This is a genomic window from Thiorhodococcus fuscus, from assembly GCF_042682685.1.
Classification (GTDB): Bacteria; Pseudomonadota; Gammaproteobacteria; order Chromatiales; family Chromatiaceae; genus Imhoffiella; species Imhoffiella fuscus.
This window is the reverse complement of record NZ_JBHUHX010000058.1, coordinates 1-41,819: the sequence shown is the minus strand read 5'-3', so window position 1 is coordinate 41,819 and position 41,819 is coordinate 1. Positions and strand designations below refer to the sequence as shown.

The window sequence follows — 41,819 nt, the reverse complement described above, 5'->3', positions numbered from 1 at the left end:
GACGTGGCTGCCGGGATTAAATTCGCCAGGGAATCTCATGAATTATGAAGTTGTGTGTAATGAGATGGGTAGTAACCCAAACAATTCTTATCATTCTCGGTATTATTGACCCCATTGTTTGTCAACTCGTTATACTTACACTCAGCGAGCGTCTTAGAAAGCGCCTCTCCTTGACAGCTGTCATCCCAAGTAAAACGGTCGATATAGTCGACTCTCCACAAATCGGTCTGAAATCCAGTTCTTCGATTCTTACTCATCGCAGTTCTCCTGTGATATGCCACCCCTGATAATGGCGTTCACAGCGGGTGGTGTTTCCTTTTACATGGCATATAACTTATTGCTCACTCGCCACTGCCAAGCCCCCATTGATCGTATCAAGTCAGTCGATCGCCCAACCGGCGGCGAGCAGGACTTCGACATCAGCGAAGTCGCAGCACTCGGCATCGCGCTTGTCGATGACATAGAGCTCACCGCGCCCGAGGTCAAAGAGCGACATGTGGCCATAGCGCCCGTCAATGTTCTTGAAATGGAGATTGGCGTCCAGACTGCGGAAGCGCTCCCCGCGCGACTCGATGACTGAGCGAGTCTCAGCCTGAAGGCTGCTCGACCAATGTGTTGCCTTGGGTTGCGGCATGAGGTTGTCCTCGGTGAATCGGTCCGTTGATGCGCTGCGGCAGAGGCCAGCTCAGAGGAATGGCTCGAAGGGTCCATACCGGCCCCTGCGCTGATCGCTCACCAGCCGCAGAGACAGTGTCGCAAAGTGATGCGACAGAGTCTGACGTCTTGCGCTGCGTGGTCTAAATCAGGCAATGACGCGGCCTGGGGTCCAGTTCAACGAACGGTCGAGGAACATCCCGAGCGGACGTTTTGGCGACAGAAATTGGACATCCAGACCGGCCCGCAAAGCACTCCGTTACCAAGCCGACTCGACAACCGATCGACGCTATCGATGGGGGCATAATGAACCGAGCGCTCAGGTCGCTTCGGTTGCCAGCGGTCTTGCGAGGTCGCTGGCATCGGCCGCCTGGCCATAGAACGCTGCCGTTTTCGCTGCCTGAACGGCGACCAGTTGACGCAGCTCGCTCGGCGCGACGACTTCGACATTACTCCCCGCACCAAGCAGCCAACGCAGCAATTGCCCAGTCGATGGCACAGATGCACGCACGCGGGCCTTGAATTCGGAGCCCTCGGGCTCAGGCTCCCAGATCTGCTCGACGTTCAGTGGGCAGGTCTCGAGGACTGTGGCCAGATAGCCGCGCACTCTCAGCTCAAGCGCGATCCGCTCGCCCGAACCGAAATCGGCATGTCCGCTCGCGATAGCCTGGTCCAGGTCGAAGTTGGCGGCGCGCCGCCGCTCGACATCGTTCAGCAGCGTGGCTGATTGCAGCCGATGCAGTGCATAGAGTCGCACCGGGGCGGACTCATCGTTCTTGAGCGCGAAGAGGTACGGCAAAGGCCCCCGCTGGATGATGGCCTGGGGATGGATGCGTGCTTGGTCTCGCCCTGGGCATTGGTGTAGCAGATGTCGAGTGCCCGCTGCTTGATCAAGGCGCTGATGACTGCAGCCAGGGCCTCTTGCTCGACCACAGGCGGTTGCAGGCGCAAGGTGTCGGGAATGAAGCGCAGGCAGGACTCTTCAAGCACGGGGAAATCCTGGATGCTGGCCAGGTGCATCCACAAGCGATCGAGCTGCCGATTGGGGATCAACGAGCCGATGAGCGCCTTCATCTGCACCAAGGTATAGGTCCAGATCGCGTCGTCGTCGCTGATGTCCTCCTGGCAACGCCGATAACGCAAAGGCTTGCCGCCGGGGTTGACCGCCTCGATCCGCCCCTCCTCCACCAGAGCGCGCAAGTCGCGCTGCACGGCGCGCAGCACCGCAGCGTCGCTGCCGTCGCCGTAGTCATCGGCCAGGTGCCGGGCGATCTGCTTGGCGCCCGGGCAAACATCCGAGGCGCTACCCGGCGGGGGCAGGAACCCCTCGAGTGTCTTCTGCCGCGCGAAGCGGCTGTGATGGATGGCGTTCATACGCAGAGGATACGACAGTGACTGTCGCGTTACCGTGATGCAATCGACGCATCGTAACCGAAAGCCGATTGACTATAAGGAGTGTCATCATGAGCGTCATCCTCTCGCATAAACTGACCCTTGAGCGACTCGAGCGACTGTTCACCGGACGCGGACTCAGCGCACAGATCGTCGAGGTCGAACCGGCCATTCCCGAGCAAGACCTGCCCCGGCTTGCCTATCTGAAGGTGGTCTCAGCGAACGACCTACCGATCCTCATTTGGGTCGATACCCAGGTGGCCTCCGTGTTGCGGCTGCGCGCTGTGCTCTTGGCGACTGAACAGCCGCGCGACCAAGACGATCCGCCGATCGAGCCTTGGATCGTCGAGCGCAGTGCGCAACAGGAACTCTTCGGCCTGAACGCAAGCGGGGCGGTACGGCAAATGACGCTCGATCATCGCCTGCCGTATCAGGGTGCGATCATTGCCGACGAGGTGGTTGAAGCGGCCAAGAATCTACGACGAACTGCGTCTTCGGTATGGGATATCAGCAATATATTCGACGGAAACCTATGGCTCTCGATCAGCGATTGATCACCTGAGTGATCGACGCCTGGAATGCCGCTTTCCGGCGTCAGGATAAAAGCCGCCCCTCCGGGAGGAAGTGTATGAGGATCGGTATCACCGCCCAAGGGACGCGACGCGAACGGGCCGGCACCTGGATCGACAACGAGGCGACGAGTTTTGAAGACCTATTGGGACGAACCGAATAGCGTCCTCCGGGACATCGCCCGTTCGCAACAACTCCCCCCAGGATCGATTCAGGGCTGGTCGACGGTGACACAGAGGTGACACCGAAGGGCGCGATTGAGGCCCATCAAGGCGGTTTATGCGCCTTGATGCAACCTTGAGTGATTGAAATATGGTGGGCCGTGTAGGATTCGAACCTACGACCAAGGGATTATGAGTCCCCTGCACTAACCGCTGTGCTAACGGCCCGGAGAGGTGGGGTTTGACGCCGTCCCTGGCGCCGAGGGTCAATCCGTGTCGAGGAAGCTACGAAGTTTATCCGATCGGGTCGGATGGCGCAGCTTACGGAGCGCCTTGGCCTCGATCTGACGAATACGCTCGCGGGTGACGTCGAACTGCTTGCCGACCTCTTCGAGGGTGTGGTCGGTATTCATGTCGATGCCGAAACGCATGCGCAGGACCTTGGCCTCACGGGATGTCAGGCTGGAGAGCATGTTCTGGGTGGCTTCACGCAGGCCTTCCGCTGTGGCTGAGTCGACCGGCGAGATGACGCCGGAATCCTCAATGAAGTCACCAAGGTGCGAGTCTTCGTCGTCACCGATCGGCGTCTCCATCGAGATTGGCTCTTTGGCGATCTTGAGGACCTTGCGGACCTTGTCTTCCGGCATCTCCATACGCTCGGCAAGCTCTTCCGGGGTGGCCTCGCGACCCATTTCCTGGATCATCTGGCGGGAGATACGGTTGAGCTTGTTGATGGTCTCGATCATGTGCACCGGGATACGGATGGTGCGCGCCTGATCGGCGATCGAGCGGGTGATGGCCTGACGGATCCACCAGGTCGCGTAGGTCGAGAACTTGTAACCGCGGCGATATTCGAATTTATCGACCGCCTTCATGAGACCGATGTTGCCTTCCTGGATGAGATCCAGGAACTGCAGACCGCGATTGGTGTATTTCTTGGCGATCGAGATGACTAGACGCAGGTTGGCCTCGACCATCTCCTTCTTGGCGCGACGGGCCTTGGCCTCGCCGATCGACATCTTGCGGTTGACTTCCTTGATCTCGCCGATGGTGAGGTAGTTCTCGCGCTCGACCTCTTGCAGCTTGCGCTGGGCGCGCCGGATCTCGGAGGCGTTTTCCTCGAGACGGGCGGCGTAGGAATGCCCGCTAGCCAGCAACTGATCCAGCCACTCGGAGTTGGTCTCGTTGTGCGGGAAGGTCTCGATGAACTGCTTGCGCGGCATTCCGGCCTGATCGACGCACATACTCATGATGAGACGCTCCTGACCACGGATACGCTCGATCGTGCCACGCAGAATTTCGGCGAGTTCCTGGAAGACGGGCGCAACCAGCTTGAACTGCAGGAAGATCTCGGAGACGGCGGCCATGGCCGCGCGGGAGCGCTCGTCGTCGCGACCATACTGCTCCAAGGCAGCCCGCAGGACCTCGAAGCCCTCGCGCAGCTGGGCGGCGCGCCGCGCAGCCTCTTCCGGGTCGGGACCCGTATCCACGACGGCTGCATCATCGTCGTCGTCGTCATCGGAGTCCTCATCGCCGTCGGTATCGTCGTCCGATTTATCGGAGTGGATGCTTGCAGCAGGCGCGGATGGAACCGGAATTTCGGGCTCTTCTTCGAGATCGTTAAAGCCGGAGATCACGTCGGTGAGACGGGTCTCTTCGCGTTCGACGCGATCGAAGATCTCGATCAGCTTCTCGATGGAACGCGGGTAGACGGAAAGCGCGGTCAGGACCTGAGTGAGGCCATCTTCGATTCGTTTGGCGATCGTCAACTCGCCTTCGCGGGTCAGTAGCTCGACGGTGCCCATTTCGCGCATGTACATGCGCACAGGGTCGGTCGTCCGACCAAACTCGCTGTCGACGGTGGCCAGCGCGGCGGCCGCAGCCTCGGCGGCCTCGTCGTCGGACACCGCCGAATCGCTCAGGGTCTGATCGACGACATCGGGGGCGGTCTCTTGGACCATGATCCCCATGTCATTGATCATGCGAACGATATCTTCGATTTGATCAGTCTCGACGATGCCAGGCGGCAAATGGTCGTTGACCTCGGTATAGGTCAGATAACCCTGCTCTTTGCCCTTGGCGATCAGTTGCTTCAGCTGAGACTGTTGCTGTTCTTGATCCATGGGATACCTTAGACTCGGTGCGGCGGATAGCGGCTCGAAAAGCGAACTTCGCAGTCTAACATAATTTCTGATTACCCGTCCAGGTGAACACAAGGATAGGCTATCAGGTTGCAAGTCAAGCGCCGATTATTTGGGTCGGCCCAATTCGTATCGGCCAATCAATAGATAGTCGAAACCGATGAAAAAACCAGTTGACAGACTACAAGTCAGTCAGCGGAATCCTCGCCTCGACGCCGCGCGACCCGCGCCTCCTGCTCCAGCCGAGCACGCTCCTCGGGGGACCAATCGGTCGTACTGCGCAGGTTGAAGCGCCGACTGTGCTCCGCCTTGACGGCCTCCTCGCTCAATCGCCCCAGGGCGCCGATCAGCTCGGCACCGACGTCTTCCTCGGCGATATCGCGCAGGAAGGAGTCGACGCTCAAACGCTGCAGATACGCGAAGTGCCGATGCTCGCGCCAGCGCTCCAAGAGGGCGGCCTTGGTCAGTCCGGGTGCGGCCGAGAGCATGTTCAAAAGCTCGGCAAGGACATCGATGCCAGGATTGCTGGAGCGTCTCCAGCGATCGTCGGCCTGCTCGACGACCCGCGTCACCAGCTCGGGATGATCGAGCAGGAGCGCAATCGCCTGAGCGACCAGGCTCAGCCGCATCGGTCGCTGAGAGGCAACCGAACCACGCCGGCCAGTCGAACGCGACTTCGGTGTCGGCGTCGACGTGAGCCCCGTCAGATTGGCGATGCGATTCGCGACCAGATCCCGATAGAGCCCAACCGGCATCCGATCGAGCAAGGGCTTGGCGAGATTGCCAAGCCTGGCTCGACCGTCGATGCTGGTCATGTCGACCTGCTCGGTTAGATGATCGAACAGGAACTCGGACAGCGGAATAGCGCCGTCCACCAGGCGATGCATACCCTCGGCACCCTGAGCGCGCACCAGGGTATCGGGATCCTCCCCCTCGGGCAGGAACAGGAAGCGGATCGATTGGTGCCCGGTCACCAGCGGCAGCGCCGTTTCCAGCGCCTTCCAGGCCGCAGAGCGTCCGGCGCGATCTCCGTCGAAGCAGAAGACGAGTTCGGGTACGGTGCGCAACAACTGCTGCAAATGATCGGCCGTCGTCGCCGTGCCCAGGGTTGCCACTGCGTTGGTAATCCCGAACTGGGCTAGCGCGATGACGTCGAGATATCCCTCGACGATCAAGAGCGAACCGAGCTTGCGATTTGCCTTCTGAGCCTCGAACAGGCCATAAAGTTCCCGCCCCTTGCGGAAGAGCGGAGTCTCCGGCGAGTTCAGATATTTGGGCTTGCCATCGCCCAACAGGCGCCCGCCGAAGCCGATGACACGCCCACGCCGATCCCGGATCGGGAACATGACGCGGTCGCGAAAGCGGTCGTAGCGCCGCCCATCGGACTCCGCGAGCAGGCCAACCGTCATCAGTCGCTCACGCTGCTCGGCGGTCGCGCCCAATGTCGACATGAGAAAATCATGCCTCGGCGGCGCGTATCCCAGATCGAAAGCAGCGGCGATCTCGCCGGTCAATCCACGGGATTTGAGGTACTCGACGGCGCGACCCGCGCGCTGGACATCACGCAGTTGCTCGCGATAGAGCGTCGCCGCCCGTTCGAGCAGCGCATAGAGGGGGCCGTGATCCGGCCCGGCGGGCACGGCATCGCCGGCGTCGGGAACGGGAACTCCGGCGCGCTGAGCCAATTCCTCGACCGCCTCTCGGAACGGGAGGCGGTCGTATTCCATGAGGAAGCCGATCGCGGAGCCATGGGCTCCGCAACCGAAGCAGTGATAGAACTGCTTGTCCGGGCTGACGGTGAAGGACGGCGTCTTCTCGTCGTGGAAGGGGCAGCGGGCTTGGTAGTCCTTACCCGCCTTGCGGAGCTGGAGACGCGACCCGACGAGGTCGACGATGTCCGTCCGCGCCAGGAGATCGTCGATGAATTCTGGTGGAATCCTGCCAGCCATGATCGCCGGACAGCGGGTATCAGCTCCCGAGTCGCTGCTTCACGAGGGCGCTGACAGCACCCATGTCCGCACGCCCCTGGATCTGGGGACGCAGGATACCCATGACCTTACCCATGTCGCTCATGGCGGCGGCGCCCGTCTCGGAGATGGCGGAGTCGACCATCTGGGCGATCTCGGCATCGGTCAGAGGGGTTGGCAGATAGGCCTGGATGATGCCGACCTCGAAGCGCTCGACCTCGGCCAGGTCTTCACGGCCAGCGGATTCGTATTGAGAAATGGAATCGCGGCGCTGCTTGACCATCTTATCGAGCACGGCGAGCACCTGAGCGTCATCGAGCTCGATACGCTCGTCGACCTCGCGCTGCTTGATCGCGGCCATGATGAGGCGGATCACGCCGAGCTTGTCTTTCTCGCCCGCCTTCATGGCGGCCTTCATGGCATCCTGGATTTGCTGCTTGAGCATGACTGACAACTGAAGCCTTGAGCTGGTAGATCAACGGATGGACTGGATGACGGATCGTCGAAAGCCCGAAGAACTCAGGCCCGACCTCGACGAGCGCGCGACGTGACTGGCTGGATCGCGCACCCAGCGACGAAGCCCACACGGGCAGCCGTCTGGCGGCGGCTGTCCTCCATGACCCCGAGGGCTTGCCTCGGGCGCCCGATCAGTACGGACGTTCCCAGCGACGGGATTCGCGCTGCAGCTTCTTCTGGTGGCGCTTTACGGCCGCTGCCTTCTTGCGTTTCCGCTCGGAAGTGGGCTTCTCGTAGAACTCACGACGGCGAACTTCTGCAAGCACGCCTGCCTTCTCGCAGGAACGCTTGAAACGCCGCATAGCGACTTCGAATGGCTCGTTTTCTTTGACGCGAACGCTGGGCATAGGAGTCCTTCGCTTCTCCGGTTGTTAGGATCGATGATTGGTGGATCAACGGTAAAAAGATCGCCAAGTATAACGACCAATTAACCTTGAATGCAAAAAAGAATATGATGCCCGACTGGATTGTACGAGAGCCGGCTAGGCTGAGGTTTGGACGAATGCGTGTACTGGGTATCGAGACATCCTGCGACGAAACAGGTGTCGCCATCTATGACGGAGATCTGGGGCTGATCGCACATGCGGTCTACAGCCAGATCGAGATCCACGCACAGTACGGCGGCGTGGTGCCCGAACTCGCTTCACGCGACCATGTGCGCAAGACCTTGCCGCTGATCCATCAGGTTCTGGAGGAATCCGAAACCACGCCGTCCTCCATCGATGGCGTCGCCTATACCGCCGGCCCCGGACTGATCGGCGCACTACTGGTGGGCTCCGCGCTCGGTCGCAGCCTGGCCTGGGCCTGGGGCCGTCCGGCCATCGGCGTGCATCACATGGAGGGGCATCTGCTCGCCCCGCTCATCGAAACGCCGGCCCCGGAATTCCCCTTCGTCGCGCTGTTGGTTTCGGGCGGGCATACCCAGCTGGTCGACGTGGCCGGAATCGGCGATTACCGCGTCCTCGGCGAATCGCTCGACGATGCCGCTGGCGAGGCCTTCGACAAGACCGCCAAGATCCTTGACCTCCCCTACCCCGGCGGTCCCGAACTGGCCAAGCTCGCCGAGCACGGCGATCCGGCGCGATTCCGCTTCCCGCGCCCCATGACCGATCGTCCGGGGCTCGAATTCAGCTTCAGCGGACTCAAGACGTTCGCGCTCAACTGTCTGCGCACCGAACTGCCGAAGGCGGAAGACCCCGAACAGACGCGCGCCGACATCGCCCGCGCCTTCGAGGATGCCGTCGTCGACACGCTGGTCATCAAATGTCGCCGCGCCCTAAAAACCGCCGGCAGACGCCGACTCGTACTCGCCGGCGGCGTCAGCGCCAACCGGCGCCTACGCGAGCGGATGAACGCGGCCATCGCAGCCGAGGGCGGAGAGACCTATTACCCCCGACCCAATTTCTGCACCGACAACGGCGCCATGATCGCCTACGCCGGCTGGCATCGATTGCAGGCCGGTCAGCATGAGCCGCTCAGCTTCCGCCCCAAGGCCCGCTGGCCGATGGAAGGACTGTCACGCGTCCAATCCGCCACCCAGCTGACCTGAACGTCCCTGGCCGACAGCCGTCGGATCCGCCTCGGGCAGCGGCAGCGTCAGACAGAACGCCGCCCCCTCGATGTGTTCGGGATCGGCCCAGAGACGACCACCATGCGCCTCGGCGATCGAGCGGCTGATCGCCAACCCCAGCCCGAGACTGGAGTCATTGGTGGATTCGAAGATATCGAACACCGTCTCATGCCGACCGCTCGGTAGACCCGGCCCGGTATCGCGCACCACCATGAGGATCTCCGTATCCCCCGGCACGACCTCGACGCTCACCTCTCGTCGCGGCGGATCGGTCGCGTCGATGGCCTGGACCGCGTTGCAGATGAGATTCACCAGGATCTGCTCGATCTGGACCGGATCGATCAAGAGTTCAGGGAGCCCCGCCGGGGCCTGCAGTCGGAGCGAGACCTTGCGGTCCGTCGCGAACCATTGCACGAGGGCGAAGGCCCCCAGCACCACCTGATCCAGCGAGGCGTTCACCTTGTGCATCTTACGCCCGCGCAGGAATACCCGCAGACGCTCCATGATGTCTCCCGCGCGCTGAATCTGGCCGCTGATGCGCCCGATCACATCGACCAGACGCGTCGGGTCGGCCGCCGGCCCTTCGGCCAACTGCGAGGCCGCACTGCAGAAAAAGCTTGCAGAACTCAACGGCTGGAGCAGTTCGTGGATCAAGGATGAGGCCAGGATTCCGACCGCGTTGAGCCGGGCCACCTGGGCCAGCGCATCGCGGGCGCGACGTGCGTCTTCCTCGGCCAGTCGACGCTCGGTGACATCGACATAGGCCACCACCGCACCCTCCTGCTCGCCTTCGAGCGCCACGGCACGCATCACGAACCAACGCTTGCATCGCGCGGTATGGCAGGGATATTCAGCGCTGAAGGCGGTACGCTCGCGATTCAGTACCTGAAGAATCCCGCTGGAGGATTCGCCCTCGCCCCGAATCCGATCGGCCTCGCCCGGACAACAGGCGATCAGGTGGTCGGAGCGGACCGCATTGCGCAGATCCTCCGAAACGCCGCTCTCCTCCGCGAACTCGCGCCAAGCGCGGTTCGCCGCGATGATGTTTCCGGTGCGATCCAGCACCGCGATCTGAGACGGCAAGGCGTCCAGGACCGCCTGACGCAATCGCTCGTTCGCTTGACGCTCGGCCTCGACCCGATGCTCTGCGGTAATGTCGAGCAGGACGGCCATGCATTCGGGTCCAGAGACGGCCTCGCGCCTCACCGAGCACAGCCGCACCACGCGAACGCCATCAGAATCGGCGAAATGCAGGGTCAGATCGCAGGATTCCCCCAAACTATCCGTCGCATCGAAGACCTTTCCGAGGTGCGCGAGAAGATCGAGCGGCTCCGAATCGACGACGAAATCCAGCAACGAGGCACCTTCCAGCTCGGACGCAGGGCGACCGATCAGACAGGACGCCGCAAGATTGACGGCACGGATCCGCCCCTCTCGATCGAAGACCACGTAACCGACTGGGGCCTCTTCGAACAGACGCGCATAGTGGTTGCGCGAAAGCTCAAGCGCCTTCTGGGTCTCGCGCAGTTCCCGCCCCTGGATTTCGAGTTCCACCTGATGGCTTTGCAGATCCAGCATCATGCAGCGTTGGGCGTCATGGGCCTCTCGCGCGGCACCCAGGGCGGACACCAAGGCATCGAACTGGGCCTCCAGCGAACCCCGGTCCAGCCGCTGCAACTCATCCAGACCGAAGCCCTCGGAACTCTGCTCACTCGACCCTGAACCCGCGCCCTGATCACTCATCGAAGCCCCCCCTACTCTTGCTTTAGCATGCCATGCGATCTCGGAATCCCCGCGCGATTCCCGGGGCCCGTGTGCGCCCCAGTATAGCGACCGCAATCCCGAACGGCCGACGACCCCGACAGACCGTCCCATACCCGTGCAATGGCACAGACAACTCGGTCGACCATTCAACAAGGACAACACGACGAGCGACGTCTACACACGAGCGACAACGCTCCCCGATTCTTCGGAAAGCTAACAGGCATTCGAGGTCAGGCTTGGAGACTTCCGACTGGGTAGGCATGCCTCGAACAAATCGGCCCGACAGGGCCTAGCGTCCGACCGATACCTACAACTCTGCCCGCTGATTTCGTGCCCTTCGGGGGACGGCCATTACCGGGGCACGCCCCAGAGCCCTCAGACTGGTGACCTTCGGGTCGGATTCGAGGTGATCGAACCCACAACCGTCAGCGTGATCGGCAAGCAGGTCGAGGATGGCACCGAGGTCGCGCGCATGCCGAAAGGCGCCAGGGTGCGGCTGAATCTCGGACGGGTGGATGCGGGCACCATGTTCGCCAAGACACTGGATACCAACGCGGCGGTCATCTGGGCCTGAGATCCGCCAGCATCCTGCCGATGCGGACCGGACTCAAGCTCATCGCGGGAACGTCCCTGGCGAGACCGCCGAGCGTGCAGCAATCGCCTGAACCACGCCGGTTTGGGATATGCCGACCGAGGAGACGTCGAGCCGCAGCGCCGTCTCCTTGATGGATCTAGTCGGCACTTCCGCTCAAGCGGCTCTCGGTTCCCTCGAGCAGGTTGCGGATGTTGCTGCGGTGACGCCAGATCAGGAGCCCGGTGATGATGAGCTGCATCCCGATCAGTGGCTTGTCCGACCAGAACAGCCAGACGAAGAGCGGCGCGAGGGCCATGGAAATGAGGCCCGAGAGCGACGAGATCTTGAGCACCTTGGCGACGAACAGCCAGACCGCCGCGACGCAGAGACCGATCGGCCAATAGAGACCGAACTGAACCCCGAGCGCCGTCGCAACGCCCTTGCCGCCACGGAAGCCAAAGAAGACCGGATACAGATGCCCGACGAAGGCCGCGAGACCGACACTGGCCAGGGCCGCCGGCCCGAGGCCCAGCAGATGGGCGATCAGCATTGGAATCAGACCCTTGAGGCTGTCGCCGACCAAGGTGATGGCGGCCGCTTTCTTGCCGCCGATGCGCAACACATTGGTCGCGCCTGGGTTGTTGGAGCCCTGAGTGCGAGGATCGGGCAGCCCCATCACGCGGCAGACGATGATGGCGCTGGACACGGACCCCAGCAAATAGGCAGCAATGGTAAGTAGAGTCGCGGTAATCATGGTGCGCCATTGGACCCGCGAAGCCGCCTCAGGTCAAGATAGGGCGTTTCACCACAATCACACCCGGAGCACGACGATGGACATCGTCTTCATCCACAACCTCACCATCGAAACCACCATCGGCATCCACGACTGGGAGAAGCAGACGCGTCGCCCCATCGTCCTCGACCTGGAGATGGCGAGCGACATCGCGCGCGCCGCCGCCTCGGACCGGATCGAGGACGCGCTCGACTACGATGCCGTCACCCAGCGCCTGAAACGCGAGGTCGGCGAAAACCGCTCGGAACTGGTCGAAACCCTGGCCGAGCGCTGCGCGTCGATCTTGCGCGAGGAATTCGGCATCCCCTGGGTGCGCCTACGCCTCAACAAGCCGGGCGCCGTCGGCGACGGGGTGGATGTCGGCATCCTGATCGAACGCGGAGACCGTCCGACAGGGACGGCGAACCACTGAGGTCGATCCAGCAAGCCGTCACGGCCGGCGCACCTATTCACCCGAGTCCAGACCGCCGATACGCAGAAGCTGAGCGACCAACTCCCCCGTGTCATCCATCTGCGAGGCACGCTCGGCCGGCGTCCAGGAATAATCCGTCTCAAGCCGGTAGGATCCGAGGAAGGGATACGGCGGTGTCCCGCCCCACTCCTGCGGCGACAGCATCGAGAAGAAGGTCTGACCACTGGCGCGGCGATAGAGATGATAGGTCTTGCCGGGGATGCGCTTGAACGCGCAGGCGGCATGGTTCAACGCCTGCTCGTCGCGTGCTTCGTCCAAGACCTTACGCGCCTCTTGCTGCAACAGTGCGATCTGATCGGCGATGACCCGCAGCTTGGCCCCGGTCCGTGCGCTCAACATGGACTCGGCCTTGGCAACCTCTGCGGACAACGCGCCGGTATCGAATGATGGAGCCAATCGACTCACTGGATAGGGCGATGAATGGGCGTCGCCCCGGTGGAGAATGTCCTTGTCTTGATCGCTCATCGTCGTTCGCTCGTGCTTGAATTCACCGTTCACCTCATTCTATCCAATCTGGCACGATCGCCTTCCAACCCAGTATGACGCCTTGAGAATCTCATGACCCAGCACGACACGCGCCGCCAACCGCCCGACGAACCGAACGACACCGACACCTTCGCGGCCGAGATCAACGCCCGGCTCCAGGATCGCATCCGCGCCGCGATCGCCGAGTCCGCCGGATTGCTGCCATTCGACCGCTTCATGGAGCTCGCACTCTATGCACCCGGCCTGGGGTACTACGTGGCCGGAGCGGAGAAATTCGGACCAGATGGCGACTTCACCACGGCCCCCGAACTCTCCCCACTGTTCGGCCGCTGTATCGCCAACCAGTGCGCCGAGGTGCTGGAGCGGATACCCGAGGCCGAGATCCTGGAATTCGGCGCCGGCAGCGGCGCGCTCGCGATTCAGATCCTGGGCCGGCTCGCCGAGAGCGACGCACTGCCCAAGCGCTACCGCATCCTAGAGCCGAGCCCGGAGCTGCGTCGGCGCCAGCGCGACCGCATCCAGCAACGCCTTCCTCACCTGATCGATCGCTGCGAATGGCTGGATGGGCTCCCGGAACGCATGCAAGGGATCGTGATCGCCAACGAGGTACTGGATGCCATGCCGGTGCACCGCTTTCGTCTGGACGACGCAGGCGAACCGCTGGAGGTCTGCGTCGGCGAGCGCGAGGGCGCCTTCACCGATGTCGATGCGCCGATCCGCTCGCCCGGACTGGCGGAGCGCATCGCGACGCTCCAGGCCGAGGGATTCGCCCAAACGCCAGGCTACGCCTCCGAGATCAATCTGCGTCTCGCGCCCTGGCTGTCGGCCCTGTCGGACGTCCTGGAGCGCGGGCTGGCCCTGCTTATCGACTATGGCTACAGCCGCTCCGCCTACTATCAGTCGGACCGCTCCATGGGCACCCTCATGTGCCATTACCGTCACCAGGCCCACGAGGATCCCTATCGGCACATCGGTCTGCAGGACATCACCGCTCACGTCGATTTCACGGCCGTCGCCGAGGCGGGTCTGGGCGCGGGATTCGAGCTGGCCGGTTTCACCACCCAGGCCCATTTCCTGATCGGATGCGGCATCGACCAACTCCTGAGCGAATCGCCCGACGCACTGGAGCAGACGCTGGCCGCCAAACAGTTGCTCCTACCCACCGAGATGGGCGAGCGCTTCAAGGTGATGGGGCTCGACAAAGGGATGAGCGAGTCCTGGCGCGGATTCTCGGTTAGGGACCTGAGCGATCGACTCTAACCCCTCGGAACATCGCCCCAAGTCGATCCCACGGCACGCGAAAGGCGAGCAAAATCGTCAGCACCGAGGCATAGATGAGCGGCTCGCGCAGATCCGCCTTCACCAGCCAGAGATAGTGCACCACCCCGAGCACGGCGATGACGTAGACCGCGCGATGCAGTTGAGTCCAGCGCCGGCCGAGCCGGCGCATCCAGCCGCGCGTCGAGGTCAGCGCCAGCGGAATCAGCATCAGGAAGGCGATGAAGCCGACACTGATGTAGGGCCGCTTGATGACGTCGTCGACGATCGTCGACCAGGCCAGCTCGCGATCGAGCCACAGATAGACCGTCAGGTGCAAGGCAACGTAGAAGAAGGCGAAGAGCCCCAGCATGCGCCGCATGCGTATCGGCCAGACCTGCCCCGTCAACCGTCGCAACGGCGTCATGGCCAGCGTGACCAGCAGCAGACGCAATGCCCAATCGCCCGTTCCATGCAGCAACGTCTCGACCGGATTCGGTCCCAGCGATCCTGAGACCGCGTCCCAGACCAGCAGACCGCACGGCGCAAGACAAGCCGCGAAGAGAACGACTTTGGCCAACGGCAAGACCCGTTCGGCTCGACTTCTAGCCATCGACTGTCCCTCTGATACCATTTCGAGTCGGAAGCGGAACCACGACCGCCCCAACACGCTTCTTCGCGTCCTTTGCGCCTTTGCAGTTCAATTCACGCCTCAAAAATACCGCCTCAGATCCATCCCACTGTAAAGACTCGCCACCTGATCGCCATAGCCGTTGAAAGGCAGCGTCTCGTGCTTGCGGGCGAACAGACCCTCGCCGATGACACGGTGTTTCTTCTGGCTCCAGCGCGGATGGTCCACAGCCGGATTGACGTTGGCATAGAAGCCGTATTCGTCGGGCTGCATCATGTTCCAGGTCGCCTGAGGCTCGCGTTCGGTGAAGCGGATCCGCACGATCGACTTGATGCTCTTGAAACCGTATTTCCAGGGCACGACCAAACGCAGCGGCGCACCGTTCTGATTCGGCAGCAGTTCACCATAGAGGCCGGTGGCGAGGATGGTTAGGGGATGCATGGCCTCATCCATCCGCAGCCCCTCGCGGTAGGGCCAATCGAGCACCGAGCGACGCTGTCCGGGCATCTGTTCTGGATCCAGCAGCGTCTCGAAGGCGACATAGCGGGCCTTCGAGGTCGGCTTGAATCGCCGCAGCAGATCGCCGAGCGGGAACCCGACCCAAGGCACCACCATGGCCCATGCCTCGACACAGCGCAGCCGATAGACGCGCTCCTCCTGGGTGAAACCGGACAGCAGATCCTCGATTCCGATCTCGCCGGGTGACTCGCACGCCCCATCCACGACCAGGGTCCAGGGACGCGTCTTGAGCGTCCCGGCGTTGGCGGCTGGGTCACTCTTCTCGGTCCCGAACTCGTAGAAATTGTTGTAATGGGTGACGTCGTCCAGACTGGTCCGCTGTTCGTCGGTGCTGAACGGGCTGGGCCGAACGTTTGGAATCGCTGTTCCACCGGAGGTCTCGGCCAGCACCGAGCCGCCCCCGAGGAGCAGCGGTCCGGCTCCGGCCAACCCGATGCCTGCGGCAGCGGCCTTGATGAATTCGCGTCGGCGGCGATAGATCTCGGGCGGCGTGATCTCGGACGAAGCGATGTCCGAGGGTCTCTTGATCAGCATGAGCGGTCTCCGAATGGTGCGCGTGGACGCATAACCCGTATAGATGCGATCGAGACACCCAAGTTCTAACCCGTCGAATTCCTTGCGAAAGATATGTGATTGCCCGAGCGGATCGCGGATGCGAACGAACGCATCCTGCTCCGCCTCATCCGGCATTGCGAAATCTCAGCGTATCGCGGTCGGAAAAGCACCGATACTGGACCGCCATTCAACGACGCCCCCCGACGCATGCCCATGAACCACGCCTTTGCTCTCGGCGCGCTGCTCGCCGGTTCAATCATCTCCAACGCAGTCTGCGCCGAACCGCCCGAGACCTACACCGATGCGCTCGGAATCCGCTTCCGGCTGATTCCGGCCGGCGATTTCCAGATGGGCTGCGATACGACCCGCTATCGCTGCGACGAGACCGAGCTTCCCGCCCATCGGGTCACCTTCGCCGAGCCCTTCTATCTCGGGGAGACCGAGGTCACGCAGCGTCAGTGGACGGCCGTCATGGGCGAGAATCCGTCCTACTTCAAGCATCCGGACAACCCGGTCGAGCAGGTGTCCTGGGAGGACGCACAGGCGTTCGTGCATACGCTCAATCGGCGCCCGGAACTCGGTGGCGGCTATCGTCTGCCGAGCGAGGCCGAATGGGAATATGCCACGCGGGCCGGAAGCCAAACCGACTACTGGTTCGGCGATAACGACCAGGATCTCGGGCACTATTTCTGGTATCTCGATTCATCGCACGAGCACCCCCACCCCGTCGCCCAGAAACCGGTCAACCCCTGGGGGCTCTACGACGTGCACGGCAACGTCTGGGAATGGGTCGCCGATTGCGTCCACCCGAACTATGTCGGCGCACCGAGCGACGGCAGCGTCTGGAGCCAGGATTGCCAGCGCATGGCCAATGGCACGCCCTTGCGCATGGCGCGCGGCGGAGCCTGGTTCCTCTATCCCGAAGGTGCCCGCTCGGCACTCCGCTTCCGCTATGCCCCCAACGTGCGCCACTATGGCTTCGGACTGCGCCTGGCCCGATCCGTCGAGACCCCGCGCGCACCGCTCAAATGAAAACCGGAGATATCGTCCTGCTACCCAATCTCGCGCATCGCCGCTAAGGTCGTCTCCATATCCGCCTCGCTGCCGATGCTGATGCGTAATCCGTGCGCGAGCAGCGGATCGCTGAAATGACGCACCAGGATCTTGCGCTCGAACAGCGCCTGATAGACCCGCCCGCCGTCGCGGTCCGGGGGCGACGCAAACACGAAGTTACCCTGGGAATCGATGACCCTGTAGCCAATGGCACGCAGCTCGGCCGTGAACCGCTCGCGAGTGGCGCGGATACGTGCCAGCGTCTGGCGCAGATAGTCCTGATCCCGTAACGCGGCGGTTGCGGCGACCAGCGCCAGCCGATCCAGGTGATAGTGATCGCGTATCTTGTCCAGCGCAGCGATCACCCAAGGCCGCGCGACGGCGAGTCCCAGCCGCATCCCGGCCAGTGCATAGCTCTTCGAGAAGGTCCGGGTCACGATCAGGTTTTCGTGCTCGCGCACCAAATCCAGGACATCCCCGTCGGCGAAATCGGCATAGGCCTCGTCGACCACCAGCATCCCCGCACACCGCTTGGCGAACGAGGCGATCCATTCCCTGGAAAAGGCGAAACCGAGCGGCGCGTTCGGGCTGGTGAGAAAGAAGAGCTTGCCCTCGTAGCGCTCGGGGAAGTCGGCCAGCTCGAAGTCCTCGGTCAGACCGAAGGTGCGCACCCGCGCGCCCTGGATCTCGGCCAGGGTCGAGTAGTAGGAATAGGAGGGATGGACATAGCCGATCTCCTCGCCCTCCCCCGCGAAGGCCCGGATGAGATTGTTCAGCAGCTCGTCCGAACCATTGGCGCTGATCACCCAGTCCGGGCTCACGCCGAATAGCTCGGCCGCCGTCGCCCGCATATCCCGGCTGGCGGCATCCGGATACTTGCGCAGACTGCCACCATCCGCGCCGACCTCGGCCCGAATCGCCTCGGCGACCCTGGGCGACGGCGGATAGGGATTCTCGTTGGTGTTGAGCTTGATCCAGGCCGACTCATCGGCCGGCTGGAAACCGGGGACATAGCCGTTCATCTCGGCGATGTTCTTACGCAAGGGATTCATTGGACAGGCACTTCTCGGCAGAAAGCCCGAACGCTCAAGACCGCCGCGACATGCTGCGGCACGCTCCGGGCATGAAGACGAAATCATCGCACAGGATGGGCGGCAAGGTTTCTTTGGTTTTGTCGCCCGAAGGCGGGGTAAGCTCGGGCCGGCAACGTTCGAGACCACGCACAGGCCCAAATAAAGCTTGCAGTCAGGCCGTCGCCACCTGTTGGTGCCAAGCTGCGATGGCTTCCTCGATCGCTTCGAAGGGATAGTCGTCAATGGGGCGAATGCCGGCGGCGGTGAGCTTGGCGCGCGGGCCGTCGCCGATGCGGGCGACGAATAGGGCGCTGCAGTCGGCGAGCGCGCGCAGGATGATGGCCCACGTATCCTCGTCACCGTAGCCGCCCTGACAGTAGTGCTCGACCACACGGGTCTCGATGTAGCGCACGCCGTTCGAACCCACGGCATAGATCTTGAAATCGTCGGCATGGCCGAAATGCTGGTCGATCTGAACGTTCCCCTTGGTCGCAACCGCAACCAGACGCTCGCCCGTGGCGAGCTGAAGGGAATGGATCTGTTGGGCGTCGGGCGACGACATCATGCTCTGCGAGAGTTCTGGTTTCGTATCGATCAGCGAAAAGTCTTGCGCTCCAGACCGTACTTGCTCATGCGCAACCCCAGCACCCGGCGCGTAAGGCCGAGCCGATTGGCGGCCTCGGTGGTATTTCCACGAGACGCCTTGAGCACGTCGACGATCATCTCGTACTCGACGGCGTTGAGCTTGGCCTCCAGCGAGCCGATGGGCGAGTTCTCCGAGACGACCGGCGTCTGCAAGGAAGGCGGCAGGTTGTAGGCATGAATGACGCCGTCCTCCGCGAGGAGGATGGCACGCTCGATCACGTTCTCCAACTCGCGCACGTTTCCCGGCCAATCGTAGCAGCGCAGCATGTTGATGGCCGAGGTCGAGATGCGCGTGACCTCGATGCCCATCTCCTGGGAAAACCGGGTCACGAAATGATCGGCCAAGGCGATGATGTCGTTCCCCCGGTCGCGCAACGGCGGAATGGTGATGGGGAAGACGTTCAGCCGGTAATAGAGATCCTCGCGGAAGGTCCCCTGCTCCACCATCGCGGCCAGGTCGCGATTGGTGGCGGCCAGAATGCGGATGTCGACCTGGATCGGCGTATTCCCTCCCACCCGCTCGAAGGTGCGCTCCTGCAGCACCCGCAGCAGCTTGGCCTGCATCGAAAGGGACAGCTCACCGATCTCATCGATGAAAATGGTACCGCCGCTGGCCTCCTCGAAGCGGCCCTTGCGCTGAGCCGTCGCACCAGTGAACGCGCCCTTCTCGTGACCAAACAGCTCGCTCTCGATCACGCTTTCAGGCAGGGCGGCACAATTGAATTTGACGAATGGACCCGACGCGTTGGGTCCGTGGTAATGAACGGCGCTCGCAACCAGTTCCTTGCCGACCCCGCTCTCGCCGAGGATCAGCACCGTAGTCTTGGAACGGCTCACCTTCTCGATCAGATCGTAGACCTCCTGCATCGGCTTGGAGCCGCCGATGATGTTGGAGGGCTTGAACTTGGCCTTGAGCTGGCCGCGCAAACGGCGATTTTCCGCTTCGAGTGCGACCCGCTGGACGTTCTCGATCAGATAGAGCTCGACCGCCTGGGCCACGGCGGCGGCCAGGATGGTGAGGATACGACCGTCCATATCCAGCAATCGACGATTGTCGTAGACGCGCTCGGCACTGATGGTGCCCATGACCTTACGTCCGCGCCGAATGGGGACACAGAGGAAGGACAGGTCGGTGCTGGCGATATCGCCATGACTCTCGGTACGGTTGAGGAAATCGGGCTCGTCGGCAATGCGCGGTATCACCATCGCGCGGCCGGTCTCGACCACCCGTCCGGTGATCCCTTCGCCGAGCAGATAGACCCCGCGCGAGACCTCGTCCTCGCTCAATCCGAAACTCTCGTGGATGAAAATCTTGCCGGAGTCCCGGTCATAGAGGCTCACCACCCCGCACACCAGCTTCATGTGCCGTTTCATCAAACGCAGCAGGATACGAATGGTCGAGGACAGATCGCCGGCCTCGGTGACCGTGCGGCTCATCTCATGGAGCAGCGGCAACAACTGCGCACGGCATTCGCCGAGACCGCACTCGCAGGCATGGGGCGTCGTCAGGTCGATGGAATCGACGGGAGAAGGAGAATCACCCTGGCGCCGTGTCGGGGAAATCTCGGAGGCCCGGCCTGCCTCTCGATCCTCGACGGAGGCCAGTGGATGTCGAATCGTCATACCGAATAGTCAACTCGCGGAAGATGCGCCGAGCAGTGCTCGTCTGCTCGTGGAACGGGCTCGGCGATAGGTGGGAGCAGATGCCCGACCCCGGTTCCAGGGCACTGAGGATCCCGGCATCCTTCATCGCTATATATAATCGCATATAACGATGGGCAAGTAACGGGATGGCCCAAGGATGGGGATGAGGGAAAATCACATGGCAACCGGACCGAGATATGCCAGATCCAGCTCGCCTCGACGCAACGCCTCGCCGGTCACCACATGGTTGTGTCCGACCAGCAGTTCGACCGGCCGACGCAATCCGCGCTCCAGACCGATGTCCTGCCTCAGGTGGCCCAGCCTGGATTCCGGTCTGCACCCAATCGGCGAAGGACTATGGCTGCTCGATATCCTGCTCTTCGTCCTCTTCAGCACGCCCTACGCCACGCGCTGGACCTGGACCCTGTTCGGACAGTAGGCCAGGCGGATCTTCTGCCATAGCCTTGTCTCCAGGTTCATGGGCACCATCCCCATGGGTCTGGCTGCTGCCCATGGTCGCAGCGAAGGGGCGATGCTGGATCTGGCGTTCTTCTCCAGCCTGGGCACAGTGCTGGTCGCGGCGCTGGGGCGCTCATGTGGTCGGTGGTCGCCGCCCGCACCCTGCACGGCGGCTGGCAGGGCAATCTGTTCGTCTCGCCTTGCATCGCGGCCGCCAACTGACAGGCGGTACGATCGCCGTTCGGATGGCCGCGCAGGTCGGCGCGCTCACGATAAGAGGCAGATGCTGCCTCGCGTCGCGGATGGAAACGATTGCTTGACTTCACGACCGTTGCGGGAGGTGCCACATCGGCCAGTTCTCTGTTGCATGGAGTGAGAGCCTGCGCCCGCCCAGGGCCGACGGGTCAACCTCCGGCAAGACGCAGGCCGAAGCTGCCGTAGCGGGAGGCCGGCGCGTAGTGGGAGCGAAACGCCGAGCGCAGGTGGCGCCCGAAGCTGTACCACGAACCACCGCGCAGCACGCGGGAGGCGCCATCGGCCGGCCCATTAGGATCGAGCGCTGGTCCGGCCGGATAGTCTCCGAACCAGTCCGCGCACCACTCCCAGACATTACCGTACATCTGGTACAGGCCCCAGGGATTGGGTGCGAAACTCTGCACCGGTAGCGTCCGTTCGCGGTACGGACCCTTCGGTCCCCGGTAGGGAAAGTTGCCGTCATAGTTCGCCTGCTCCGTGCCGAGCGCATCGCCGAAGCTGAACGCGGTTCGCGTCCCAGCGCGGCAGACGTATTCCCACTCGGCCTCGGTCGGCAACCGCAGCACCAGGCTGTCGTCGCGCGACCGGTTGGCGCGGGCCAGGAAATCCTGACAGTCGTCCCAGGACACCTGCTCCACCGGATGCTCCGGATCCTCCCGGAAGTGAGCGGGATTGTCCCCCATCACCGCCTGCCACAACGCCTGGGTGCAGGCGGTTTCGGCCAGCCAGAAGCTGCGGGTCAAGGTCACCTCATGCTGGGCTTCGTTGTCCCCACGCTCCGGCTCGTCCGGCGGCGAACCCATCAGGAAACGTCCTGGCGGACACCAGCGCATGACCTGGCGCACCCCGGCAATCTCACATGCCTGCCAGAGGCCATAGGCGTCCTCGCCCCAGGCGATCGCCCAGTCGGCCGGGAACAGCGGGGGGCTAGGGTCGAAGAGCATGACCCGCTCGCTCGCTGTCGGCTGCGGGATCGATGCAGCGGACGGTGAAGAAGTGGTAGCGCATGGATAGCTCGTTCTGAATTGCCCTAGCCCGAAGCGTCATTTTAGGGTACCTAAACTGTTATGTCCCGTGTGATTATCTGCCTCGACGGAGCTATCCTTTGTTCCGTGCCCGCGAGGTGCTAGAGCACTTGAGCCATAAAGTAGCCACGCGCGGAAATCACAGTGATCCTGCTGACTGCCGACCGAGAGCCTGATTACCGATGAACATCCGCCTGCACAAGAACGCCCGCACCACCCCGGCGATTCGTCCTGAACTGCAAGCCTCGACGTTGCCGAACACGGTCCTCGCCGCCCAGTACAACCTCTCGGTCCAGACGGTGAGGGAGTGACGGCGACGCACCGAAGTCGAGGATGCCTCGCGCCGCCCACACCGACTCTCGACGACGCTCTCGCCCGCGCAGGAGGTCCTCGTGGTGGCCCTGCGTCAAACGCTGTTGCTGCCGCTCGACGATCTGTTGGCGGTCACCCGCGCGTTCATTCACCCCAAGGCCTCGCGCTCAGCACTCGATCGCTGCCTGCGGCGCCACGGGGTCTCCAACCTCAAGGCCCTGATTCCGCAGGACGCAGACACCGCAAAGCGCCCGGTGAAGACCTTCAAAGGCTACGCGCCTGGGTTCGTCCATGTCGACGTCAAATATCTGCCCCAAATGCCCGATGAAGACCGGCGTAAAGACCTCTTCGCAGCGATCGATCGCGCCACCCGCTGGGTCTACGTCAAGATCCTCGACGACAAGTCGGCGGCTTCGGCCAGCGGTTTTCTCGAGCGCCTGATCGCCAAGGCGCCATTCACCCTCACCAAGATCCTCACCGATAACGGCAAGGAGTTCACCGACCGGTTCTGCGCCACGGGCGAGCGCTCGCCAACGGGGCAGCATCGCTTCGATCAGGTCTGCGCCCAGCACGCCATCGAGCATCGCCTGACCAAACCCAGAACTCCACAGACCAATGGCATGGTCGAACGCTTCAATGGGCGTATCGCCGAGGTGCTGGCCACGACACGCTTCGACTCGTCGCAGAGTCTGGAGCACACCATCACCCGCTACGTCCAGGTCTACAACCAGCACATTCCGCAAAAAGCACTCAGGCACATTGCCCCGATTCAAGCCCTCAAGGATTGGACTGAGAAACGTCCCGAACTATTCAAAAAACGCGTATACAATCTCAGGGGACTTGACACCTAACCCTTGTCGCCACTGCGTAAACGCCGCAGCCAGTCGCGGAGCAGACCGGTTTTGGGGCGCTGCTCCGGATGCCGAGACGCCAGAGCACTGGCCCCGCCGGCGCCTTGACCACCGACCGGCCGGTCGCTCCGCTCTCGGCCGTCGGCGGTCATGGCGCCGGCTACGGCCTGCCGATCGACACCTCCGGCAAGACGCAGGCCGATGAAGTCGCCGCGGAGGCCCGGCGCGTTGCGGTCGCGATACGCCGAGCGCAGGATGCGCCCGTAGCCTTTCCACGAACCGCCGCGCAGCACGCGGGAGGAGCCATCCGCCGGCCCGGTGGGATCCGATACCGGCCCGGCCGGATAGGCGCCGTAACAGTCCGCGCACCATTCATAGACGTTGCCGTGCATCTGGTACAGACCCCAAGAGTTGGGTGCGAAGCTCCGCACCGGCAGCGTGCGTTGACGATACTCGCCCTTAGGTCCGTCGTTGTAGGGGGAGTTGCCGTCGTAATTGGCCAGTTCCGTATCCAGCGCGTCGCCAAAGCTGAAGGCGGTGCGGGTGCCGGCGCAGCAGGCGTATTCCCATTGGGCCTCGATGGGTAGCGCGGGCTCGAGGCCCGTCACCATGCTAGCCAGCTTGGCGATGAAGCGCTGACAGTCGTCCCAACTGACCTGCTCCACCGGCAGATCATCGCCCTTGAAGCGGCTTGGGTTGTCGCCCATCACCGCACGCCACAGGGCCTGGTGTACTGCGGTCTCACCGAGCCAGAAGCCGTCGGTCAGAGTCACCTCATGCTGAGTTTCGTCATCGTCGCGCTCCGGCTCGCTCGACGGCGAGCCCATCAGGAAGCGGCCTGCCGGGATCCAGCGCAGCCGGTAGGACACACCGCGCACCTCGAGCCGCGCCCAGAGACCGAAGTCATCGGCGCCGATCTCGGCGCCCCATGGCCAGGGATTCTGCTCCGCCTGCCAGGCGCCGACGGGCCGGCCCGGTGCCGCAGGCTGCCAGCGCAGGATGGCGTTGTCGGCATGGGCCGCGAACAGGTCCCGGCCATCGCTCCAGACACGCTCGGCCCAGCGTGGGCGGGTGGTGGTCGCGAGGCGCCAGCGCTGGCCGCGATCGATGACCGTCAGGGTGCGCTGACCAGCCAGCGACATACCCTCGACGAGCCGGCCGGTCTCCAGGCTGTAGGCACGCGGGCCGATGGACAGGAGGCCGTCGCTGCCTGACCGCAATCGGAGATCGGCACCGCGCTGGACCAGGGTGTGGCTCGACGCCTCGGCATCGGCCGCCTCCGCATCGGCCACCGTGCCGAGACCGATGAAACGCCGCAACTGATCCACATCCCGCTGGACGGACAGCCAATGCGGGTCTCGGATCTTGTCGAGCACCGGCAGCATGCTGGCGAGCTGGGCACGCGCCATGCTGCTCGGCCCGTCCAGCCCGGCGGCGACTTCCCTGGCCTGCTCGACCAGCGCGCGATACTCCACCGGCGAACCGGGGTCGAGCAGGTTCGACTGCAGGCGTTCGATGGCCTGGGCGCCGGCATCCAGACCACGGCGCCAGTCCTCGATGACCCGTCGCAACGGCGCGTGCCGGGGCAACCGGGCGAACTCATGGAGCCAGATCGCCAGCCGATCCGGGTTCAGCCAGAGATGGAAGGCGTCGCGAAACACATCCGGGGCGTTGTAGGCACGCAGCTCGGTGTGCAGGTCCGCGCCAGGGATCGCGCGGCGCAGATGGCGCAACCGGGCTGGGGTCGGCAGCCAGGTCTGCGACAGTGCCGCCAGCAGTGTGTCGCGGACCGGATCGGCGGCATCGCGGTCGGCGCGACCCTGCGCCGGGTCCAGCGGGGCAGCCGGCAGCGCGGTCTGGCGCAGCGGACACACCGGCACCAGCAGCAGCGGATGGCCGGCGGCGCCTAGACGGGTGAACAGGCCCAGCCAGTCAGGCTCGATCTCAGCACTGTCGAGTGCCCCGAAGGCGCCGATCAGGACCACCAGCGCGCCGTCGGGGATGGCGGCGAGGTTGGCGTCGATGCCGAGCGCGGCCGATGGCCGTTCTGCCACCGCTGCCGCCTCGCCCGGTGATTCGAGCCAAGGTCCCTCCGGTCCGGCCGGTAGAAGGAAGGTCTGCAAGTCGCCGCCGAGCAAGGCCGCGAGGGTGCGCTTGGCGAGCCGCATGTCGTCCCACACCGGGCGTAGCGCGGCGGAACGGCCGAGGACGAGGGTCACCGAGCGATTGAATCCCCGTCTGGACAGGCGCGGCAGATCGCGCAGGGGTTCGGCACGCGCCAGGCGGCGCAGACTGGCGCGCAGGTCGATGGCCCGGCCAGGCCGTCGGGAGGACGGCAAACGGTCCCAGAGGTTCTGCCATTCACCGGCATTCAGCAGCGGCGGGATGCGGGGATCCGGTGGCGGAGCTGGCTCGGGTACGGCCTCGGATCCGGATCCGGCCCGTGCCGGATCATCCTGCCGATCCTCTGCGGACTCGCTGGTGAGCGGCTCGCAGCCGACCAGGTGCCAGTAGACCAGCGCCGGCCGCGACAGATAGCGCACCGGGGCGCTAGCGCCCACAGTGCCAGTCTTGGCCGAGGGCGTTGCGGCAGAGACGGCGCCTGATGTGCCGACCTCGTGACTGTCCCAGCCGAGCAGGCGCGCCATCGGGGTCGCCGGCACACTCGGGGCCTTGGTCAGCACCCGCAGCAGATCGGCACGCGACAGTTCGCTCGGCATCCGGGGCAGCATCGGGGTCAGCCGGCGTGGCTCTTCTTGAAATAGACCGCCAGCCGATCCAGCCAGTCGAGCTGGCCATCGGCATCGACGGCGACCTCGCGCAGCGCGCGCAGCAGGTCCAAGTACTCGGCCAGGCCGGTGCGGGCGGTGGCGGCACAGGCGTCGCGGTCGGCCAGGATCTGCTCGGCGGCGGCGGCCAGCACGCGCGGATCCAGGTCCGGAAAGTGGGTCTCGCCACGGTCGACGAAGTGACCGAGCAGATCCTCCGGCAGCGGCATGCGCAGCACCACGCAGCGTCGCAGCAAGGCCGCCGGCAACTGGCGGGTGTCGTTGCTGGTGAGCACCACCAGCGGCGGCGGACGTGTCGAGGAACTCACGGTCAGACCCAGCGGCGGCACCGCGAACTGACCGTTGCCGAGCACCTCCAGCAGACCATTGGCGAGCGCGATGTCGGCCTTGTCGATCTCGTCGATCAGCAGCACGCTGCCGCTCGCCTTGGGCCAGACCGGGTCGACGTCGGACGGCGGATTGAAGTTGTGGCGACAGCGGCCGGACTGATCCTCCGCACTCTTCCAATCCAGCGCCCACCAGAGCGCGCCTGGGCCAACGTAGTTCTGCACCACGCGCACCTTGTCCCGCTCGCCGAGCTGGGCGTCGGCCAGCCGGGCGGTGTGGTCCAAGGCCCACAGCAGTTCCTGGTATTCGCTGTCCGGCTGGACCACGAAGGCCAGGAAGGGTCGCCCGAGCAGATGCGCGGCGGCGCGCGCGAGCTGGCTCTTGCCGACGCCCGGCTCGCCGCGCACCAGCAGTGGCCGGCCAGACGCCACGGCGGCGATGATGGCATGCGCCGAGGACGCGTCGAGCTTGTGCGGTACCTCGGGCCAGGCACCGGTGGCGGGGAGCCGGAGGACAGCGCCAACCCGCGCGGCGATGGCGGCGTAGCGATCGGCCTCCACCTGGCCGCCAATTGCCGCGCTCATGCCCCGAACCCCGGGATCTTGCCCAGCAGTTCAGCGGCCTTGGTGGCAAGTTCGACGACCTTGTCGGCGGCGGGCAATGCACCTACCGCGCGCTGGAACAGGGACTTCGTGGCCTCTGAAATCGGCTGGTTCTCCTCCACCTCCCCTTGGGCGCTGCGGCACGCCTTGCGTAGATCAGCGTAGCGAGAATCCCCGGTGCCGGTTTCTGCGAGCAAGCGCTCGAGCAGCGGCAGCAGCTCGGCCTGCGGGGTGGTCAGGTTGTGCTGATGGGCCTGCGCCGGCCCGGCGGCCATATTGGCGGGACCATTGCCGGAGTGAATGTTGAAGTTGAACTGGACGGGTGCGCCTTGGGACTCGGTCATGGTTGTCTGCTCCGGTTTCGCGGTTGATGAGGATGGCGTTGAGTGTGCCTGCGTGGTAGCCAACGTACCGCAGCGCGCATTCACGGCCTTCAAGCGAGAGGCATACCAGATCTCCAGCTTCGCCCTGTCGACTCGCAGCACCGAGCTGGTTCGGCTGGCTTCCCCGCAGTCGAAGAGTCGCAGGTAAGGCAATAGCTGCAGCAGGCGCTGTTTCACCTCGTCCGGCTCACAACGGGTCCGCTCCCACAAGCCGAACACATGTTCGTCTTCATAGTTGAGGTTCCAGAGCATCAAGTTGACTTGATCACAGAAATTCTCGAATGCCTTGGTATCACCGGGAATCGGCTTCTCGTCGTCGAAGGCCAACAGGTCTGCGAAGGCTGAAACCAGTTCGTGTAACCGCCCGTCGATGCTGGTCATGGTTACGCAACCTGACCGCACAGCGCGGACCGCAGCGTCATCGAGCAGAGGCCGATTGCCGGGGAGCGACGGGATCAGACGCATGCTCTCGAGATTGCAGGACTGGTCGATCATCGCGGCGAACGGCCAACTTTTGGACTCACCGTGATGCTGATACGCCTCGTTCGTCGTGCCCTCGGGGCGTTTCAAGCTCGGGTCGTTAGCGGCGCAGGCATAGACCACTGCTCTGAGGAAGTCAGCCACGCAGTCCAGTGACTCGCTGTCAGCAGCACCATCGATGGCTCCGCGCAAAGGTTTGTTGAGCAGCGAAGAGAGGCCATTGAGATCGCGACTGTCCAGCAACCGGGCGATGTGCGCGGCCTGAGTCGGGGCATCCGGCAGATCCGACTCGCGCTCGGCGATGCGCTCGACGAGCCCAGTTGCATCGCAGGCAGCAAGCGCACGCCGTATCGGCTCCGGATCGATGCTCGGAAAGTGCTTGGCCTGACGCAGCCGGTCGGCCGCAGCGCGGGCACGCTGGGCATGTCCGGGCTGCCCGTTGGTGTCCAGATCGCGGGCATGATTCTCGGCCAGTTGGATCGGGCAGACACCGACCTTTTTCGCCAGGTCCGCGTAGCGCACCTGCTGCGGGGTGTCTGAACCACACCGCTCTAGCCGCTGGATCGTCTTGACGTTGACATTCAGCGCCGCAGCCAGCGCCTCTTGCGTGAGTCCATCGGGTTCGACGGCCTCTCGCGGCCCCCTCAACCAATTGCTGCCCATGGTCCGCTCCCTTCGATGGGATCGGCGACGGGCCGATCCTCGACACGAAATCTAGCCAAAATCGGTTGCCGGCGACAGGACAGGCACCGGACAAAATTCAGCCGATAGAGGACATACGCTGGCTTTCGAGAACCAGCGGCTTGCCTGAAACGGCGAATTCGCCACGGCACCGACCGAAATCGACCCATTCGGAACACACCGAAAGGCGGATGTACCTTTCCGTCACTTTTCCGACCGAGCCTAACGGCCAAACGCGGGGTAATCCTCAGCGCAGACAGGCCGCCACGCTGCGATCTGCCAAGGCCAAGGACGCTCGGGTCACTGCTCCTGGCACTCGACTTGCTGTGCTAGGCAGATCGTACCTGCAGCATCCGCTCCGCCATTTATGACAGACGCACCCCCGCTAGAGCTCGACCTCGACGAGATAGAGGCCGATTTCACCCATTGCTTCACCGGCGAATGCCGGGTGAACGTGCTGCCGATCCTGCACAAGATCGGCCATGTCAGCACCCGCAACGCCGACCTCTCGGCGCTGCTCGCCATCATCCTTGAGGTGATGCAGCAACCGCTGAAGATGCGCCGAGGGATGGTCATGCTCTACGACCGCCACTCGGACACCATCTGCATCCACGACAGTTTCGGACTCACCGAAGAGGAGAAGGGGCGCGGCATCTATGCGCCCGGCGAGGGCGTCACCGGCAAAGTGGTCGAGACCGGCAAGGCGATCGTCGTCCCCCGACTGAACGAAAGCCTGGACTTTCTCGATCGCACCCGAGCGCACGCCGAGCGTGGCAGCGCCAACGCATCCTTCATCTGCGTGCCCATCATGCGGGCCGAAAAGGTCCTGGGGACCCTCTGCGCCGAGCGCATCTACATGAGCCGACGCCTGCTGGATCAGGACGTCAAGCTGCTCGCGACCATCGCCTCCATGATTGCGCCTGTGGTCGAGCTGTATCTGCTCGAAAACATCGACAAGGTGCGCCTGGAGAACGAGAACCGTCGGCTCAAGAACGCCCTGAAGCGCCGATTCAAACCGTCCAACATCATCGGCAACTCCAAACCGATGCAGCAGGTCTACGAGCACATCCGCAAGGTGGCCGGAACGCGCGCGACCGTGCTGATCCTAGGCGAGAGCGGCGTCGGCAAGGAACTGGTCGCCAGCGCCATCCACTACAACAGCCCCTACGCCGAGGGACCTTTCGTCAAATCCAACTGCGCCGCCTTCCCGGAAAATCTGGTCGAGAGCGAGCTCTTCGGTCACGAGAAGGGGTCCTTCACCGGCGCAATAGCGACCCACAAGGGCTGCTTCGAGCAGGCCAACGGCGGCACCATCTTTCTCGACGAGGTCGGGGAACTGAGTCTGGCCAACCAGGCCAAGCTGCTGCGGGTGCTACAGGAGCGCAGCTTCAAGCGCATCGGCGGGGTCAATCCGGTCAGGGTCGAACTGCGCATCATCACCGCCACCAACCGCAACCTGATCGAGATGGTCGAGAAAGGCACCTTCCGCGAGGACCTCTACTACCGGCTCAATGTCTTCTGCATCACCATCCCGCCGCTACGCGAGCGCGGCAGCGACGTCATCACCCTGGCCGATCACTACGTCAACCGCTTTGCCGCCGAGAACGGCAAAAGCGTCAAGCGCATCGCGACTCCGGCGCTCAACATGCTGATGAGCTATCACTGGCCCGGCAACGTGCGCGAACTGGAGAACGTCATCGAGAGCGCGGTGATCCTGTCCGACGACGGGGTCATCCACAGCTACGATCTGCCCCCCTCGATTCAGACCTCGCACGAGAGCGGCACCACCAACGCGCTCTCGCTGGAAGACAAGCTGCGCGCGGTCGAATACGAAATGATCGTCGAGGCGTTGAAGAACAACAACGGCAACGTCGGCGAGACCGCCAAGGAACTCGGGCTCACACGCCGCATGCTGGGCATCCGCATGCAAAGACACCGCATCAGCTACAAGACCTTCCGCACACGAGTCACCGACGCACTCGACTGACCCCCGCACCCCACCGAAGGCGTATCCGCCTTCGCCTCCCTCCCCTCCCATCCAGGTCCCCGGCTCCACCTCAGGGCCGCCCCCTGCTTCATGCGCTCACTGGCCGGCCGATGCTCAATCGGCCAGCGCCTTCCCTTCCATCTTGAATCTGACGTTGCGCCTGCGCTACCGCCGGGTTGCCACTCGGCCGCCGGTCTTGCTCCCAGGAAACGCCGCCGATCCAGCGAACCACTTCAGACAGTTCCATCAGCAACCGATCCGCATGACGAAACCCGAATTGACGTCTCGCGAACAATCCCCGCGAAAGTGCACCCGAGACGTAAATCTTTCGAAATGGCAGCTCCAAAAACCGAATGGAATTTCGTTCATTCAGGAACAGAAAACGCCGAATGAACATTCCGAGTTGACGTTCGATTTATCGAAAAATAGCGCCAGCCAGACCAAGTCATTTTATTTCAACGACTTCCACAAAAATTGGCGCGTGAGCGCACCGGCTACGGATCGGAAATCCAATTTCTGGCACACCCGTTGCAAATAGATTCATGCCGGGACGATCTCCCAATCCGGCCGAATTTTCACTCACTCTCATTGATTAATTACCGAATAGGAAATCGAAATCATGACACGCAAAGTCGCTATCTACGGCAAGGGCGGTATCGGCAAGTCCACCACCACGCAGAATACGGCCGCCGCACTCGCCCATTTCCACGGACAGAAGGTCTTCATTCACGGCTGCGACCCTAAAGCGGATTCCACGCGCTTGATTCTGGGTGGCAAGCCGCAGCAAACGCTCATGGACGTGCTGCGCGACAAGGGCGCGGAGAAGATCACCAACGACCAGGTCATCAAGGCCGGATTCAAGGATATCCGCTGCGTCGAGTCCGGCGGTCCGGAGCCGGGCGTCGGCTGCGCCGGTCGCGGCGTCATCACCGCCATCGATCTCATGGAGGCGCGCGGCGCCTATACCGACGATCTGGATTTCGTCTTCTTCGACGTGCTCGGCGACGTCGTCTGCGGCGGTTTCGCCATGCCGATTCGCGATGGCAAGGCACAGGAGGTCTATATCGTCGCCTCGGGCGAGATGATGGCCATCTATGCCGCCAACAACATCTGCAAGGGCCTGGTGAAATACGCCAAGCAAAGCGGCGTGCGCCTGGGCGGCATCATCTGCAATAGCCGCAAGGTCGACGGCGAGCGGGAATTCCTGGAGGAGTTCACCGCCGCCATCGGCACCAAGATGATTCATTTCGTACCACGCGACAATATCGTACAGAAGGCCGAATTCAATAAGAAGACGGTCACCGAATTCAACCCCGAGGAAAACCAGGCGCTCGAATACAGCGAACTCGGACGCAAGATCATCGAAAACGAGGATCTGGTGATTCCCAATCCGCTCAGCATGGAGCAGCTCGAAGACATGGTCGTCAAATACGGGCTCATGGATTAATCGGCGAGAGACGGGAGTCAATGCAATGAAAATGATTCGAGCGATCGTACGTCCGGACGCCGCAGACAGTGTCGCCGAGGCACTCGCCGACGCAGGCTTCTACTCCATGACCCAGGTCCACGCCTTCGGGCGCGGCAAGCAGAAAGGGATCTCGCTCGGCAGCATCCGTTACGACGAGCTGCCCAAGACCATGATCCTGATGGTGGCCGAGGACGAGGACGTCGAGGAGATCGTCAAGCTGGTCAATTTCAAGGCGTATACCGGCAACTTCGGCGACGGCAAGGTCTTCGTCTCCCCGGTCGAGGAAGCCTTCACGGTGCGTACCGGCCAGCCCGGACTCTAAGGCCGGAGGATCCCATGAAAGAGATCATCGCCATCATCCGACCCAAAAAGGTCGCCGCCACCAAGGCGGCGCTCGAGGAGCTCGGTTTCCCCTGCTTCACCGCCGTCCCGGCGACCGGGCGCGGCAAGCAGCGCGGTATCGCCAACGAGGTCAGCTGCGAACTGCCGACCGAGCTGCAGGGACAGGGCCGATCGCGGGGCATGAAGTACATCCCCAAGCGCCTGCTGAGCATCGTGGTCGGCGACACCGACGTCCAGCCGGTGGTGCAGGCCATCATCCAGGTCAATCGCACCGAGCAGATCGGAGACGGCCGGGTCTTCGTCTGCCCGATCGACGACGCCGTTCGGGTCCGGACCAAGGAAACCGGCGAGCACGCCATCCTTTAACCGCCATTCGGAGCGCCCACTCGGAGCACCAGCCATGCCTTACCATGAATTCGAATGCAGTACCTGCATTCCCGAGCGCAAGAAGCACGCCGTCGTCAAGGGGCCGGGCGAGACCCTGGCCGACGCCCTGCCCCTTGGCTATCTCAACACCATCCCCGGGACCATCTCCGAGCGCGGCTGCGCCTACTGCGGCGCCAAGCACGTGATCGGCACCCCGATGAAGGACGTGATCCACATCAGTCACGGCCCGGTCGGCTGCACCTACGACACCTGGCAGACCAAGCGCTACATCAGCGACAACGACAACTTCCAGCTCAAGTACACCTTCGCCACCGATGTGAAGGAGAAGCACATCGTCTTCGGCGCCGAGAAGCTCTTGAAACAGAACATCATCGAGGCGTTCAAGGCGCATCCCGACATCAAGCGGATGACCATCTACCAGACCTGCGCGACGGCGCTGATCGGCGACGACATCGACGCCGTCGCGCAGGAGGTGATGGAGGAGCTGCCGGACGTCGACATCTTCGTTTGCAACTCGCCCGGCTTCGCCGGCCCCAGTCAGTCCGGCGGTCACCACAAGATCAACATCGCCTGGATCAAGAACAAGGTCGGCACGGTCGAGCCCGAGATCACCAGCGACTACGTCATCAATTACGTGGGCGAGTACAACATCCAGGGCGACCAGGAGGTGATGCAGGACTTCTTCAAGCGCATGGGGATCCAGATCCTCTCCACCTTCACCGGCAACGGCTCCTACGACGACCTGCGCGCCATGCACAAGGCGCATCTCAACGTCCTGGAGTGCGCCCGCTCGGCCGAGTACATCTGCAACGAGCTGCGCGTGAAGTACGGCATCCCGCGCCTGGACATCGACGGCTTCGGTTTCGAGCCGCTGGGCAACTCGCTGCGCAAGGTCGGTCTCTTCTTCGGCATCGAGGATCGCGCCCAGAAGATCATCGACGAGGAGACCGCACGCTGGAAGCCCGAGCTCGACTGGTACAAGGCGCGCCTGACCGGCAAGAAGGTCTGTCTCTGGCCGGGCGGCTCCAAGCTCTGGCACTGGGCGCACGTCATCCACGAGGAGATGGGCCTGGACGTGGTCTCGGTCTACACCAAGTTCGGCCATCAGGGCGACATGGAGAAGGGCATCGCCCGCTGCGAGCAGGGCGCGCTCGCCATCGACGACCCCAACGAGCTGGAAGGACTTGAGGCCATGAACAAGCTCCAGCCGGACATCATCTTCACCGGCAAGCGTCCCGGCGAGGTGGCCAAGAAGATCCGCGTGCCCTACCTCAACGCCCACGCCTATCACAACGGCCCCTGGAAGGGCTGGGAGGGCTGGGTCCGGTTCGCCCGCGACATCTACAACGGCATCTACTCGCCGATCCACGAACTCTCCAAGCTCGACATCAGCAAGGACGAGATCCCAACCGACAAGGGCTTCAAGACCGCGCGCATGATCTCGGACGCGGACCTGCCCGAGGCGGTGCGGAACGATCCCAACCTGCGCCGCTACACCGGCAAGTACGACATGGTCGCCGAGCTGCGCGAGCGCACCTATCCGACCTTCCCGCAGAAGGGTGCTCAGGAGGCGGCGGCATGAGCGACCTGAAGACCGAACGGATCGAGCAGATGCTCGACTACATCATGAAAAAGTGCCTGTGGCAGTTCCACTCGCGCGCCTGGGACCGGCGCGACCAGAACCAGGGCATCCTGAGCAAGACCACCCAACTGCTGTGCGACGAGCACGTCGAGCTGGAGACCCCGGCCGACCGCTGCTACTGGGTCGACGCGGTCTGTCTGGCCGAGGCATTCCGGGAACGTCTGCCCTGGCTGGCCGGGATGAGCGTGCCCGAGATCAAGGACCTGATGCAGGGGCTGCACGAGCGGCTCGACTATCTGACCATCGACGGTTCGCTCAACGAAGAGCTGACCGATCAGATGTACTGACCGGGGATCGAACACCATGCATTGCGAACTCAAAGAGAAAGACCGGATCGGGACCATCAACCCGATCTTCACCTGCCAACCGGCCGGCGCCCAGTACGCCAGCATCGGCATCAAGGAGTGCATCGGCATCGTCCATGGCGGCCAGGGCTGCGTCATGTTCGTGCGGCTGCTGATCTCCCAGCACCTGAAGGAGAGCTTCGAGATCGCCTCCTCCTCGGTGCATGAGGACGGCGCCGTGTTCGGCGCGCTCGACCGTGTCGAGCAGGCGGTGGACGTGCTGCTGATGCGCTATCCGCACGTCAAGGTGGTGCCCATCATCAGCACCTGCTCGACCGAGGTCATCGGCGACGACATCGACGGCGTGGTGCGCAAGCTCAACGAGGGACTGCTGCAGGAGAAGTACGCGGGACGCGAGGTCCACCTCATTCCCATCCACACCCCGAGCTTCGTCGGCAGCATGGTCAGCGGCTACGACGTGGCGGTGAGGGACTTCGTCAAACACTTCGCCGAGCCCGGCGAACCCAACGGCAAGGTCAACCTGATCACCGGCTGGGTCAACCCGGGCGACGTCAAGGCGCTCAAACATCTGATGGCCGAGATGGACATCGAGGCCAACGTGCTGTTCGAGATCGAGAGCTTCGATTCGCCGCTGATGCCCGATGGCAACTACGTGTCGCACGGCAGCACCACGATCGAGGATCTCAAGAGCACCGGCAGCGCCAGCGCCACACTCGCGCTCAATCGTTACGAGGGGGGCCAGGCGGCCAAGTACCTGGAGAGCGAATTCAACCAACCGACCATCGTCGGTCCGACCCCGATCGGCATCCGCAACACGGATACCTTCCTGGCGAACCTCAAGACGCTCACCGGCAAGCCGATCCCGCACTCGCTGGTGGTGGAGCGCGGTATCGCCATCGATGCCCTGACCGACCTCACGCATATGTTCCTGGCGGACAAGCGGGTCGCCATCTACGGCAACCCGGATCTGGTGATCGGGCTCGCCGAGTTCTGTCTGGACCTGGAGATGAAGCCGGTCCTGCTGCTGCTCGGCGACGACAACCCGAACTACGCCGACGATCCGCGCATCCAGGCGATACAGGAGAACGTCGACTACCCGATGGAGATCATCACCAACGCCGACCTCTGGGATCTGGAGAACCGGGTCAAGAACGAGGGGCTGGAGCTGGACCTGATCCTCGGGCATTCGAAGGGACGCTTCGCGGCCATGGAATGCAACGTGCCGATGGTGCGGGTGGGCTTCCCGACCTACGACCGGGCCGGTCTCTACCGCTACCCGGTGGTCGGCTACGCGGGCGCAACCTGGCTCGCCGAGCAGATGGCCAACACCCTCTTCACCGACATGGAATACAAGAAAAACAAGGAGTGGGTGCTCAACGTCTGGTAGCCGCACGCAACCGCGACACGTCACCGCCACCGGCCCGACCGCTCCCCGCACGGGAGCGGCGAGCCCCAACCACCAGCAGGTTCGATGATGTCACTCGTCCTCTTCGAAACGCACGAGAAGAAACTCCAACGCTGCCTGACCGACGCACGCGGCTATCACCAGCGCGCCACGCAATTCGCCACCGACGGCGAGCGCGCGAGCCTCGTCTTCAACATCGCCGCCGTGGCGATCGAGGCCTATCTGATCGCGCTCTGCGCCCGTCACGAGATCCTGCCGTTCAACCACGACTACGGCAGCCTGGTGACGGCCGCCGAGGAAGCCGTGACGTTCACGCCCGAACTGAAGGAGGCCATCCTCTCGCTCGATGAGATCTTCGGCATCTGCTCGATCGAGCACTATCACCACGGCACGCCGGCACAGATCGACGCCGATCGCACACTGCGCATCTGCGACGCGCTGTCGCAGATGTTCGAGCCACCCAACGCCGCCGACACGCCGTCACTGCGGGCCGGACAGGTCTAACGGAATCCAGAGCATGACCACGAACCAACCCCAATCCGCACGGCACCCGCACGCCGCCATGCGGCGCAGCGACCGCGAGATCACCGAGCGCGCCGAGATCGACGCCATCATCCAATCGACCCGGGTCATGAATCTGGCCCTATCGGATGCGAACACCCCCTTCGTCGTCCCGATCTTCTACGCCTACGACGGGCGCTCGCTCTTCATCCACTCGGCCAAGGGCGGCAGCAAGATCGGCATCATGCGTCGCAACGACAAGGTCTGCTTCGCCATCTCGGTCGACCAAGGGTTCATCGAGAGCGACCAGGCGTGCGACTTCGAGGCCAAACACCGCACCGTCATCGGCTTCGGGCGCGCCTGCTTCATCGAGGACGAGGCCGAGAAGATCGCCGCGCTCGACCGCATCGTCGCCCGTTTCAGCGAGCACGCCTTCACCTACCCCAAGACCAATCTCGACGCCACCGCCGTGATCCGGATCGAGATCGAATCCATCAAGGGCAAGAGCCACGGCTTCGGCTAGACGCGCAACCGCCTCCAGGCACGACCAGGAAATCGCCCTACCGACCGTCCACGTCCATCGGGAGAGCCAACGATGAAGATTGCCGCCTACATCGACAGCCAGCGCCAGCCCCTGTCGCCACAAGAGCCGGGCGTCCTGCGCCTCTTCGCTTACCAGAACGGCGCCTGGAACCAGCTGTCGGATACCGCCTTCGCGGGCATCGGCGCCGGCTCGATCAGCGAGCTCACACAACGCACCGAACAACTCGGCACCCTGCTCGACGGCGCCGAGGCGCTGCTGGTGCGCGACGTCAAGGGCATCGCCGTCACCCTGCTGCAGAACCTGGGACTGCGCCTGTGGCGCCTCGACGGACCGCCCGAGGCCGCGCTCGACGCAGTCCAGCACGAGCTCGAACAGTCCGAGATCGAAATGCCAGACCCGGCCCGATTCTTCGAGTCGGGCGACATCGAGGGCACCTATCGCATCGACCTCGCCGCCGCGCTCGCCAGCGATTCCGGCCTCAACTCCCAGATCGTCCTCATTCCATTCCTGGAGCAGACCGACTTCAGACGACTGGAGGTCGTCTGCGACCACCCGCCGCGCTGGCTCGACAAACAGCTACCGGCGCTCGGCCTCGACTGGGAGCAGGAAACGCAGGACAGCGTCTGCCGACTCCTCATCCGCCCGACCGGAGAGCGGACGATCACCCCACCTGCCCCGACGATCGGATGCGGCAACCACGGCAGAGGTCACGCCCCCGGACGCACGAGCGGAGGCTGCCAGGGAGGCGGCTGCGCCTAACGACAGCCCCAACGCAAACGCTGCACACCAAGGAGTGGTTGCAGCTCCAATCGAAACCCCACCATCTGCACAACGCCCGCTGTCGGCGTTCGCTGCCTGCAGATTGGGCGAAATGACTCAGGTGCGGATAAGCACGCCTTTTCCGTTGGAGGCAGCTGTCGACGGGACAGTTAGGTGCTTGCGCTTTGCCAAACACGGTAAAGACCGGCAATGTCAGACGAGCACAAAAAAGGCATTGCTTCTTTAATTTGCTCCAACGGCCAATCCCACCACTGCATTTCCAGCAACATTGAAACTTCTTGTTCTGAAAACCGTTTTTTTATCGCTTTTGCCGGGTTCCCGCCGACGATCGTGTAAGGCTCTACATCTTTGGTTACCAGAGCCCGGCTACCAATTACCGCGCCATGGCCGATATTTACTCCCGGCATAATCATTGCCTCCGAACCGATCCACACGTCGCTTCCTATGACGGTATCGCCTGCAGTCTGGAAAGCATCAACTGATTCCGAAAACGCCGGCTCTTCATCCATGTAGAAGAAAGGAAATGACGTGGCCCAATCATATCGATGACCTTGATTTCCCGCCATAACAAAACAAGCCCCTGTCCCGATGGAGCAAAAACTTCCGACAATCAATTTATCGACGTCATCGCGATCTGGCAGGAGGTAGCGAGCGCAATCATCAAATGAATGACCATGGTAATAGCCAGAGTAATAGCTATAACGGCCCACCTTGATATTTGGGTTCTTGACCTGCTCTATGAGCAACTTTCCTTTGAACGGGCTCTCAAAATAATTCTTCATATAATTTCCTCTCAGCCCGCGTAGGGCGCAATAGCGATAGCGTATTACGCCGCATGGTTGGCAGGAGGCTCACCTCGAGACACAACAAACGCCGCATGTCCTTCGCACGTCGAATTGCGTCTTTGTGCCACCAATCCGATGGACCTGTGCCAATGTCCTTCCGGCGCAATACGCTGCGCTATTGCGCCCTACGAACCAGCCTGCGTAGGCATCAATCGCGAACGCTCGACGGCTCGAATCGGGCTGAGATAGCCCCGACCCGAGCCGTTTACTCCTAGCCTTGCTTCAGGTCGAAGCGATCGGCGGTCATCACTTTGCTCCATGCCTCAACGAAGTCGCGGATGAATTCCTCATCACCGTCCGCAGAGGCATAGACCTCGGCGACGGCACGCAGCTCGGCGTTCGATCCGAAGATCAGATCCACCGGCGTCGCCGTCCACTTCAGCTCACCCGAGGCGCGGTCGCGTCCATCGTAGATGCCCTCCTCGTTCGCCGACTTCGACCACTGGGTCGACATGTCGAGCAGATTGACGAAGAAGTCGTTGCTCAAGGTGCCGGGGCGCTCCGTAAGCACGCCATGCTTGACGCCGCCGGCGTTGGCGCCCAGAGCCCGCATGCCGCCGACCAGTGCGGTCATCTCGGGAACCGTCAGGCCCAGCAGGTCCGCGCGGTCGACCAGCATCTCCGCCGGCGATGCGCCGTTGTCGCTCCCGAAGTAATTGCGGAAACCATCCGCCGTCGGTTCGAGGACGGCGAAGGAGTCGACATCGGTCTGCTCTTGAGTCGCATCCGCGCGACCGGGTTTGAAAGGAACCTCGACCTCGTAGCCGGCCGCCTTGGCCGACTGTTCGATGGCGGCAACACCGCCAAGGACGATCAGGTCGGCGAGGGAGATCTGCTTGCCGCCGGCCGCCGAGGCATTGAAGTCCTTTTGGATGCCTTCCAGCGTCTCCAGAACCTTCGCCAGCTCCGGCGGATCATTGACCGGCCAATCCTTCTGCGGGGCCAGACGAATGCGCGCGCCGTTGGCACCTCCGCGCATGTCGGAGTCGCGATAGGTGGCAGCCGATGCCCAGGCGGTTCTCACCAGCTCCGCTGGGGAAAGACCGGAGTCGAGGAGTGTCTTCTTGAGACCGGCGATATCCTGCGCGTCGACCAGCGCGTAGTCGACCTGTGGGATCGGGTCCTGCCAGATCAGCATCTCATCGGGCACCTCGGAGCCGAGGTAGCGCGCGCGCGGTCCCATGTCGCGATGCGTCAGCTTGAACCAGGCCTTGGCGAAGGCAAGCTCGAATTCCTTGGGGTTGTCCAAGAAGCGTCTGGATATCTCGCGGTAGGCCGGATCGAACTTCAGCGCCAGATCCGTCGTGAACATCATCGGGGCGTGCCGCTTGCCCGCGACATGGGCGTCCGGGACCGTATCGGCGCCCGCTCCGTCCTTGGGCGTCCACTGGATGGCTCCAGCCGGACTGCGGGTCTGCTCCCAGTCGAAGTTGAAGAGGTTCGTCAGGTACAGCATCGTGAACTGCGTCGGGGCTTGGGTCCAGGCGCCTTCCAGTCCGCTGCCGATGGTGTCCTCGGCATTACCCTTGCCGCACCTGTTGGCCCAGCCGAGGCCCTGCTGCTCGATGGGGGCTGCGGCCGGTTCGGGACCCACGCACTCAGACGGCTTACCCGCACCATGGGTCTTGCCGAAGGTGTGGCCGCCGGCGATCAGTGCGACGGTCTCTTCATCGTCCATGGCCATGCGGCCGAAGGCCACGCGGATCTGCTGGGCGGCCGCGAGCGGGTCCGGGTTGCCGCCAGGACCTTCCGGATTCACATAGATGAGCCCCATCTGCGTGGCGGCGAGAGGATTTTCCAGTTTCCCTTGTTCGTCATAGCGCTCCCGCCCCAGCATCTCGGCTTCCGGCCCCCAGTTGACGATCTCCGGTTCCCAGTCGTCCGCTCGGCCGCCGGCGAAGCCAAAGGTCTTGAAGCCCATGTCCTCCATGGCGACGGTACCGGCCAAGACCATCAAGTCGCCCCAGGAGATGTTGCGACCGTACTTCTGTTTAATCGGCCAAAGTAGACGCCGCGCCTTGTCGAGATTGACGTTGTCGGGCCAGCTATTGAGCGGATCGAAGCGCTGCTGGCCGCCACCGGCGCCGCCGCGCCCGTCCGCGACACGGTAGGTACCGGCGCTGTGCCAGGCCATGCGGATGAACAGGGGTCCATAGTGGCCGAAGTCGGCCGGCCACCAGTCCTGAGAGGTGGTCATCATGGCCTTGAGGTCCTTCTTCACGGCATCGAGATCCAGGCTGGCGAATGCCTTGGCGTAATCGAAATTCTCGCCGTACGGATTGGACGCCGGGTCATGGTCACGCAACGGCTGGAGGTTGAGCTGATCGGGCCACCAGAACTGATTGGGCCTCGGCTTGCCGGACGCCATGGCCGGGGCTTGTGTATCGGCCATGGCCGCATCCTTGCTCGACGGAATCGCATCCGTAACTTCCGTGCGGGCGACATCGACTCGACTGGACTTCTTCTGGACCCAGTCGAACGAGGGGAGAGAGAGACCGAATTCTGCGGGGACCTTGCGTGAGGGCTGGTCAGACTCGGTTTCGGCTTGGGCGACTAGGGCTGTGGGTGCAGTGAACAGTGCGGCCATGATGGCGGCGGAGAGGGTTGTTCTGTGCATTGAATCGTCTCCTCGTCATTGGTGTATCTCATTGTTTCGCGCGACGTCGGCGTGAACTCCAGCGTTCTCGTACTCCAAAGCCGATCCGCGACGTACACGCATTGAACGCATAAGTCCATGCCCTGCGTGCCTCAACAAAAGATAGACCGATCAGGACAACGACCATAATCGGAAATGCCGATTCCCATGACAGGTAAGTGCCATGGATGGAATCGGCGCTTCTGGTCTCGATCAACCCATCTGTTCCGCTCCCACCCCCTCACAACCCCGACCCCGCATGAGATCCGAGCAGAACCCGTTGCACAACCTCCCGGCCAACCAATCGTAAGTAACCATCCCCCGGCAGAGCCGGGGGCTTTAAATTCGTGAGCCGCTCAAAGCGGCAAGGGGTCGCT

At 63.1% G+C, this 41,819-nt stretch carries 38 protein-coding genes, 1 tRNA gene and 1 pseudogene; 18 read left to right on the top strand and 22 right to left on the bottom strand.

Annotated features, from left to right (window positions below; translation table 11 throughout):
* Window positions 1–379: 379 nt before the first annotated feature.
* The 3 genes from ACFSJC_RS18310 to ACFSJC_RS18300 form a co-directional block, all read right to left on the bottom strand.
* Entirely contained in the window at window positions 380–634 is a 255-nt protein-coding gene (locus ACFSJC_RS18310; protein WP_386028638.1) for a hypothetical protein, read from the bottom strand.
* Between the two features lie 339 nt (window positions 635–973).
* Window positions 974–1,411: a WYL domain-containing protein gene (locus ACFSJC_RS18305; protein ID WP_465325864.1), complete on the bottom strand. Its 438-nt coding sequence runs from the start codon at window positions 1,409–1,411 to the stop codon at window positions 974–976.
* Window positions 1,366–2,028 (bottom strand): hypothetical protein, encoded by a 663-nt coding sequence (locus ACFSJC_RS18300; protein ID WP_386028636.1) that lies wholly within the window; start codon window positions 2,026–2,028, stop codon window positions 1,366–1,368. The genes ACFSJC_RS18305 and ACFSJC_RS18300 overlap by 46 nt, the downstream gene beginning before the upstream one ends.
* Before the next feature lie 89 nt (window positions 2,029–2,117).
* Here ACFSJC_RS18300 and ACFSJC_RS18295 point away from each other — a divergent pair, with 89 nt between their 5' ends.
* Window positions 2,118–2,600, top strand: a complete 483-nt coding sequence (locus tag ACFSJC_RS18295; protein WP_386028635.1) for a hypothetical protein — start codon at window positions 2,118–2,120, stop codon at window positions 2,598–2,600.
* Between the two features lie 329 nt (window positions 2,601–2,929).
* Here the strand turns inward: ACFSJC_RS18295 and ACFSJC_RS18290 are convergent.
* From ACFSJC_RS18290 to rpsU, 5 genes are all read right to left on the bottom strand, one after another.
* Window positions 2,930–3,005: transfer RNA gene (locus ACFSJC_RS18290), tRNA-Ile, on the bottom strand.
* 38 nt (window positions 3,006–3,043) lie between these two features.
* Window positions 3,044–4,900 (bottom strand): RNA polymerase sigma factor RpoD, encoded by a 1,857-nt coding sequence (gene rpoD / locus ACFSJC_RS18285; protein WP_386028634.1) that lies wholly within the window; start codon window positions 4,898–4,900, stop codon window positions 3,044–3,046.
* Between the two features lie 206 nt (window positions 4,901–5,106).
* Window positions 5,107–6,867: a DNA primase gene (dnaG, locus tag ACFSJC_RS18280; protein ID WP_386028633.1), complete on the bottom strand. Its 1,761-nt coding sequence runs from the start codon at window positions 6,865–6,867 to the stop codon at window positions 5,107–5,109.
* Window positions 6,868–6,886: 19 nt separating this feature from the next.
* On the bottom strand, window positions 6,887–7,330 hold the full coding sequence (locus ACFSJC_RS18275; protein WP_386028632.1) for a GatB/YqeY domain-containing protein: 444 nt from the start codon (window positions 7,328–7,330) through the stop codon (window positions 6,887–6,889).
* Between the two features lie 202 nt (window positions 7,331–7,532).
* Complete coding sequence (gene rpsU / locus ACFSJC_RS18270; RefSeq protein ID WP_007041206.1) at window positions 7,533–7,748, bottom strand: 30S ribosomal protein S21; 216 nt, start codon at window positions 7,746–7,748, stop codon at window positions 7,533–7,535.
* Between the two features lie 155 nt (window positions 7,749–7,903).
* Here rpsU and tsaD point away from each other — a divergent pair, with 155 nt between their 5' ends.
* Complete coding sequence (tsaD, locus tag ACFSJC_RS18265; RefSeq protein ID WP_386028631.1) at window positions 7,904–8,950, top strand: tRNA (adenosine(37)-N6)-threonylcarbamoyltransferase complex transferase subunit TsaD; 1,047 nt, start codon at window positions 7,904–7,906, stop codon at window positions 8,948–8,950.
* On the opposite strand, the gene ACFSJC_RS18260 is transcribed toward tsaD, so the two are convergent.
* Entirely contained in the window at window positions 8,918–10,714 is a 1,797-nt protein-coding gene (locus tag ACFSJC_RS18260) for a PAS domain-containing sensor histidine kinase (RefSeq protein ID WP_386028630.1), read from the bottom strand. The genes tsaD and ACFSJC_RS18260 overlap by 33 nt on opposite strands.
* A gap of 271 nt (window positions 10,715–10,985) precedes the next feature.
* Here ACFSJC_RS18260 and ACFSJC_RS18255 point away from each other — a divergent pair, with 271 nt between their 5' ends.
* Window positions 10,986–11,309, top strand: coding sequence for a TMEM43 family protein (locus tag ACFSJC_RS18255; protein WP_386028640.1), 324 nt, complete (start codon window positions 10,986–10,988; stop codon window positions 11,307–11,309).
* A gap of 157 nt (window positions 11,310–11,466) precedes the next feature.
* Here the strand turns inward: ACFSJC_RS18255 and plsY are convergent, their stop codons facing one another.
* Complete coding sequence (gene plsY, locus ACFSJC_RS18250; protein WP_386028629.1) at window positions 11,467–12,063, bottom strand: glycerol-3-phosphate 1-O-acyltransferase PlsY; 597 nt, start codon at window positions 12,061–12,063, stop codon at window positions 11,467–11,469.
* Window positions 12,064–12,139: 76 nt separating this feature from the next.
* On the opposite strand from plsY, the gene folB reads away from it, so the two are divergent.
* Entirely contained in the window at window positions 12,140–12,514 is a 375-nt protein-coding gene (folB, locus tag ACFSJC_RS18245) for a dihydroneopterin aldolase (protein ID WP_386028628.1), read from the top strand.
* 33 nt (window positions 12,515–12,547) lie between these two features.
* On the opposite strand, the gene ACFSJC_RS18240 is transcribed toward folB, so the two are convergent.
* A complete protein-coding gene (locus ACFSJC_RS18240; protein ID WP_386028627.1) occupies window positions 12,548–13,039 on the bottom strand; it encodes a DUF2452 domain-containing protein in 492 nt (163 codons plus the stop codon).
* Between the two features lie 93 nt (window positions 13,040–13,132).
* On the opposite strand from ACFSJC_RS18240, the gene ACFSJC_RS18235 reads away from it, so the two are divergent.
* Complete coding sequence (locus ACFSJC_RS18235; protein ID WP_386028626.1) at window positions 13,133–14,320, top strand: class I SAM-dependent methyltransferase; 1,188 nt, start codon at window positions 13,133–13,135, stop codon at window positions 14,318–14,320.
* Here ACFSJC_RS18235 and ACFSJC_RS18230 read toward each other — a convergent pair.
* Complete coding sequence (locus ACFSJC_RS18230) at window positions 14,295–14,930, bottom strand: protein-methionine-sulfoxide reductase heme-binding subunit MsrQ (RefSeq protein ID WP_386028625.1); 636 nt, start codon at window positions 14,928–14,930, stop codon at window positions 14,295–14,297. The two genes, ACFSJC_RS18235 and ACFSJC_RS18230, sit on opposite strands and share 26 nt — an antisense overlap.
* A 99-nt stretch (window positions 14,931–15,029) precedes the next feature.
* Window positions 15,030–16,001, bottom strand: coding sequence for a protein-methionine-sulfoxide reductase catalytic subunit MsrP (gene msrP, locus ACFSJC_RS18225; RefSeq protein WP_386028624.1), 972 nt, complete (start codon window positions 15,999–16,001; stop codon window positions 15,030–15,032).
* Between the two features lie 234 nt (window positions 16,002–16,235).
* Between msrP and ACFSJC_RS18220 the strand changes: the two genes are divergently transcribed.
* The gene (locus ACFSJC_RS18220; protein ID WP_386028623.1) at window positions 16,236–17,054 is read left to right on the top strand and encodes a formylglycine-generating enzyme family protein; all 819 of its coding nucleotides are present in this window, start codon (window positions 16,236–16,238) and stop codon (window positions 17,052–17,054) included.
* A 20-nt stretch (window positions 17,055–17,074) separates the two neighbouring features.
* Here ACFSJC_RS18220 and hisC read toward each other — a convergent pair whose 3' ends face one another.
* The 3 genes from hisC to ACFSJC_RS18205 form a co-directional block, all read right to left on the bottom strand.
* A complete protein-coding gene (gene hisC, locus ACFSJC_RS18215) occupies window positions 17,075–18,127 on the bottom strand; it encodes a histidinol-phosphate transaminase (RefSeq protein WP_386028622.1) in 1,053 nt (350 codons plus the stop codon).
* 193 nt (window positions 18,128–18,320) lie between these two features.
* Window positions 18,321–18,713 (bottom strand): NifB/NifX family molybdenum-iron cluster-binding protein, encoded by a 393-nt coding sequence (locus ACFSJC_RS18210; protein WP_386028621.1) that lies wholly within the window; start codon window positions 18,711–18,713, stop codon window positions 18,321–18,323.
* 29 nt (window positions 18,714–18,742) lie between these two features.
* Window positions 18,743–20,416 carry a sigma 54-interacting transcriptional regulator gene (locus ACFSJC_RS18205; RefSeq protein WP_386028620.1) on the bottom strand — a complete coding sequence of 558 codons (1,674 nt, stop codon included), beginning with the start codon at window positions 20,414–20,416 and terminating at the stop codon, window positions 18,743–18,745.
* A 319-nt stretch (window positions 20,417–20,735) separates the two neighbouring features.
* Here ACFSJC_RS18205 and ACFSJC_RS18200 point away from each other — a divergent pair, with 319 nt between their 5' ends.
* Window positions 20,736–20,876 carry a hypothetical protein gene (locus ACFSJC_RS18200; RefSeq protein ID WP_386028619.1) on the top strand — a complete coding sequence of 47 codons (141 nt, stop codon included), beginning with the start codon at window positions 20,736–20,738 and terminating at the stop codon, window positions 20,874–20,876.
* A 424-nt stretch (window positions 20,877–21,300) separates the two neighbouring features.
* On the opposite strand, the gene ACFSJC_RS18195 is transcribed toward ACFSJC_RS18200, so the two are convergent.
* Window positions 21,301–22,095 (bottom strand): formylglycine-generating enzyme family protein, encoded by a 795-nt coding sequence (locus ACFSJC_RS18195; protein ID WP_386028618.1) that lies wholly within the window; start codon window positions 22,093–22,095, stop codon window positions 21,301–21,303.
* 263 nt (window positions 22,096–22,358) lie between these two features.
* Between ACFSJC_RS18195 and ACFSJC_RS18190 the strand changes: the two are divergent.
* Window positions 22,359–23,339: pseudogene (locus ACFSJC_RS18190) on the top strand (IS481 family transposase).
* On the opposite strand, the gene ACFSJC_RS18185 reads toward ACFSJC_RS18190, so the two are convergent.
* Genes ACFSJC_RS18185 through ACFSJC_RS18175 form a run of 3 tightly spaced genes read right to left on the bottom strand, consistent with a single transcriptional unit; the run spans window position 23,336 to window position 28,583 of the window.
* Window positions 23,336–26,059, bottom strand: a complete 2,724-nt coding sequence (locus ACFSJC_RS18185) for an SUMF1/EgtB/PvdO family nonheme iron enzyme (RefSeq protein ID WP_386028617.1) — start codon at window positions 26,057–26,059, stop codon at window positions 23,336–23,338. The pseudogene ACFSJC_RS18190 and the gene ACFSJC_RS18185 overlap by 4 nt on opposite strands.
* A gap of 17 nt (window positions 26,060–26,076) precedes the next feature.
* A complete protein-coding gene (locus ACFSJC_RS18180) occupies window positions 26,077–27,039 on the bottom strand; it encodes an AAA family ATPase (RefSeq protein ID WP_386028616.1) in 963 nt (320 codons plus the stop codon).
* Window positions 27,036–28,583: a helix-turn-helix domain-containing protein gene (locus tag ACFSJC_RS18175; protein WP_386028615.1), complete on the bottom strand. Its 1,548-nt coding sequence runs from the start codon at window positions 28,581–28,583 to the stop codon at window positions 27,036–27,038. The genes ACFSJC_RS18180 and ACFSJC_RS18175 overlap by 4 nt, the downstream gene beginning before the upstream one ends.
* Before the next feature lie 385 nt (window positions 28,584–28,968).
* On the opposite strand from ACFSJC_RS18175, the gene ACFSJC_RS18170 reads away from it, so the two are divergent.
* The 10 genes from ACFSJC_RS18170 to anfO all read left to right on the top strand — a co-directional run bounded on the left by ACFSJC_RS18170 (window position 28,969) and on the right by anfO (window position 37,941).
* The gene (locus ACFSJC_RS18170) at window positions 28,969–30,588 is read left to right on the top strand and encodes a sigma 54-interacting transcriptional regulator (protein ID WP_386028614.1); all 1,620 of its coding nucleotides are present in this window, start codon (window positions 28,969–28,971) and stop codon (window positions 30,586–30,588) included.
* A 619-nt stretch (window positions 30,589–31,207) separates the two neighbouring features.
* On the top strand, window positions 31,208–32,035 hold the full coding sequence (gene nifH / locus ACFSJC_RS18165; protein ID WP_386028613.1) for a nitrogenase iron protein: 828 nt from the start codon (window positions 31,208–31,210) through the stop codon (window positions 32,033–32,035).
* A 25-nt stretch (window positions 32,036–32,060) separates the two neighbouring features.
* Window positions 32,061–32,378, top strand: a complete 318-nt coding sequence (locus ACFSJC_RS18160) for a P-II family nitrogen regulator (protein WP_386028612.1) — start codon at window positions 32,061–32,063, stop codon at window positions 32,376–32,378.
* Window positions 32,379–32,392: 14 nt separating this feature from the next.
* On the top strand, window positions 32,393–32,764 hold the full coding sequence (locus ACFSJC_RS18155; protein ID WP_386028611.1) for a P-II family nitrogen regulator: 372 nt from the start codon (window positions 32,393–32,395) through the stop codon (window positions 32,762–32,764).
* 34 nt (window positions 32,765–32,798) lie between these two features.
* The gene (gene anfD / locus ACFSJC_RS18150; protein WP_386028610.1) at window positions 32,799–34,367 is read left to right on the top strand and encodes a nitrogenase iron-iron protein, alpha chain; all 1,569 of its coding nucleotides are present in this window, start codon (window positions 32,799–32,801) and stop codon (window positions 34,365–34,367) included.
* Window positions 34,364–34,714: a Fe-only nitrogenase subunit delta gene (gene anfG / locus ACFSJC_RS18145; RefSeq protein ID WP_386028609.1), complete on the top strand. Its 351-nt coding sequence runs from the start codon at window positions 34,364–34,366 to the stop codon at window positions 34,712–34,714. The genes anfD and anfG overlap by 4 nt, the downstream gene beginning before the upstream one ends.
* A 16-nt stretch (window positions 34,715–34,730) precedes the next feature.
* On the top strand, window positions 34,731–36,119 hold the full coding sequence (gene anfK, locus ACFSJC_RS18140; protein ID WP_386028608.1) for a Fe-only nitrogenase subunit beta: 1,389 nt from the start codon (window positions 34,731–34,733) through the stop codon (window positions 36,117–36,119).
* A gap of 84 nt (window positions 36,120–36,203) precedes the next feature.
* A complete protein-coding gene (locus ACFSJC_RS18135; protein ID WP_386028607.1) occupies window positions 36,204–36,641 on the top strand; it encodes a hypothetical protein in 438 nt (145 codons plus the stop codon).
* Between the two features lie 13 nt (window positions 36,642–36,654).
* Window positions 36,655–37,161, top strand: a complete 507-nt coding sequence (locus ACFSJC_RS18130; RefSeq protein ID WP_386028606.1) for a pyridoxamine 5'-phosphate oxidase family protein — start codon at window positions 36,655–36,657, stop codon at window positions 37,159–37,161.
* 72 nt (window positions 37,162–37,233) lie between these two features.
* The gene (gene anfO / locus ACFSJC_RS18125; RefSeq protein WP_386028605.1) at window positions 37,234–37,941 is read left to right on the top strand and encodes a Fe-only nitrogenase accessory protein AnfO; all 708 of its coding nucleotides are present in this window, start codon (window positions 37,234–37,236) and stop codon (window positions 37,939–37,941) included.
* 170 nt (window positions 37,942–38,111) lie between these two features.
* Here the strand turns inward: anfO and catB are convergent, their stop codons facing one another.
* Together catB and katG are read right to left on the bottom strand one after the other, a co-directional pair.
* Window positions 38,112–38,744, bottom strand: coding sequence for a type B chloramphenicol O-acetyltransferase (catB, locus tag ACFSJC_RS18120; RefSeq protein WP_386028604.1), 633 nt, complete (start codon window positions 38,742–38,744; stop codon window positions 38,112–38,114).
* Window positions 38,745–39,018: 274 nt separating this feature from the next.
* The gene (katG, locus tag ACFSJC_RS18115; protein ID WP_386028639.1) at window positions 39,019–41,199 is read right to left on the bottom strand and encodes a catalase/peroxidase HPI; all 2,181 of its coding nucleotides are present in this window, start codon (window positions 41,197–41,199) and stop codon (window positions 39,019–39,021) included.
* Window positions 41,200–41,819 lie beyond the last annotated feature (620 nt).

Excerpts from the sequence above, each read along its gene's own strand:
- ACFSJC_RS18180 (WP_386028616.1), bottom strand. The coding sequence starts at position 27,039 with ATGAGCGCGGCAATTGGCGGCCAGGTGGAGGCCGATCGCTACGCCGCC.
- anfD (WP_386028610.1), top strand. The coding sequence starts at position 32,799 with ATGCCTTACCATGAATTCGAATGCAGTACCTGCATTCCCGAGCGCAAG.
- nifH (WP_386028613.1), top strand. The coding sequence starts at position 31,208 with ATGACACGCAAAGTCGCTATCTACGGCAAGGGCGGTATCGGCAAGTCC.
- ACFSJC_RS18310 (WP_386028638.1), bottom strand. The coding sequence starts at position 634 with ATGCCGCAACCCAAGGCAACACATTGGTCGAGCAGCCTTCAGGCTGAG.
- folB (WP_386028628.1), top strand. The coding sequence starts at position 12,140 with ATGGACATCGTCTTCATCCACAACCTCACCATCGAAACCACCATCGGC.
- catB (WP_386028604.1), bottom strand. The coding sequence starts at position 38,744 with ATGAAGAATTATTTTGAGAGCCCGTTCAAAGGAAAGTTGCTCATAGAG.
- msrP (WP_386028624.1), bottom strand. The coding sequence starts at position 16,001 with ATGCTGATCAAGAGACCCTCGGACATCGCTTCGTCCGAGATCACGCCG.
- hisC (WP_386028622.1), bottom strand. The coding sequence starts at position 18,127 with ATGAATCCCTTGCGTAAGAACATCGCCGAGATGAACGGCTATGTCCCC.
- ACFSJC_RS18175 (WP_386028615.1), bottom strand. The coding sequence starts at position 28,583 with ATGGGCAGCAATTGGTTGAGGGGGCCGCGAGAGGCCGTCGAACCCGAT.
- ACFSJC_RS18240 (WP_386028627.1), bottom strand. The coding sequence starts at position 13,039 with ATGAGCGATCAAGACAAGGACATTCTCCACCGGGGCGACGCCCATTCA.
- anfO (WP_386028605.1), top strand. The coding sequence starts at position 37,234 with ATGAAGATTGCCGCCTACATCGACAGCCAGCGCCAGCCCCTGTCGCCA.
- ACFSJC_RS18185 (WP_386028617.1), bottom strand. The coding sequence starts at position 26,059 with ATGCCGAGCGAACTGTCGCGTGCCGATCTGCTGCGGGTGCTGACCAAG.
- rpsU (WP_007041206.1), bottom strand. The coding sequence starts at position 7,748 with ATGCCCAGCGTTCGCGTCAAAGAAAACGAGCCATTCGAAGTCGCTATG.
- ACFSJC_RS18300 (WP_386028636.1), bottom strand. The coding sequence starts at position 2,028 with ATGAACGCCATCCATCACAGCCGCTTCGCGCGGCAGAAGACACTCGAG.
- ACFSJC_RS18260 (WP_386028630.1), bottom strand. The coding sequence starts at position 10,714 with ATGAGTGATCAGGGCGCGGGTTCAGGGTCGAGTGAGCAGAGTTCCGAG.
- dnaG (WP_386028633.1), bottom strand. The coding sequence starts at position 6,867 with ATGGCTGGCAGGATTCCACCAGAATTCATCGACGATCTCCTGGCGCGG.
- tsaD (WP_386028631.1), top strand. The coding sequence starts at position 7,904 with ATGCGTGTACTGGGTATCGAGACATCCTGCGACGAAACAGGTGTCGCC.
- ACFSJC_RS18160 (WP_386028612.1), top strand. The coding sequence starts at position 32,061 with ATGAAAATGATTCGAGCGATCGTACGTCCGGACGCCGCAGACAGTGTC.
- ACFSJC_RS18200 (WP_386028619.1), top strand. The coding sequence starts at position 20,736 with ATGTCCTGCCTCAGGTGGCCCAGCCTGGATTCCGGTCTGCACCCAATC.
- ACFSJC_RS18295 (WP_386028635.1), top strand. The coding sequence starts at position 2,118 with ATGAGCGTCATCCTCTCGCATAAACTGACCCTTGAGCGACTCGAGCGA.
- ACFSJC_RS18195 (WP_386028618.1), bottom strand. The coding sequence starts at position 22,095 with ATGCTCTTCGACCCTAGCCCCCCGCTGTTCCCGGCCGACTGGGCGATC.
- katG (WP_386028639.1), bottom strand. The coding sequence starts at position 41,199 with ATGGCCGATACACAAGCCCCGGCCATGGCGTCCGGCAAGCCGAGGCCC.
- anfK (WP_386028608.1), top strand. The coding sequence starts at position 34,731 with ATGCATTGCGAACTCAAAGAGAAAGACCGGATCGGGACCATCAACCCG.
- ACFSJC_RS18210 (WP_386028621.1), bottom strand. The coding sequence starts at position 18,713 with ATGATGTCGTCGCCCGACGCCCAACAGATCCATTCCCTTCAGCTCGCC.
- ACFSJC_RS18205 (WP_386028620.1), bottom strand. The coding sequence starts at position 20,416 with ATGACGATTCGACATCCACTGGCCTCCGTCGAGGATCGAGAGGCAGGC.
- ACFSJC_RS18235 (WP_386028626.1), top strand. The coding sequence starts at position 13,133 with ATGACCCAGCACGACACGCGCCGCCAACCGCCCGACGAACCGAACGAC.
- ACFSJC_RS18170 (WP_386028614.1), top strand. The coding sequence starts at position 28,969 with ATGACAGACGCACCCCCGCTAGAGCTCGACCTCGACGAGATAGAGGCC.
- ACFSJC_RS18220 (WP_386028623.1), top strand. The coding sequence starts at position 16,236 with ATGAACCACGCCTTTGCTCTCGGCGCGCTGCTCGCCGGTTCAATCATC.
- rpoD (WP_386028634.1), bottom strand. The coding sequence starts at position 4,900 with ATGGATCAAGAACAGCAACAGTCTCAGCTGAAGCAACTGATCGCCAAG.
- plsY (WP_386028629.1), bottom strand. The coding sequence starts at position 12,063 with ATGATTACCGCGACTCTACTTACCATTGCTGCCTATTTGCTGGGGTCC.
- ACFSJC_RS18130 (WP_386028606.1), top strand. The coding sequence starts at position 36,655 with ATGACCACGAACCAACCCCAATCCGCACGGCACCCGCACGCCGCCATG.
- ACFSJC_RS18135 (WP_386028607.1), top strand. The coding sequence starts at position 36,204 with ATGATGTCACTCGTCCTCTTCGAAACGCACGAGAAGAAACTCCAACGC.
- ACFSJC_RS18275 (WP_386028632.1), bottom strand. The coding sequence starts at position 7,330 with ATGCTCAAGCAGCAAATCCAGGATGCCATGAAGGCCGCCATGAAGGCG.
- anfG (WP_386028609.1), top strand. The coding sequence starts at position 34,364 with ATGAGCGACCTGAAGACCGAACGGATCGAGCAGATGCTCGACTACATC.
- ACFSJC_RS18155 (WP_386028611.1), top strand. The coding sequence starts at position 32,393 with ATGAAAGAGATCATCGCCATCATCCGACCCAAAAAGGTCGCCGCCACC.
- ACFSJC_RS18230 (WP_386028625.1), bottom strand. The coding sequence starts at position 14,930 with ATGGCTAGAAGTCGAGCCGAACGGGTCTTGCCGTTGGCCAAAGTCGTT.